General features: G+C 58.4%; 42 protein-coding genes, 1 tRNA gene and 3 pseudogenes (1 of these 46 only partly in view). 23 read left to right on the forward strand and 23 right to left on the reverse strand.

The annotated features are described in order from the left end of the window. Positions 1 to 823, reverse strand: the 5' portion of a protein-coding gene (locus DL88_RS07510) for a S1C family serine protease (RefSeq protein WP_034994144.1). The gene continues 239 nt to the left of window position 1, outside the view; 823 of the gene's 1,062 nt are visible here — the first part of the coding sequence; the start codon lies at positions 821 to 823; its stop codon lies off the left edge, out of view. Between the two features lie 304 nt (positions 824 to 1,127). On the opposite strand from DL88_RS07510, the gene DL88_RS07515 reads away from it, so the two are divergent. Beyond that, positions 1,128 to 1,568 carry a c-type cytochrome gene (locus DL88_RS07515; protein WP_034994153.1) on the forward strand — a complete coding sequence of 147 codons (441 nt, stop codon included), beginning with the start codon at positions 1,128 to 1,130 and terminating at the stop codon, positions 1,566 to 1,568. A gap of 53 nt (positions 1,569 to 1,621) precedes the next feature. Beyond that, the gene (locus DL88_RS07520) at positions 1,622 to 2,347 is read left to right on the forward strand and encodes a cytochrome b/b6 domain-containing protein (protein ID WP_156970989.1); all 726 of its coding nucleotides are present in this window, start codon (positions 1,622 to 1,624) and stop codon (positions 2,345 to 2,347) included. Here the strand turns inward: DL88_RS07520 and DL88_RS07525 are convergent. From DL88_RS07525 to DL88_RS20795, 3 genes and pseudogenes are all read right to left on the reverse strand, one after another. After that, complete coding sequence (locus DL88_RS07525) at positions 2,324 to 3,406, reverse strand: glycosyltransferase family 4 protein (RefSeq protein ID WP_034994156.1); 1,083 nt, start codon at positions 3,404 to 3,406, stop codon at positions 2,324 to 2,326. The genes DL88_RS07520 and DL88_RS07525 overlap by 24 nt on opposite strands. A 1-nt stretch (position 3,407) precedes the next feature. Continuing rightward, positions 3,408 to 4,229, reverse strand: coding sequence for a UDP-2,3-diacylglucosamine diphosphatase (locus DL88_RS07530; RefSeq protein WP_034994160.1), 822 nt, complete (start codon positions 4,227 to 4,229; stop codon positions 3,408 to 3,410). A 214-nt stretch (positions 4,230 to 4,443) separates the two neighbouring features. Next, positions 4,444 to 4,560, reverse strand: a pseudogene (locus tag DL88_RS20795) (integrase core domain-containing protein); the annotation flags it as partial. Between the two features lie 127 nt (positions 4,561 to 4,687). Between DL88_RS20795 and DL88_RS07540 the strand changes: the two are divergent. From DL88_RS07540 to DL88_RS07560, 6 genes are all read left to right on the forward strand, one after another. Continuing rightward, entirely contained in the window at positions 4,688 to 5,041 is a 354-nt protein-coding gene (locus DL88_RS07540) for a hypothetical protein (protein ID WP_034994164.1), read from the forward strand. A gap of 118 nt (positions 5,042 to 5,159) precedes the next feature. After that, complete coding sequence (locus DL88_RS20235) at positions 5,160 to 5,366, forward strand: hypothetical protein (protein ID WP_156970990.1); 207 nt, start codon at positions 5,160 to 5,162, stop codon at positions 5,364 to 5,366. 155 nt (positions 5,367 to 5,521) lie between these two features. Beyond that, positions 5,522 to 6,250, forward strand: a complete 729-nt coding sequence (locus DL88_RS19300; RefSeq protein WP_051955707.1) for a BON domain-containing protein — start codon at positions 5,522 to 5,524, stop codon at positions 6,248 to 6,250. A gap of 238 nt (positions 6,251 to 6,488) precedes the next feature. Beyond that, positions 6,489 to 6,749: a hypothetical protein gene (locus tag DL88_RS07550; protein ID WP_034994165.1), complete on the forward strand. Its 261-nt coding sequence runs from the start codon at positions 6,489 to 6,491 to the stop codon at positions 6,747 to 6,749. A 370-nt stretch (positions 6,750 to 7,119) separates the two neighbouring features. Then, complete coding sequence (gene mscL / locus DL88_RS07555) at positions 7,120 to 7,545, forward strand: large conductance mechanosensitive channel protein MscL (protein ID WP_034994167.1); 426 nt, start codon at positions 7,120 to 7,122, stop codon at positions 7,543 to 7,545. A gap of 285 nt (positions 7,546 to 7,830) precedes the next feature. Then, the gene (locus DL88_RS07560) at positions 7,831 to 9,084 is read left to right on the forward strand and encodes a pyridoxal phosphate-dependent aminotransferase (RefSeq protein WP_051955708.1); all 1,254 of its coding nucleotides are present in this window, start codon (positions 7,831 to 7,833) and stop codon (positions 9,082 to 9,084) included. 114 nt (positions 9,085 to 9,198) lie between these two features. On the opposite strand, the gene hemA is transcribed toward DL88_RS07560, so the two are convergent. Continuing rightward, complete coding sequence (gene hemA, locus DL88_RS07565; RefSeq protein ID WP_034994369.1) at positions 9,199 to 10,503, reverse strand: 5-aminolevulinate synthase; 1,305 nt, start codon at positions 10,501 to 10,503, stop codon at positions 9,199 to 9,201. Between the two features lie 654 nt (positions 10,504 to 11,157). Next, positions 11,158 to 11,688, reverse strand: a complete 531-nt coding sequence (locus DL88_RS20240; protein ID WP_245270685.1) for a hypothetical protein — start codon at positions 11,686 to 11,688, stop codon at positions 11,158 to 11,160. A 603-nt stretch (positions 11,689 to 12,291) separates the two neighbouring features. Between DL88_RS20240 and DL88_RS07575 the strand changes: the two genes are divergently transcribed. After that, positions 12,292 to 13,110 (forward strand): hypothetical protein, encoded by an 819-nt coding sequence (locus DL88_RS07575; protein ID WP_034994171.1) that lies wholly within the window; start codon positions 12,292 to 12,294, stop codon positions 13,108 to 13,110. 602 nt (positions 13,111 to 13,712) lie between these two features. After that, on the forward strand, positions 13,713 to 14,450 hold the full coding sequence (locus tag DL88_RS19305; protein WP_051955709.1) for a Spy/CpxP family protein refolding chaperone: 738 nt from the start codon (positions 13,713 to 13,715) through the stop codon (positions 14,448 to 14,450). A 433-nt stretch (positions 14,451 to 14,883) separates the two neighbouring features. On the opposite strand, the gene DL88_RS07585 is transcribed toward DL88_RS19305, so the two are convergent. Next, on the reverse strand, positions 14,884 to 15,426 hold the full coding sequence (locus tag DL88_RS07585; RefSeq protein ID WP_210165287.1) for a hypothetical protein: 543 nt from the start codon (positions 15,424 to 15,426) through the stop codon (positions 14,884 to 14,886). 133 nt (positions 15,427 to 15,559) lie between these two features. On the opposite strand from DL88_RS07585, the gene DL88_RS07590 reads away from it, so the two are divergent. After that, positions 15,560 to 16,489, forward strand: a complete 930-nt coding sequence (locus tag DL88_RS07590) for a LysR family transcriptional regulator (protein WP_034994374.1) — start codon at positions 15,560 to 15,562, stop codon at positions 16,487 to 16,489. Positions 16,490 to 16,880: 391 nt separating this feature from the next. On the opposite strand, the gene DL88_RS07595 is transcribed toward DL88_RS07590, so the two are convergent. Beyond that, on the reverse strand, positions 16,881 to 17,069 hold the full coding sequence (locus DL88_RS07595; RefSeq protein ID WP_034994175.1) for a hypothetical protein: 189 nt from the start codon (positions 17,067 to 17,069) through the stop codon (positions 16,881 to 16,883). Positions 17,070 to 17,229: 160 nt separating this feature from the next. On the opposite strand from DL88_RS07595, the gene DL88_RS07600 reads away from it, so the two are divergent. Continuing rightward, the gene (locus tag DL88_RS07600; protein WP_034994176.1) at positions 17,230 to 20,112 is read left to right on the forward strand and encodes a DEAD/DEAH box helicase; all 2,883 of its coding nucleotides are present in this window, start codon (positions 17,230 to 17,232) and stop codon (positions 20,110 to 20,112) included. Positions 20,113 to 20,477: 365 nt separating this feature from the next. After that, entirely contained in the window at positions 20,478 to 21,188 is a 711-nt protein-coding gene (locus DL88_RS07605; RefSeq protein WP_034994180.1) for a L,D-transpeptidase, read from the forward strand. 147 nt (positions 21,189 to 21,335) lie between these two features. Here the strand turns inward: DL88_RS07605 and DL88_RS07610 are convergent, their stop codons facing one another. Beyond that, positions 21,336 to 21,764 carry a MarR family winged helix-turn-helix transcriptional regulator gene (locus DL88_RS07610; RefSeq protein ID WP_051955710.1) on the reverse strand — a complete coding sequence of 143 codons (429 nt, stop codon included), beginning with the start codon at positions 21,762 to 21,764 and terminating at the stop codon, positions 21,336 to 21,338. A 67-nt stretch (positions 21,765 to 21,831) separates the two neighbouring features. Here DL88_RS07610 and DL88_RS07615 point away from each other — a divergent pair, with 67 nt between their 5' ends. Next, a complete protein-coding gene (locus tag DL88_RS07615; protein ID WP_034994183.1) occupies positions 21,832 to 22,194 on the forward strand; it encodes a VOC family protein in 363 nt (120 codons plus the stop codon). Positions 22,195 to 22,551: 357 nt separating this feature from the next. Here DL88_RS07615 and DL88_RS07620 read toward each other — a convergent pair whose 3' ends face one another. The 7 genes and pseudogenes from DL88_RS07620 to DL88_RS19825 form a co-directional block, all read right to left on the reverse strand. Continuing rightward, positions 22,552 to 23,592 carry an ArsO family NAD(P)H-dependent flavin-containing monooxygenase gene (locus DL88_RS07620; RefSeq protein ID WP_051955711.1) on the reverse strand — a complete coding sequence of 347 codons (1,041 nt, stop codon included), beginning with the start codon at positions 23,590 to 23,592 and terminating at the stop codon, positions 22,552 to 22,554. A gap of 4 nt (positions 23,593 to 23,596) precedes the next feature. Further along, a complete protein-coding gene (locus DL88_RS07625; protein WP_034994188.1) occupies positions 23,597 to 23,833 on the reverse strand; it encodes a thioredoxin family protein in 237 nt (78 codons plus the stop codon). 13 nt (positions 23,834 to 23,846) lie between these two features. Then, positions 23,847 to 24,902 (reverse strand): permease, encoded by a 1,056-nt coding sequence (locus DL88_RS07630; protein ID WP_034994191.1) that lies wholly within the window; start codon positions 24,900 to 24,902, stop codon positions 23,847 to 23,849. A 1-nt stretch (position 24,903) separates the two neighbouring features. Further along, a complete protein-coding gene (locus DL88_RS21005) occupies positions 24,904 to 25,047 on the reverse strand; it encodes a hypothetical protein (protein WP_305953011.1) in 144 nt (47 codons plus the stop codon). Further along, a complete protein-coding gene (locus DL88_RS21010) occupies positions 25,041 to 25,115 on the reverse strand; it encodes a hypothetical protein (protein WP_305953013.1) in 75 nt (24 codons plus the stop codon). The genes DL88_RS21005 and DL88_RS21010 overlap by 7 nt, the downstream gene beginning before the upstream one ends. Positions 25,116 to 25,119: 4 nt before the next feature. Further along, positions 25,120 to 25,359 carry a hypothetical protein gene (locus DL88_RS21015; RefSeq protein ID WP_305953012.1) on the reverse strand — a complete coding sequence of 80 codons (240 nt, stop codon included), beginning with the start codon at positions 25,357 to 25,359 and terminating at the stop codon, positions 25,120 to 25,122. A 400-nt stretch (positions 25,360 to 25,759) separates the two neighbouring features. Further along, a pseudogene (locus DL88_RS19825) lies at positions 25,760 to 26,119 on the reverse strand (LysR substrate-binding domain-containing protein); the annotation flags it as partial. Positions 26,120 to 26,167: 48 nt separating this feature from the next. Between DL88_RS19825 and DL88_RS20245 the strand changes: the two are divergent. After that, positions 26,168 to 26,335: pseudogene (locus tag DL88_RS20245) on the forward strand (OsmC family protein); the annotation flags it as partial. A 412-nt stretch (positions 26,336 to 26,747) separates the two neighbouring features. Here the strand turns inward: DL88_RS20245 and DL88_RS07650 are convergent. The 3 genes from DL88_RS07650 to DL88_RS07660 all read right to left on the reverse strand — a co-directional run bounded on the left by DL88_RS07650 (position 26,748) and on the right by DL88_RS07660 (position 28,826). Continuing rightward, a complete protein-coding gene (locus DL88_RS07650; protein WP_051955713.1) occupies positions 26,748 to 27,719 on the reverse strand; it encodes a hypothetical protein in 972 nt (323 codons plus the stop codon). Positions 27,720 to 28,128: 409 nt separating this feature from the next. After that, positions 28,129 to 28,218 (reverse strand) — tRNA-Ser (locus tag DL88_RS07655). Between the two features lie 356 nt (positions 28,219 to 28,574). Beyond that, positions 28,575 to 28,826, reverse strand: a complete 252-nt coding sequence (locus DL88_RS07660; RefSeq protein ID WP_051955727.1) for a hypothetical protein — start codon at positions 28,824 to 28,826, stop codon at positions 28,575 to 28,577. A gap of 253 nt (positions 28,827 to 29,079) precedes the next feature. Between DL88_RS07660 and DL88_RS20250 the strand changes: the two genes are divergently transcribed. Beyond that, positions 29,080 to 29,301 (forward strand): hypothetical protein, encoded by a 222-nt coding sequence (locus DL88_RS20250; protein WP_156970992.1) that lies wholly within the window; start codon positions 29,080 to 29,082, stop codon positions 29,299 to 29,301. A gap of 60 nt (positions 29,302 to 29,361) precedes the next feature. Here DL88_RS20250 and DL88_RS07670 read toward each other — a convergent pair whose 3' ends face one another. Next, positions 29,362 to 30,954, reverse strand: coding sequence for an isocitrate lyase (locus DL88_RS07670; RefSeq protein WP_034994391.1), 1,593 nt, complete (start codon positions 30,952 to 30,954; stop codon positions 29,362 to 29,364). A 245-nt stretch (positions 30,955 to 31,199) separates the two neighbouring features. On the opposite strand from DL88_RS07670, the gene DL88_RS07675 reads away from it, so the two are divergent. Next, positions 31,200 to 32,666, forward strand: coding sequence for a helix-turn-helix domain-containing protein (locus tag DL88_RS07675; RefSeq protein WP_034994196.1), 1,467 nt, complete (start codon positions 31,200 to 31,202; stop codon positions 32,664 to 32,666). A gap of 116 nt (positions 32,667 to 32,782) precedes the next feature. Here DL88_RS07675 and DL88_RS07680 read toward each other — a convergent pair whose 3' ends face one another. Further along, positions 32,783 to 33,253 (reverse strand): tRNA (cytidine(34)-2'-O)-methyltransferase, encoded by a 471-nt coding sequence (locus DL88_RS07680; protein WP_034994394.1) that lies wholly within the window; start codon positions 33,251 to 33,253, stop codon positions 32,783 to 32,785. Positions 33,254 to 33,757: 504 nt separating this feature from the next. Here DL88_RS07680 and petA point away from each other — a divergent pair. The 3 genes from petA to DL88_RS07695 all read left to right on the forward strand — a co-directional run bounded on the left by petA (position 33,758) and on the right by DL88_RS07695 (position 36,695). Continuing rightward, positions 33,758 to 34,279 (forward strand): ubiquinol-cytochrome c reductase iron-sulfur subunit, encoded by a 522-nt coding sequence (gene petA / locus DL88_RS07685; protein WP_084705043.1) that lies wholly within the window; start codon positions 33,758 to 33,760, stop codon positions 34,277 to 34,279. A 103-nt stretch (positions 34,280 to 34,382) separates the two neighbouring features. Beyond that, complete coding sequence (locus DL88_RS07690) at positions 34,383 to 35,636, forward strand: cytochrome b (protein WP_034994201.1); 1,254 nt, start codon at positions 34,383 to 34,385, stop codon at positions 35,634 to 35,636. Between the two features lie 153 nt (positions 35,637 to 35,789). Beyond that, the gene (locus DL88_RS07695; RefSeq protein WP_034994205.1) at positions 35,790 to 36,695 is read left to right on the forward strand and encodes a cytochrome c1; all 906 of its coding nucleotides are present in this window, start codon (positions 35,790 to 35,792) and stop codon (positions 36,693 to 36,695) included. A 297-nt stretch (positions 36,696 to 36,992) separates the two neighbouring features. Here DL88_RS07695 and DL88_RS07700 read toward each other — a convergent pair whose 3' ends face one another. Both DL88_RS07700 and msrP read right to left on the reverse strand, forming a co-directional pair. Continuing rightward, positions 36,993 to 39,335, reverse strand: a complete 2,343-nt coding sequence (locus tag DL88_RS07700) for an FdhF/YdeP family oxidoreductase (protein WP_034994209.1) — start codon at positions 39,333 to 39,335, stop codon at positions 36,993 to 36,995. Between the two features lie 128 nt (positions 39,336 to 39,463). Then, entirely contained in the window at positions 39,464 to 40,447 is a 984-nt protein-coding gene (gene msrP, locus DL88_RS07705; RefSeq protein ID WP_034994211.1) for a protein-methionine-sulfoxide reductase catalytic subunit MsrP, read from the reverse strand. Positions 40,448 to 40,729: 282 nt separating this feature from the next. Here msrP and DL88_RS07710 point away from each other — a divergent pair, with 282 nt between their 5' ends. The 3 genes from DL88_RS07710 to DL88_RS07720 form a co-directional block, all read left to right on the forward strand. Continuing rightward, a complete protein-coding gene (locus DL88_RS07710) occupies positions 40,730 to 41,605 on the forward strand; it encodes an S-methyl-5'-thioadenosine phosphorylase (protein WP_034994214.1) in 876 nt (291 codons plus the stop codon). After that, positions 41,602 to 42,141 carry an adenine phosphoribosyltransferase gene (locus DL88_RS07715; protein ID WP_034994217.1) on the forward strand — a complete coding sequence of 180 codons (540 nt, stop codon included), beginning with the start codon at positions 41,602 to 41,604 and terminating at the stop codon, positions 42,139 to 42,141. Before DL88_RS07710 ends, DL88_RS07715 begins: the two co-directional genes overlap by 4 nt. 766 nt (positions 42,142 to 42,907) lie before the next feature. After that, positions 42,908 to 43,164 (forward strand): transposase (locus DL88_RS07720; protein WP_034992387.1); only part of this gene is annotated, 257 nt, incomplete at its 3' end.

Consider the following 43,164-nt stretch of genomic DNA (forward strand, 5'->3'; position numbering starts at 1 on the left):
GTAAGGCGATGCGGCGGGGCAGGAGGATTGTCGTCGCGCCAATACCGAGATGGGCGCGGCGCACCTTGCCATGCCTGACGAGTTCGCCGAGGACGAAGCGGGCCGTATTCGCGGCAACGGCGAAACAGATGCCCTGCGCCCCGGCGATGATCGCCGTATTGATGCCAATGACTTCCCCGCGCGAGGAGACGAGCGGGCCGCCCGAATTGCCGGGATTGAGCGCCGCATCGGTCTGGATGACGTCATCGATCAGTCGGCCGCTGCGTGAGGCGAGAGAGCGTCCGAGCGCGGAAATCACCCCGGCGGTGACACTGGTATCGAAACCGAGCGGATTGCCGATGGCAATGGCGATTTCGCCCGGCCGCAGACGCAGGGAATCCCCGAGTTTCGCGGCGGGCAGATGTGTGTCCTCATCGACGCGGATGAGGGCGAGATCGGTATCGGGATCATCGCCGAGGACACGGCCGGAGAGGCGGCGGCCATCGAGCAATGTGACATCCGCCCGGCGTGCGCCCTGTACCACATGGCTATTGGTCAGCAACAGCCCGTCCGGAGAAACGATGACGCCGGAGCCCGAACCCTGGTGGCGGCCTTGGCCGTTTTTGATGTCGAGTTTGACGACGCTTGGCGCGAGCGTTTCGACGACCTGCGTCACACTACGGGAATAGGCGTCGAGCAGCGGAGCGTCGCGGTTTTCATCGCCGCTCGTGTTGCCGAACTCTGGGTCGCCGGGCGCTTGGGCATTGCGCGGCAGTTGCCCGGTGAGAGAGGAAGCAGCATCCCCGGTTTCGTCCAGTACGAAGGAATGAAGCGTATCGAACATCCTTTTATCCTCGGGACTGGCGCAGCGCGCCCGTGTCCCAATCAGAGTGTGGCGTGGGAAGCACGCCTTGGTTGTATAACCATATGGGGGAGTGGAGAGGGTTTGACGAGATGCGCGCCGGGGACGGTCTTGCATGCCGCTCCCTGTCCCTCTCCTTTGTTTCCTTCCCGCAGCTACGCATTTTCACGCCTTCGCACGCTCACCAAAATGTGGCGAGGATGCGCGGCGGACATGCTTGTTCTCGTGGGAGATTGACTCTATCCATACGGTTAAGCTGCTTCCGTACAGGAATTTGTGGGAGGGAATGATGCGCAATATATTGGTCCTTGCGGCGATACTTCTCGCGTCGGCCACGAGTCTCTCCGCGGCCAATGACCCGATCGCGGAGCGCAAGGAAATTTTGAAAGGCATCGGCGAGGCGACCAAGCCCGTGGTCGGCATGATGCGCGGAGAAGTCCCTTTCGATCGTGCGAAAGTCAATGCCGCCCTCACCAGCTACGCGAATGCCGTTCCGAAGCTGCCGGCCCTTTTCCCTGATGATTCCAAAACCGGCGGCAAGACCGAAGCTCTCCCACGCATCTGGGATGAAAAGGCGAAATTCGAGGCCCTGTTTACCAAGCTCGGCGAGGACGTGAAAATCGCCCAGGCGGAAGCGATCACCGATGTGGCGAGCCTGAAGGCGGCCTTCCCGAAGGTGCTCAAGGATTGCAAGGCCTGCCACGACGATTATCGCGAAAAGAAGTGAGGTCGATAATCTGGTTGATCTTTGCGGTTCCTTGCCGCGACAGGATATAGGTCATGGCGCATCGGGAGCGGATTCCGCCGATGAAACAAAAGGCCAGCGTCCAAGCCTGGGACATGCCGACCCGATTGTTCAAATGGGCGCTCGTCCTGGCCGTCGCCATGGCCTGGGCCAGCAATAAATATGGCGGCGACACGCCCGAATGGCACAAGTGGAACGGCTATCTGATCCTCGTTCTCGTGGTCTTTCGGCTGTTCTGGGGGCTCGTCGGCGGCGCGACGGCGCGATTTTCCTTGTTTTTTCCGACGCCGGGCCGTGTCATGGCCTATCTCGGTGGGTTTGTTCATGGCGAGAGGCGGCATTATCTCGGCCATAATCCGCTCGGCGCCTGCATGATTCTGCTATTGCTGGCGGCCTTGTTCTGCCAGGCTTTGGTGGGCCTTTATTCGGCGGATCCCGACCGGCTCATTATAGAGGGACCGCTTGCGCATACGGTCTCTGACGCGACAATCGACAAGGCGTCGCATCTGCACAATCTTGGCTTCAACATCCTGCTGGCGCTGATTGCGGTCCATGTCACCGCGAATCTCGCCTATGATCTCATCGCTCGGGAAGGATTGGTGCGCGCGATGATCCTTGGCCGCAAGCCGGCGGCTGCCTATAGCGATCTTCCGCAAAACACGCCAGCGCCGGCCGCGCCCTGGCGTGCCCTCTTATGTCTTGCCGCCGCCTGTCTCACCGTCTTTGGCGGCATTCATCTATTTGGCGGGCGCGCTCTTTGATGTCCTCACCAGGAAGGCATCGCGACGCAGCCGCCGAGCCAGGGCAGGGGCGCCACGCCGCGCATAGACAGTCGCAATATTGTCGAGGAACTGGCCGGCGCTCTGGGCCCAGGTGAATGTGAGCGCATGGGCGCGCGCCGCCTCGCGCGGAATGGCGAGCGCTTCGAGACAGGCGCGACGGAGGTCGAAATCGAGCACGCCGGCGCCGCTCGATCCGATCGTGTCGAGCGGGCCCTGAACGGGCAGGGCGGCGACGGGGCAGCCGCAGGCGAGCGCCTCGAGAACGACCATGCCGAAAGTATCGGTCCGGCTCGGAAAGACGAAGACATCGGCGGCCGCATAATAGGAAGCGAGCCCGTCGCTCGGCATGGCGCCGAGAAAATGCGCTTGTGGATAGGCCTGCTGCAAGGCGGCGCGGGCCGGTCCGTCGCCGATCACCAGTTTGGACCCCGGCAGATCGAGCCCAAGGAAGGCAGGCAGGTTCTTCTCCGGCGCGAGCCGGCCGGCATAGAGAAAGATAGGCCGGGGCAGATCGAGCGGGCAGGCTTTATCGGGGTGAAACCGCAGATGATCGACGCCACGCGACCAGAGGAGCGGGCGGCGGAAACCGCGCTGTTCGAGCTCCCGCGCGAGGCTTGGCGTCGCGACCATGAGCCCATTGCCGGCATTGTGGAAACGGCGCAGGACGCCATAGCTCAGCCATTGCGGAACCGGCAGGCGTTCGCGGATATATTCCGGGAAACGGGTGTGGAAACTGGTGGTGAAGGGGCGGCCGGTGTCGAGACAATAACGGCGCACCGCATGGCCGATTGGACCCTCGGTCGCGATATGCACGTGATCGAAGGATTGGCCTTCAAGACGTTGCCTGATGGAGCGCGGGCCGACCAGAGCAAGCCGAATCTCCCGGTAGGTCGGCAGCGGAATGGTGCGGTAGCCTTGTGGACTTAGAAACTCGACCTCGATGCCCTCGGCCTCGAGTGCCTTGGCGAGACTTTCCAGCGTGCGCACCACGCCATTGACTTGAGGCTGCCAGGCATCCGTGGCGATGAGGATGCGCATGTCAGGCGGCCGCCTGACGGGAGGCTGCCGTGGCGATGGCGAGCTCACGCGCCTGTTTTTCCCGCGCTGTTACCTGCCAATGCAGGATTTCCAGTCTTCCATCCATATGTTCGGCGATGGCTGTACAGGATTCGACGAAATCGCCAGTGTTGATATAAGTCAGGCCGTCGATGTCGCGAATCGTGGCGTGATGAATATGGCCGCAGACGACGCCATCAGCGCCGTGCTTGCGGGCTTCCTCGGCGAGCGTCGTCTCGAAGGCGCCGATGAAATTCACCGCATCCTTGACCTTTAGCTTCGCCCAGGCGGAAAAGGACCAATAAGTGAAGCCCAGCGCCCGGCGCGCCTTGTTGAACCAGGTATTCGACCAGAGGGCGACATCATAGGCCCAATCGCCGAGCCAGGCGAGCCAGCGGGCGTGCTGCACGACGATATCGAACTGATCACCATGGATGACGAGGAGCTTTTTGCCATCCTGAGTGACGTGGAACATGTGGTCGGCGATCTCGACGCCGCCAAACGTCATCCCGATATAGTCGCGGGCGAATTCGTCGTGATTGCCAGGCACATAGATCATGCGGGTGCCTTTACGCACCTTGCGCAGCAATTTCTGGACGACATCGTTATGCAGTTGCGGCCAATACCAACCGCTTTTGAGACGCCAGCCATCGATAATATCGCCGACCAGATAAATCGTATCGGCGTCATTATACTTCAGGAAATCGACGAGGAGTTCCGCCTGGCAGCCGCGTGTGCCGAGATGTACGTCGGAAAGGAACAAGGTGCGGTAATGATTGGAGGAGGCATCCTCTGTCGTGTCCACGCTCTGCCCTGCCTAAGATGTCAATTCTTCGTCTCTATAAAGCACAGCCCCATGGCGTTGCGATGACGGTCGCGCCGTCTCTACCTGAGCCGGAGGCATAATAAGAATTTTCCGGCAGAGATTTGGTTCCGCGATTGCCGACCATGGACGGTGAAACGATGGTTGTGCCTCCTGGAGTGCACCCCGTTTGAGCGGACAGTCGACTTAGGTTGACAGCTCTGATGAACTGCCGAGGGGAAGCCATCTTGAGCCCGGAATGCCGATGGATCTCGTTGTAATCCTCGATCCATCCATCGATCAGCCGGAGCGCCGTTTCGGCATCCGGAATGGTGATGGGGTGTTTGTGATACCGAGGATCGACGGCTTTATGATCCTGTTTGAGACTGCCCGATACATTCTGACTATCGATGACGGTTTCCTGATCGTGTCCTATCGACGACGGATATCCATAAGTATTGATGCCTGCCGTCAGGAAGAGACCTGAAGCGAGGACGGATTTTATTAAAAAGAACCCAAGGTTCTTGGCTGTGAGAAAAGGGATTTTGGATGGTTCCTTTGACCAACAAGAGCCTTGGGAAGATCGTTTGGTGACGATCGAATATTTCTCTTGGCTCTTGCCGTTAGCTCTTGCCTCGATTTTTGTCCGGCTTTTGTCGATCTGTAGGTTGGCGCGAAGTCAGCAAAGGATCATCCGACCGGAAGAAATTCGGATTGCTCGGCCTGCTTTCACGTCCTTCCTGATAGATCAACGTGCCCGGCACTCGACGGGCTTCGGCGTTATCTTCTTCGACGCGGCCAATGGAGCAGGCTGACAGCGTGCGGCCCTTCGCATGGCGATTGGTATCGCGAAGAGCATCGTCGTTAAAATGATGAATGAAATGAATAGGCTTGCCTGCGACATAATAGGTCTCGCTCCAGGTGGCTTTTCCTGTGACTGCGAAGAAAACGATGCTGGAGCGCAGTGAGTTCCGAAAACAAGATCAGGCTGCTGAAATGGAAGGCGATGAACACGCCTTAGAGCTTCCGAACTGTCTTGAGGAAAGTTGGATGGCTCCTTGCGACAGATATTTCCGCCACTCTGCTCATTGGAGGGGTGCGCCGGTATTGAGCCAAGCCAGGCAAGCCGATGAAATCTGACACTTTTCACTCCTATTGGTTGCCTTGGATCTTCGCCGAAGCGTCATAAATATATTTCTTCAAGCGGGAACAAAGCGTTGTGAGCGGCGTTCGTGCTCGACATACCCTCCCACGCGTAAATTTAAGAGGGGAGGAACTTTGGAGGAGACTGGGAAATGGTTTCTCAAGACCGTAGGCTTCAAGAGAACCGCTACCGCCAGGAGGATTGGTCAGATCAGCGTCGTGATCGTTTCCGGCGCGAGGAGGATCGCAATGCGGCAGACCGCCGCTATCGCAGCGAGCGCCCGGAATTCCAGGAGGAACTCAACAATTTCGGCCGGGGCCGTGAACTCACTTTTCAAGAGGATTTCGCGCGCAACGGCGATTATCTCGGCCGCTATCCCGGCGATGTGAGTGGTCGCAATCATTTCGACGAAGAATATTTTATTGATGACAGCCAGTTCATCGGCCGTGACCATCCAGTTGCGCCCCTCCAGGACCAAGCTTTTCGTCCAGCCTATGGCCGAGCCCGCATCGATGATCGTGATCGCGGAGCCATTATCGAGAACCGTTTCGCGCGCGGAGCCTTCAACAGAGAGGCTTCCTATCGGTCCGCGGAGAATTACACGGGGCTAGGGCCGAAAAACTATCGGCGTTCCGATGCCCGGATTCTTGAGGATATCGGCGACCGCTTGACGGATGATCCTTATGTCGATGCGTCCGATATTGAAATCGTGGTTCAAAACAATGAAGTAACTCTGAGTGGTATCGTCGGAAACAAGACACAGCGCCGCCGGGCGGAATTGATCGCTGAATCGGTTTCGGGTGTTCAGCATCTCCAGAATAATTTGCGTCTGCGCAGTCATCATAAGGCGCAAATGCCGGGAAACGAAGAGCTCGCTTGAGGCGAGGCTTCACTGCGTGATGAGGGTAAGTATTTATAATTGATGGGCTTATAGAGGCGACGGAATGTAAATCCGTCGCTTTTTTTAGTAATGAGCCTTGCGCTGGTGTTCGCCGTCCAGTGCGATGGGGGAGGAAGGAACGCGCTTGTTCTTCCCGCTGCTTTGATTTTGGTGTTGGCACCATGTTTGCTTCGTTCCGGTAAGGAACGGAAGAAACGAAGCAAGAGTGGTGGAGACCATGTCGGAAAAAGTCGTTAGCCTGCGTGGAGCACATCCGATCCAGTCGGCGCAGCCGAATATGACAGTGGTCGAAGAATTGGAGCGTCTGCTCGAAGCCGCCAAGGCTGGCGAGATCGTCGGTTTGGCTGGCACCTATGTTCATAAGGATAAGGTTGTCACTTATTCCTACGCGGGTGCTGTTGCGAGCTACGGCATGTTGGGCGGTCTTGAATGCGTCAAGGAACGTCTTCTGCGTATCGCGCTCTCCCAGGAAAGCTGATGCCGCCTCACCACGCGTGACATCCTGTCCGGTCCTGTTCCGACACGATCTGGGTGATCGATCGTGACACACAGGATCCGTCGCTGATTGCGGACAATGTGTGCGGCACTTTTCGCCGCCATCCCTTTTCCGATGCAAAACGACGCGCTGCCGTGAAATCCGGGTGACCGGAGAAATGGGCTGTCCGTTTTGGTTTGCCGGGCCTCATTCCTGAGGTTTCATTTTCAAAAAAAACATTCCAGATGCCCATCCAATAAGCTCGACCGTGGCTGTGCATCATGATTTTCTGCTGCGGCTTTGCGGTTTTTCGACGTGGAGGGTGGCCGCAACGCAACTCAGAATCTCTGGGACAGCGTGGGGAGAAAATTTGATGTTTAAAGAATTTCGTGAATTCGCCCTGAAAGGGAATGTTGTCGATCTGGCGATCGGTGTCATCATCGGCGCAGCTTTCGGCAGGATCATTGATTCACTCGTCAATGACATCATCATGCCTTTCTTCGGAGCCTTGGGTGGCCTTGATTTCTCCAATTACTTCCTGCCTCTCACAAAGGGCGTGACGGCCAATAGTCTCGCCGAGGCCCGCCGTCAGGGAGCGGTTCTGGCCTGGGGTAATTTCCTCACAGTAGCTGTCAATTTCCTGATCATCGCTTTCGTGCTGTTTTTGGTCGTGCGCAGCATTAATTCCTTTCGCAAGCGGGTGCTGAAGGAAAATCTCGACGCACCGGCGCCGGAAAAGCCTCATCAGGAAGTTCTTCTCGAAGAGATCCGCGATCTCCTCGCCGCCAGGCGGAGCTGATCTTCCGCATAGGCCTCCTCGGGAGGCCGGGGATCGATCCGCCGCATGGACTGTCGGCAGCGCCTTAAGGCTTGCCCCGCCGAAGGATCAGTCGAGAAGGAATTGCGTCGACAGGATCGCGAACCCGTTGGGAACTTTCTCAAGGGTTGCCGCTGAAATCGACGCATTTTCAAATGTTTTGAAGTGTGCAGCAATTCCACTCAGGCCGGATATGTTTTAGGTGAGGCAGGAGATCATCTCCCACCGACTTTCCGCGCGACGAGCGTCTGTGAAAGGACTCACATCATGCTCGAACGCTTCCCACATGCGCCGACCGAGGGGGCACAAGGTCCCTTAGTCAGAAAGGCCGAACCGAGCCCCGAATCGTTGGCCGCGCCTGAGAGTGGCATTGTCGAGGTCTTCCAATATGGACGCGGCCGCCAGGGCCTCATCCCGCTTTATGTGGGGGAGAGCGATTGCGTGACGCCGCCCTTCATCCTCGATGCTGCGATGCAATCGTTGCGGGATGGGGAAACTTTCTACACCTATCAGGCCGGTGTTCCGGAATTGCGCGCGGCAATTGCCGCTTACATGAGCCGGCATTATGGTCAGCCCTATGAACAGGCGGTCGGTCCGTTCAGCCCGGAACAATTTTTCGTCACCATCGGCGGCATGCATGCCCTGCAGATTGCTCTGCGGCTTGTCGCCGGATCCGGAGACGAAGTCCTCATTCCAACACCCGCCTGGCCGAATTTCCATGGCGCGCTCAGCGTTCTCGGTGCCAAGCCCGTGCCTGTCCCGATGGATTTTCGATCCGTGAATGGAAAGGCCTGCTGGCATCTTGATGTCGACCGTATCGCTGCCAGCATCACACCCGCAACACGTTGCCTGATCGTCAATACACCGTCCAATCCAACCGGTTGGACGGCAACGATCGAGGATTTACAGCAGTTGCTCGAACTCGCACGCAGGCATGGTCTCTGGCTGCTCGCCGATGAGATTTACGGGCGTCTCACGTTTGACGATAAACGTGCGCCATCCTTTCACGATATTATGGAGAAAGAAGATTCCATCCTCTTTCTCCAGACCTTTTCGAAGAACTGGGCGATGACCGGTCTGCGGATCGGCTGGCTCGAAGCGCCGCGTGCTCTCGCGCCCGCCGTCGAAAATCTCATTCAATATTCGACATCGGGCGTTGCCACACCGTGGCAGCGGGCCGCGACCGCTGCCCTGGAACAGGGGGAGCCATTCTTCCACAGCATGCTGAGCCGAATCGGCAAGGGACGGGCGATCCTCCATGATGGATTGTATCGCACGGGCCGGATCCATGCCGCGCTGCCGGATGGCGGCTTTTATCTCTTCTGCGCAGTGGATGGCGAGCCGGATACAAGGCGCCTGGCGATGCGGCTCGTCGATGAGGCCAATGTCGGTGTCGCGCCCGGAACCGCCTTCGGGCCGGGTGGCGAAGCCTTCATACGCTTATGCTTTGCGAGAGAACCCGACCTTCTGAAGGAGGCGGTTCGGCGCCTTTGCCTCTGGCTTGCGAGGGAAGGGGGATAAAATAAAAAAACCCTTCCGGCAAAGGCATGCCGAAAGGGGTTGCTCGCGATTAGTATGGAGAAGGGTCCGGAACTACCCGAACCCCTTCAGACCCTACGGGGGATATCAAGAGACCTATTCGGCCGCCTTCTTGAAATCGGGGAAGGTGCAGCGCGCCTCTTCTTTCTCAGCTTCCTTTTCGCGACGGAACGCCACGATTTTCGGATCCTGGACGAAGGGCAGTTTCAGGCTTTCCCAAACGTCGACCATCGATTCGACGAGATGCACGATATGCGTGTCCGTATGCAGCGGACTTGGCGTGATGCGCAGTCTCTCGGTGCCTTTCGGCACTGTGGGATAGTTGATCGGCTGGATATAGATGCCGTGGCGTTCCAGCAGCATGTCCGTGGCGGTCTTGCAGAGTTCCGCATCGCCGACGAAGACTGGCACGATATGCGAAGAATTATGCATGACCGGCAGCCCGGCGGCGCTCAGGGCATGTTTGGTCAACATGGATTGACGCTGGTGCTGGGCACGCCGTTCTTTGCCATCCTTGAGAAGACGCACGGCGGCGTGAGCGGCGGCGGCGACGGCCGGCGGCAGGGCGGTGGTGAAAATGAAGGAAGGCGCATAGGAGCGCACGGCGTCGATGATGGATTCGCTGGCGGCAATATAGCCTCCGAGCGTGCCGAAGCCTTTGGCGAGCGTTCCTTCGATGATGTCGATGCGATTCATGACACCGTCGCGTTCGCCGATGCCGCCGCCATGCTCGCCATAAAGTCCGACCGCATGGACTTCATCCATATAGGTCATGGCATTGTAGCGATCCGCGAGGTCGGCGATGGCGGCGATCGGAGCAATATCGCCATTCATGGAATAGAGGCTCTCGAAGACGATCAGCTTGGGCTGGTCCGGCTCGGCGGCGGCGAGCAATTCCTCGAGATGGGCGAGGTCATTGTGCCGGAAGATCTTCCGCTGGGCCTTTGACCTGCGGATGCCTTCGATCATCGAATTGTGATTCAGTTCATCGGACAGGATCAGGCAATTCGGCAAAAGGTCCGCGACGGTCGAAATAGCCGCGAGATTGGAAATCCAGCCGGATGTGAAGACGAGCGCCGAGGGTTTGTCGTGCAGGCTTGCGAGTTCGGCTTCAAGTTGGACGAGCGGATGATTCGTTCCGGAAATATTCCGCGTGCCGCCAGCGCCGACACCGTGTTTGGTGGCGGCATCACTCATCGCGGCAATAACTTGCGGATGCGCTCCCATGCAGAGGTAATCATTGGAACACCAGATGACGACATCTTCGGCCTGCTCCTCGCTGCGATGCCAGCGCGCAACAGGATAAGTGACCGCGTCACGTTCGAGTTCCGCGAAGACACGATAGCGGCGCTCACCTTTCAGTCTCAGGATCGCGTCGTCAAAGAATTGCCCGTACTCTATCATGAGAAATGTGCCAGTCTTGCTACCCCGACCTTTAGACCGGGTGGATGAGCCATGCGCCCAGCCCCGCTACTGAACGACATGCGGTTGATATCGGCTTTAGTGCCCAAGAAAAAGCCTTTCCCAAGCGGCCAATGGTCTCATTACCCTGCATGGAGAGGTTGGGGATTTGTGACAGCCGCTTCTGATTTATGCAAGCGATGAATGAAATTTGGCTTCACAGAAAGAGTTGAATGTGAGCCTGCTTGCACTTTAGGCAGATGTCCGCGTCTCCCTCGCTGCCCGAATGATGGGTCCGCTCCAAAAGCGTGAGCCTAGGATAGCCTTTTTCTGAACAGTTACAATTCAAACTCACATTGCGCCACAAGGATAGGGGCAAATTGTCCCATCTTTCTTTCCCGAAGCATGGGTGATTAAAAATATTGCACTGCAAAAAGTTCGCTCTTTGGGATCGTTCGAAATGGCCAGTCCAAAAGAAAAGCGGCGGGAACAATCCGCCGCTTTTCTTTTGGAATATCGGAGGCCGCTGGTCGTTTCTGCCCGTGCCCCCGGCTTTCAAATGGCATTCGGGGTTATCGGGCAGGAGAGACCATTGCTCTCTTGACCACAAAATAGGTCAAGCCATGCGCCAAGCATCGGCCGGTATTACCAGCTTCAAGGCGACACTGTTCCGCGCGCGCGGCGTCCCTTTGAGATTCTGCAGGAACAGCCGCCGCCTATATAGCCAGGCTCGCGCAGGATGCAGGTTTTGACCTGGGTCGTGCAGGAATTGCCGATCTGTCCGCTGACGGCGCTGCGTCCGCTGCTCAGGCGCTGTGCGGGGACTGTGGTGACGTAGACGCCGGAACCAGGCACGCCGTAGCCATAGGGATAGGCATAAGGGTCGTACCAACCAGTGCCATAGGGGTAATCCCATCCCCAACCCCAGCCGGAATTCCAGAGCCCTGCGCCGACGAGGCCGGTGCCGTAATAGGGCCATGCGCTGCCCCATCCCCAGCTCCATCTCGGGCCGTGCCAGCCACCGCCCCGCCAGCCGCCCCCGTGCCAGCCGCCGCCATGCCATCCACCCCCGTGCCAGCCACCTCCTCCATGCCAACCGCCGCCGCCATGCCAGCCGCCACCTCCTCCGTGCCAGCCGCCGCCCCCGCCATGGCCATGTTGGGCTTGGGCTGACCCTCCTGCCATCAGACCCAGGCCTAGAGCCAGGGTTGATAGAAATGATGCGATAGACTTCATCACGCCAACCTTCACATGCGTATCCCGGTGCTTATCCGAGACATTGGGGGACAATAAATCTCCAAAACAACGTCGAATGGACGATACCAGTTCCTAGGCGATGATCGTCACAGGAGCACGATGGCGTGAGCTTGGGATGCTACACCGTCGCATGGGGCGTTGCTTGTCGCTTGTGGATGGCAGGCGCAGGCTTCGCGCAGGGTTCGGAGCGTAACGTCTGCCTTGGTCGGCGTTCACCTCGGTTCCTGAGCTTTGGGCTGATTGCGCAGTCGGGCCTCATCGAAGCATCGCATACATTTCTATTGGGAATCCCGAATGATGGTTTCTATTCGCTCATCGGTATAATGATGAGAACACTCGCGTGGTGCTTCATATGATGATGCTGTCGCCGAGGCGCTCCGCTAAATGATTGCATATTTTGAGGAAAGCCTGACTTCATGCAGGGACTGCTCCATCTCTCTAGTTCCTAAGCAGACACTGCCAGAGATCCGATGTTGGGCCTTCTGAACGCTTTTGCCGGCCATTCACTTACATCCGTTTCACGAGCCTTCCATGCAAAAAACTTCGTCCTCCGCATCCGGTAAAACACTTTATCGCCCTCAGATTTTCCTTGCGACTCCCTGTTTTGGGGGGCTGGTCTCGCAACATTATATGCAGTCTGTTCTCGGTCTTGTTCACTTTGGCGCGCAGGCAGGGTTCGATGTCACCTTGGCTCTTCTCGGTCATGATTCGCTCATCACCCGCAGCCGGAATACACTGATCGGACAGTTCCTTCAGAGAACGGAAGCCACGCATCTCTTGTTCGTGGATGCTGATATCCTGTTTCAGCCTGAGCAAGTCTTCCACATGCTCGCCTTCGATCAGGATTTTGTTGCCGGGATATATCCTTTGAAGGTTATGGACTGGAGCCAGTCGGCGATCAAACGCGCGGCCTTGCGCGAGGAAAGTTTCGAAACGGCGCCCCTACATTATGTCGGTTCCCTGGAAAGCGGGCCTGCCCAGGAACGCGAGGGCCGCTTCGCGACAGCCATTTATTGCGGTGGTGGCTTTATGCTGCTCAAGCGGCAGGTGATCACGCGCATGATCGAAGCTTATCCGGAAAGCCGTTACAGGAATGTCCATGCTTTTACCAACGCCCGTTCCGAGGAAAATTATGCGCTGTTCGAATGTATGATCGACAAGGAAACCGAGGCCTATGTCAGTGAGGATTTCGGCTTCTGCCAGAAATGGCGCGATATTGGCGGGAGGATTTGGCTCGATACGGAAGGCCGGCTGACGCATATCGGCTCTTATCATTTTAATGGCGCACCGGCGTCGCGCTACGCTGCTCCCTCTCTGAATCCGCCCTTGAATCTTGCGTTGGCACGATAGGACTTATTGCTAATTGAGATCCCGCGGGCGTCTTTAATTCGTCGTGAAAAATCGGGATGAGGATGATGGTCATGAGACATGACCATCATCCTCATGTTGTATAGGAAGGATGGGGTAATCGCATCGTCATCCCATTTGGCTGCATTTTGCTGCTGTGACGGCTATCGTCGTAGTTTCCCTGTGAAGAGTCTGCTCTGATCGCGGCGGTAAATTGATGTCATGCACATCAAAAATAGTGTGTGCGTATGAGATTGTGAATTTGTTGTGTCGGTAAAATCGCCAGAGTTCATTTTAATGACACGGTCTCGTCGGCTTTGAGGTCGGCGAGACTCAGTCTGGGCGGTAAAACCGTCTTGATGTCGGCTGCCACGATCTCATATCGGTTTGGCTGAGCAATGAATGAATACGGGTGGAACCGATTCATTGACGGTCAATTGTACAATGAATTGTGATGCTGGAATTGTGATTTTGCGGTGTGCCATCACAAGCTTGTGTTGTTTGGTTGGCCTATCCCGTATGACATAGGTCACATGACCAAAGCTTAATTTGAACCTGGGCCATAAGCTTCCTATGTCTTGCCTGTCCCATTGCTGGAGTGCACCATGAAGACGCGCCTTCCCCTCATTGTTGCTCTATCCGCCGTTGTGGGTAGCGGCGTTGCCTGGGCAGTTACCCCTGAGGCGGCCCCTGAAAAACCTGCGGTGGAAAAAGCCGGCTCGACCCATGAAAATAATGGCCACGATCATCATGGTCATGATCATGCGGACAAGGGACCGGGTGATCATGAGCACGACGGTCCCCGTTTTTCCGCCGAGGATCGTGCTGCTTTCCTGGATGCCCGGATCGCCGCTTTGCACGCTGGTCTGAAGCTCACGCCTGACCAGGAAAAACTCTGGCCGCCGGTTGAAACGGCCTTGCGCAACGGTATGAAATCCGTGGGTGATCTGATCCGTCAGCGGCGTGAAGAACGCAGCAAGGACGAATCAAGCGAAGAGGCTCGTCCCCGCAATCCGATCACTTTCCTGCGTCGTCTGAGCGATTTTGAACTTGCTCGTGGCAATGCGGCGAAGGCGATCGCCGATGCGGCAGCGCCTCTTTATGATACTTTGAGCCCTGAGCAGAAAAACCGTCTGCCTGTTCTTATGCGGGGTCTGCATCATGGTTGGATGCGGTCTCAGATGCGGGGTATGATGGGGCGCGGGCCTCATTCAATGTGCGGTGGTCCGGAAGGTCGGCCTGGTGCTCCGAACCATGGAGAAGGTCCGCATGACCATGGCCCCCGTGGTGATCATGGACCGCAGGGCGGCGATCACGATATGGATGATGACGACGGAGAATAAGTCAGTCGGTATCAGACGAACTTGAGCGGGCGTAATGTTGCGTCTGTTCAGGGATTGTCTTGTCCGGAATTGTTTACCGTATACGCCTCCATCAATCGTTCTCATGATGGTGAGTAGACGAAGCGAGATCTCCTCACTCTTCGCGTAATCCTGACGATTGCGGCCTGGGGCCTCGCGATCAACGGTCGGACCCAGCTGCGGTCAGTCAGTCAAGACGATTCCTTTGGTTTGAGCAGGATGAAACGACATGGCGGGAGCAATTTGCTTCCGCCATTTCTGTATGGACGTCTTCCATCAGGCCGGCAGCCTTTTCTCACGTGAATAGGTTCGGCAGCTTGATGGCATAGCCCGCTCGACGCAGGCCTATTTGGCATGGGCATTTCGGCGGAGTGGAGAACTTCCGCCGAACCGAAATTATCATGGATGATGGCCTTCACCTCGCGGCGACCTTGGCGCGGCGAGCGATGCTCTCGGCGAAGAAGGGCGTTTCGCGACGGTTGTGATCACTGCCGGCCGCCTGACGCGCAGCAGCGGCGTCCGCGAAAGAGATGCGATGCTCGTCGAGGAAAGCCATGAATGCGTCAGTCGGACGCGCTGTGACACAATTGGTGTAGCGCGTGCGGCCATTGCCCGCATCTTCGGCGATCAGTTCCCAGAGCACATTGACCTGGGTGCGGCCGTTGGCTGTGAACACGTCGGAGATGGAGTTCATCCGGACGTAGCTCGGCCCTGCTTCCTCCGCGACATAGTGCTGGACCACGAGGCCTGAGCCGATCATCTCCACATTGATCGACATGCGCCGGCCATCGTCGGTGGTCGTGACGCCTGCTGCGATGTGGTCGGGCACGCAGCAGCGCAGATACTCAGCTTCCGGCAGGTTAAAAAGCCAGTCCGCTATATCGACTTTGGCGAGCGGCACGTCGATTTCATGCGAATAGGCAGACTGGGACAGGATCTGGTCGAGAACCTTCATCATCATTCTCCTTGGGGATGGGCAGAGACGTTGTTGTCTCGCCGGTTGCCTCTGAATGCCTCGACAGGGCCGCGATGATAACGCACGCTGATTCGGAAACGGCTTTGCGCGTTTGGCAAAGATGGAGCATCGGCACATGAAGGATCCCCGCTTCGCCGAGCACCTGGCGGTGTTCGCAGATGTGGTACGGCACGGGAGCTTTTCCGGCGCCGCGCGCAGACGGGGGCAGACCCCATCTGCGATCGTTCGGCAGATTGATGCTCTTGAATATTCGCTGGGCGTGCCGCTGCTGGTGCGCTCCACGCGCGCTCTTACGATGACCGATGCGGGCCAGCGCCTTTTTGAGCGTGCCCAGCCATTACTCGATCAATTGGCGGATACGCACGCGGAGGTCGCGGCGTTTGACGGTGCGGTTACAGGGACATTGCGGCTCGCTTGCTTCCCGACCTTCGGAAAGCGTTATGTCATCCCGGCGGTGGAGCGCGTTATGGTCGAGCATCCCGGGCTGAACGTCGAACTGGACCTGACCGAACGCCTCGCCGATCCGGTGCTGGAGAGATTGGACGCCGTGATTCGCATCGGGCGGCTGGCGGACAGCACGCTCATCGCATCCAAACTCGCGGACCAGCGCCGCCTGCTTGTCGCCAGCCCGGATTATCTGGCGCGGGCGGGCAGGCCGTCCTCAACTGTGGAACTGCGCGATCATCGATTGATCGACAAGCTTCACGGGGCTGATCTTCTGGGGTGGAAAGATGTTCACGCCACAGACGGAAGCCCGCATGTCGTCAGTCGGATGGTTTTTCGTTGCGATGATTTTGAGGCAATGCGTCTCGCTGCCATGGCTGGAATGGGAATAGCCTTCCTGCCTGATTGGGTGGTCGGGCCAGATGTATTCAGCGGTTGCCTGGAACGGCTGAAGCTGGGTGGCGAGCGCTGGAACGCGGAGCCATCGGGCATCTGGATGCTGCGCGCGCTGGCTCAGCCTTCGGCCCGTTTGCGCGTGGTCAGTGAGGCTTTGAGGGATGTGATAGGAACACCTCCATTGTGGACTGCCGCCGCGCTATAGAGGCATTGATCCGCGCGTTGTCGGCCGCAATGCGCCCATACGGTCGTCTGTGCGTCTCGTGTCCTAAAGCCTGCCATCCCGCTCATGTGGTGAGCAGTGGTGCGTAGAAGTCTTACTGGATCGTTGTATGTCGGATAGGACCTTCGACTTGGCGCAACTGGTGCGACCGTCACTTGTCACGCAGGAAGTGCGCGGCGATTACGATACCCCAAGGCGAGTCTGTAAGTGTCGGGTTATAGAATGATAACGGCGGTTCGCTGTGCCGTTTGGCGTCATGCGGCAATCAGCGGGACGATCGGACGGTAGCGGGAAATCGGCCGGGTTATTTCCGCTTCGTACCCAAAATAGTCGCTAAGGTGTGATCCACCGGATCCCGAAAGCCGCCCTTCGTTCAGAGGGCGTCCGAGTGAATGGAAACGGATGAAAGCGTCGCGCCTTCACACAGGAGCGTCGTTCCGAGCGCAGGTATCAATGCGCCTTCCATCGAGGCGATCAGAACCACGATGGAGCAAGGCACGCAGATGACCGATTCTGCTTCGTGATTGAAGGTCAGGTATTTCAGTCCCTTCTGCACAAGCAATCTATCCTCCCGAACTGCGCGCCGGCAGAACAAGGCTGAGCTACATCAAAAATAGAGTAATTTACCGCATGAAGCCTCCAATTCGGACCTGACCGACCACGGGTAGTCCTTCCGATAAAATAGTGTTTCGCGTACGTTCCTTCGGGATAGGGGAGAAAACATGAAGAGTGACTTGCCCTCCGGTCACGGATTAGCAGCGAATGTGCGTGCGATCCCTGGCCTTGTGCCGGTTGAGAACAGTTCCACTTCTATCACCGATGTTCAATTTGACGCGCTGGCGGCCGGCGTCGCGCGAGGGGAAAATGTCCTCGTCAGCGCACCAACATCGACTGGCAAGACGCTGATCGGCTGGTGGACGATCGCCTCCTCGCGCGCAGCAGGAGGGCGTGCAGTCTATCTGGTATCCCATCGCACCCTCGCCAAACAGAAGTTTGAGGAGGCACAGCGGCTATTCCTCGACACGCTCCTCGACGGGGACCGATCCCAAATCGTGTGCGCGACTGGAGACGCGGTGGAGGATGCATCTAGCAGGAAGACCAGCGCTCCGCTCGCAGCCAGCATCGTGATCGCGACGTACGAGAAATATCTTGGCTGCCTCTCGACGGGCGGGCCACCGCGCGATCTGAGCGACGTGACCTTTGTCTGTGATGAGGTTCAGCTCATCGGCGACAAGACGCGGGGTAAGACCGTCGAGCTCCTGCTCACCTTGCTGAAGCGAGCCGGATGGCGGCAGTTCCTCGGCCTTTCAGCGGTGCTCTCCGATAAGGATGCGAGTGACCTAGCTTCCTGGCTATCACTGCGCCTCGTGCGCAATCCTGCGCGCGAGAAGGCGCTTGAGCTGACCTGCCGCACCGCCAACACAGCTTATTCCATATTATTCGCGCCATCGTACGATGGCGAATGGCAAGTCGACCATTCTCATCAGACCATCGAGACGCTGGGCATCGTTCGGGAGCTGCTCTGCAACGCTGATCAAAAGCCGGTGATCGTCTTTTGCATGAAGGTCGATGAGACATTCGAGCTGGCCGCATCGCTGGCGGCACAATTGCCACTTTCGGCTCCGGTCGTCCCATCGCCGGGGCTGGAGATTGGACCGGAGCTGCTCAACCTGCTGTCCAAGCGCATCGCGTATCATAACGCCGAGCTGAGCGAGGAGGAGCGGCTCTTCATTGAGCACCTTCTCTCGGCCGGCGCGATCGACACCGTGTTCGCAACCTCGACCCTGGCAGCAGGCGTTAACTTTCCGCTCGGCAGCGCGGTGTTCGCGGCCTGGAAGCGATGGAATTCAGACCGTCGCGAGCGGGTTGCGATCGGCGCAGCCGAGTTTCAGAACATGGCTGGCCGGGTCGGCCGCATGGGGCAGGTCAGCTCGCAGGGGCGCGTGATCGCGACGGCGGACAACGCCCAGGACGCGAAGCTGCTTCGCAGCCTGATGAACCTCGGATTCCAAGAGGATTTGGGAATCGGTATCAAGCCCGCGGAGTTCGGTCCGCTGGTGCTACAGATTTTCGCTGGTAATCTTTGCTCAAGCCGCGACGAGGCATTTGGGCTTCTCGCCTCAACCCTCAGCGCGGCGCGCGAGGCCGATCGTAACGTGGCAGGGCTTGCCCATTGGCGCAGCGCTCTTGATGTTGAGATCGACCGCCTAATCGGGACCGGCTGCTTGCTAGAGGGGCGGTCCAAGATTGTGGTGACGACGCTTGGTCTATCGGTTGCTCGCTCGGGTCTCAAACCAGAGACCGCGATCTATTTTTTTGAAGGCTTGGCCAACGCGGCAGATAGCCTTATCGCCATGTTGCCGACGCCCGAGGACACCGGACAGGAGGACGATTTCCTTTTCATCATGGCGCATGCGGCGCTGGCTTCGCCCGAGTTCAGGCGCGAGGGCGGTGTGCCAACCAGGGGGATACACTGGCGGATTGGTAATCCGGGCATAATTTCGAACCCCTATGCGCAGCGCCTCGACCGGCTATTGTTCGAACAGCCATGGCTCGCGGACGTGTCGGCAGCGAATGGCGCCCTGCTGCTTACCAAATGGTCGGCAGGCTGTTCGCGAGACCAGGCGGAAGAGATCATTCCATCGGTCCGCGTAGGCACAACCCAAGCCTTGGCCCGCGATATCGCGTGGATCCTGACGGGTATCTCCGAAATCGTGGGTGCGGTGACCGCGCCCGCGCTGGCGGACGAATCGAAGCCCGAGCTGCTACGTAGCAATGCCGAGCATGTTGTGGCAATCCGTCAGCTCGCCCGCGCGATGCGGCGGCAAGCAGCCCGGATCAGCGCGGGCTTGCCATCGGAAACCCTGTGGCTAATGTCACTCGACCTTCAACAGTCCCCTCGTCGGCTTTCTCGCAAGCAGATTCTTGCTTTGCGACGCGAAGGCATGGCGCGCGCCATCAATCTGATGAGCGGCGCCCCAGAATCCGATCAGGCGCGTCGGCGCGCGCTCGATGCCATCACCAATCCCCAGCTCGCCAACGCCGTTCGAAGCGCCGCACGACGGTGGAAGATCGAGGATCGGGCATATTGCAAGCGGTTGCACGGCAAGCGTGCGAGCCAATTCGGCGCGTTCGCGGCAATCGAAGCGTTCTATGAAGCACGTAATGATGCATTTGAAGTCGCCTTTGAAGGGCTATTGAGCTTCGCTGCGATCGATTTCCAAAGGCTGGATGGGCGCGGAAAGATCGGTCATCCCGACTATCTGGTTAATATCGACGGGCTTCCAGGCCTCGTTTTTGAACTCAAGTCGAAGGCCTCGAACGAGGATGTTGTATCCTATAATCACGCGACCGAGGTTCTCGCCGCCTCCGAGATCATCGGAATGCGCGACAATTTTTGTATCACCCTCTGCAATCCTGGTATCGAGCCGAGTGTGCCGGCCCTTATTGAGGCATGCGGCCGGCTGTGTGTGGTAGATGCCTGCGACTTCGCGGAAGCGATCCTGCGCGTCCGTGAAGGGCGACTGACCCGAGCGGATCTCCATAACTGGCTTACCACCCCCGGGATAGCGCTACGAGAGGATCTCCCGTCGCCGCCGAGATGAAAATAGCCCTGCCATTTCGCGTGCGGTCCCAGCTCTTCACTCTCATGGCGCCAGCCACCAACAGCAGCCTACTCTCATTTTCTGCTCCAAAGCGGCCTGACCGCTTAGGGGCTGATCACACCACAAGCAGTCGGCCGGCATCACGCCCAGCGTAGTTCTTGAGGGGACAGCCGCCTGTTTTTGTCAAAGCCAGCGCGATGCGGGACTGCGTGGACGGGCTCTGGCGCATAGCAAGCCCGCCCCACGAAGGCTTGAACTTGCCAATCGAGCCGTGTAACGGCAATCTCAGCTCGGCATAGACATTCAGCGGGCATATGCCGGAGCATTCTCTGGTCAGGCGGCAGGATATGGGAAACTCCAAATTCATGGTCATGAACGGTGAGAGTGCCAACGCCGGTGGGACGGACGATGTGGCTCTGCCTGGGCTTTCGTCGGAACTTCTCAACCGCCGGTCGTTTCTGTTCGGCTCTGCCGTCAGTTTCGGCGCGCTTGGCTTAGCCGGTTGCGCGACAATCGATGACACCGGCCGCGCCGAGGCGGCGAAGCTCTATGGGCCCGTGTCCGACAGGAAATTCCCGATCCCGGCGGTCGATGTCAGCAAGATCAATCCGAAATATTATCGCCGGACCGTGCGCTATGACACGCATGAAGAGCCCGGTACGATCATCATCGATCCAGCCAATTACTATGTTTACCGCATCGAGGGCGATGGAAACGCCACCCGCTATGGCGCCAATGTTGGCCGTAAGGGGTTTCTCTGGAGCGGCGAGGCTTATGTCGGGCGCAAGGCGGAATGGGCGACCTGGACCCCGCCCAAGGAGATGATCGAGCGTCAGCCCGAGGCGCGCCAATATGCCGGCGGCATGCCGGGAGGTCTCGATAATCCGCTCGGTGCCCGCACGCTCTATCTTTATCAGAAGGGCGTGTACACGCTTTACACGATCTACAGCACCAGCGTTCCCGAATCGATCGGGACCGGCATTACGAGCGGCTGTACCGGCCTTCTCACCCAGGACATGATCGACCTTTATTCACGAACGCCGGTCAAGACGAAGGTGATCGTCCTGCCGGCATAGGCAACGTCAGTCCTCTCAGGTCAGGCGCGTCGGTCCAGCCAGGCAAGAACATGGCCGTTTGGTAGCGGATAGGGCCTTTGTCGCGACATACCATAGACTGGATGAGGGATAAGACGCGATGTAGGCGTGTAGTAGGGCGGCGCTTGTCTATTTGCACATGGCGTTGTGGAGCCGGTCCATCAGATCAACGGCATCTTTCACGGCGTCCGGATGGACAGCGGCCTCCAGCACTGCCTCTACCCGCATCACCTCGGCATTGGCAGCCTCGGCCTTCGCATGTCCCTCGGGCGTCAAACGCGCAAGCTGGCGGCGACCGTGATGAACATCCTGTCTACGCTCCACCAGCCTTGATTCTTCCAGTTTCGCCAAAACGCCCTGCATCGATTGCGGGGTGATGAATGCGCGCTCGGCCAGGTCCGCATTGGTCTGGTCCGGCCTCGCATTCAGTTCGGCCAGTACCGCATATTGGGCAGGATTGAGCCCAAGCGGTTTCAGTGCCTCCTCCATACGGCGGTGCAGGGCATGCTGAGCCAGCTTCAGCCGGTATCCCAGCAGCGGTGTCATATCCTTGGTCATTGCAATATAAGGCACCTTATATTATATCAGCCTCCTGATGTTACCATTCCAAGCCAAGGAGACAACCATGCCCCGACTGATCGGTCCCGATTTCATCGGTATCCAAGCCGAAGACCTACAGGCAGCCAGAGCCTTCTATGGCGACAGGCTGGGCCTGCCTGTGCTGCAGGAGAACCCTGAAGCGATAGTCTTCGACAGCAAGCCTGCTCCCTTCGCAGTCAGAAAGCCTTTGGTGGATCTGGAAGCGGCTCAAGGAAAGCTGGGCTGGGGCATCGCTCTATGGTTCGGCTGCGATGACGCCGATGCGCTGCATGAGGAATTGAAGGCGGCGGGAATAGTCATCGCCTTTCCGCCGAAGGACGGCCCGTTCGGGCGATATTTCGCATTCCGCGATCCGTTTGGCTACACGATCACGGTTCATACTATATGACGACGCGGTAATGGATGGGTGCCGCCGCCGTGAGTATGTCAAGGTGGCCAAGGCTGGCGGCTTTTGCCAGTTCTGCCACGGCCGGGAAACGCCGGTTCGGAAGATGTTGGCTGGAGATGGCGTGGTTTATTATTCGCCGCGCGAACACATGGGTGACGGCGCGCATTCGCGCCTTCACAGGCGGACTTCGACTCGATCGCAAAGTGGTGATCAGGGGAAATATCGGGCTTATAGAGGGAAATCGACAAGCTTTGGCGGACTGTCCGGAACGTCTCCATTTAAGCGTAGAATGGCCAAGGCCGGCCTTCGTTCATTCAATCCAGCCCGGCTTACGAGGACGATCCTTCTCTTGGGGTTTCACTCCAGGTTCTGAAGCAATCGCGCGGCAAGGTCGCGAGCTGTGCGCGCCGCGCCCATCAGGGTGGCGGAACCGGGGCCAGTCCAATCGCCATAGCCCGCAAGCCAGAGGCGCGGCTCCTTGACGGCCCGCTGATCCTTCACAAGAACTTTGCCATCACCTTCGATGACATCAAGCGCCCGAAGATGTTCGAGTGCCGGCAGAAAGCCCGTGCACCAGATGATGGAATCAACGGCCAATTGCGACTTGTCCTGCCAGATGACCCCGGTCTCGATCATGCGCTCGAACGGCCTGACAGACACAAGGTCCCCGCGTGCCCTGGCTTCCTTCACCGGCGGGACGACCACGATATCACCGATACCTCCGACTGGTTCGTCATTCGCGCCGGCTTTCATGCGGGCTACGGCACGCTCAAACAGGACATGGCCGTCTACGTCGTCTGGCAGGAACAGAGGATCATGCGTGGTGACCCAGAGCGCATGCGACAGCGGAGCGACCTCAGCCATGATCTGTGCGCCGCTGTTGCCCCCTCCTACAACGAGTACGATTTGCCCGGCGAAGTCTTCCGGCCTCACATAATGCGCAGAGTGGATCTGATGCCCCCGGAACAAGTCGCGCCCCGGAATTTCAGGCACATAAGGATGTGACCAGGTGCCGGTTGCGCTGACGACGCTACCTCCTGCGAACTGTCCGGCATGGGTCTGCACCTCGAGCCAGTGATCCGCCCGCTCTATCGAGGCTACTTCCAGAGGGCGCTTGATTGGCAGATCGTAACGAACCTCGTAGCGACTCAGATAGTCGATCACATCATCGCGCGTAGGATAGCCCGCATGCCGGGGTGGTGGCATCAGCCAACCCGGCAATGAACTGTAGCCTGCGGGGGAAAATAGCCGCAAGGAGTCCCAGCCATGGCGCCACGCTCCGCCCGCTTCATCGCCTGCGTCCAGAATGAGAAAATCAGCCTTCGCTCGCTTCAGGTAATAACCGAGCGCAAGGCCCATCTGGCCACCACCAACGATGATTACATCATGTTTTTCCATGGTGTCAGGCTTGGAGCCAGCGCCTGAGATCGTCTTCCTTGGGCAAGCCGCCAGAGTGTACGACCTTGCCGTTGATCACGATACCGGGTGTCGAGACGATGCCGTACTTCGCCATTTCGGCGTAGTCGGTCACTTTTTCGATCGCGATTTCAAGCCCGAGATCACGGGCTGCGGCCTCAACCATGTCCTGCGCTGCCTGGCACCGCTTGCAGCCAGGGCCGAGCACCTTGATGTCTTTCATGGGGAAGCCCTTTCTAGGAATAGAGCGCGTTGAACAGGTAGCCCACGGCAAGGATGCCGCAGCCTACAACTGCGATAAACACGGCGATCAGCTTGATGCTGAGCACCTTGCGCAGGATGATCATTTCGGGAAGGGAAAGCGCGATCACCGACATCATGAAGGCCAGCACGGTGCCCAGCGCAGCTCCCTTATCCAGAAGCGCCTCGATCACCGGAATGATTCCGGCTGCATTGGAATACATCGGAATACCCAGCAAGACCGCGGCCGGAACGGACCACCAGGCATTGGCGCCCATGATCCCGGAAAGCAGGGCCGCTGGCACGTAGCCGTGGATAAAGGCTCCGGCGGCGATCCCGGCAATGAGCCAGTACCAGACCTTGCCGACAATCTCCTTGACCGCTTCCCAACCGGCTTCGAACCTGTCTACCCAGCTGATGTGTTCATCCTCAATGTCCACATCCCCGGCACGCACCTCGCGCACCCAGGGTTCGAGCCAGCCTTCCAGATGCAGCCGGCCGATCACCCATCCCGAAACAATCGCCACGCCGAGACCGAAGGCGAGATAGGTGAGGGCGACTTGCCAGCCAACGAGCACGAACAGAAGCCCCAGGGCAATCTCGTTGACCATGGGCGCCGCGATCAGGAACGAGAAGGTTACGCCCAGCGGAACGCCTGCCGACACGAAACCGACAAACAACGGCACTGCCGAACAGGAACAGAAAGGTGTGACGATGCCCAGATGCGCCGCCGCTATGTTGGCCAGTCCCTCGCGCTTGCCAGCCAGGAGTGCGCGGGTACGCTCTGGTGAAAAGAAGCTACGCACCACACCCATGGCAAAGACCACCAGCGTCAGAAGCATCAGGACCTTGGGCGTATCGTAGAAGAAGAATTCCACCGACGCGGCAAGGTGAGTGCCCTGCTTGATCGGCATCAGTGCGACCAGCCATTGGGAAAACAGCTGCAGCTTCGCATAGATCGCGAACCATGCAACAAGCGCGATGGCGATTCCCACGAACCACACGGCTTGAGATTTTCGGGCCTGGCCCAGAGATGCGGCAAGCGTGGTCATGTCAGGCAGCTTTCTTCTGGTTGGTGGCATCGGATCGCGGCGGCAGGGCATCCAGGACATCCTCGATGATGGCGGCCCACTCATCAGGGAGGTCGACGCTCTTGCGATAGCGCACCCATTGCGCGTCCCTGCTGTCGGTCAGCAAACACCAGCCCGCTTCAGACGCTGCATGTGGCGTGACATGCGCGATTGTGTCACTGCGAGCCGATCCATCAGTTCACACACAGTGTTCCTCGCCGTCCCAGACGATTTGCAGCGCGCGCAGTCGCGTCGGTTCTGTAAGCGCGCTCAGCAGGTCATCGATGTGCTTGCTTATGCCGGTTTCATATGCGGTAGGGCGCATATGCGCCTTGACGCAGATCAACTTAGCATAGGCCGCCAAAAATCCATCGAATATTTCCGATGCATGTTTTTCCGAAACAGCCCTCTCGATTCTCTCGGCGTTGAGCCACTCCACCCGGCTCGAGGCCTTTCGCTAGTTGGTACGGCACGAACCTGACGGTCTTGCGACCGGCGCACTCGTTGATGCATCGGGGCAAACCCAAAGGACCTTCTCTTCGCACCTTGCGGTGATGGCGAAGGCAGGGCTGGTCCGGTCCGAGAAGCGCGGAGGCCACCGAATCCAGCGGGCCAACATCGTGGCCCTCAAAGGTCTCATGCTCTCTGCTCTTCCTGCGAACGACTGCTGTCAGGGACGGGCGGAGCTTTACGAACCGCTCATCCTCCTCGCCTCCCAGGCCACCTGAAGGAGTTCTTCCTTTCCGTGTCCGATAATCGCTTTCTTCGTTCGCTTCCCGATGCCGACACGCTGCCGGCCCTCAGGCCGGAATGGTTCGCGAACGGCAGGAATGTTGGAGTTAGTGCTCCTTTGGAAACTGAGCGGCCAAATGGTCTATCAGAGCACGCACCGCCGGCGGCAGCCCGCGCCTTGTGGTGAAGATCAGATGGACAATCCCTCGCTGCGCGCGCCAATCCGGCAGTATGTGGACCAACTGCCCCTTGCCGAGGGCATCGGCGCATATGTGATCAGGCAAGAGTGCCACGCCCAGACCTGCGATGGCGGCAGCGCGCACGGCACCGAAATCACTGCATGTCATGCGCGGTTCGTGGCGGAGCTGATGAGCGGCACCATCATCCCGCTCAAGACGCCAATCGATCTCATCAATGTCATCGCTGGTGCCAGGCGTGGGGTGATCCGCCAGAGCGGCAATGTCATTGCCAATGCCAAGTCCCTTCATCACATTCAATATGAAAGGAACAATCCCATAACGATCACTCCCCGCTACACGACCAGCGCCACCGCTACTGGCGGCCGCGACGGTAAGGCCTCAACCGATGACGGGAGCTTCTCGGTCACGCTCGGAATACCCAAGGAATTGGGAGGAAACGGTCAGGGCAACAATCCCGAGCGGCTCTTTGCCTCAGGCTATACAGATGACCGATTTCAGGAGAACGTTCGGGATTTTTGACAGCTGCTTTGAAGACGAAAGCCACCGCGCTGCGGTTCCAGGCACGCAAGTATCGGGTTATGGCGTGGAAATGGCGGTGTTGGCGGCCAGCGTCCGACGAAGATGAGCACTATGAGATAGTGATAAGTCTCTGACAAATATGCAGATATTCATCGCTATGCGGCGATCGAGGGGGTTCGGCGGCGTTCGCGTATCAGATGGTGGCAATATCGTGCATTTGACGGCAGGTTTGCGCCCCATTTCGGTCGCTCGCTGCCCGCCAATCTATTCCTGAAAGCTGCCGGGCCGGCACGGCGACGGCTGTGTCTCAGGTAGGGCGGGAAATTGACCGTCTGCTTCCGGGCCCGGGTCTCCCGTAAAGCCCCTTGCAGACGGACTACCTGTCGTCTTCATCCCCACCATCGTCAATCTCGATCTCCTCTATGTCTTCGTCTTCGTCGCCATCGTCCAGGTTTTCGCGCGTCGAGGCTTCCAGCAGATCACGGCGTTCTTTGAAGTTCGTGATGTCCTCGTAATGCGACTCGAGCTCGTCGAGCACGGTGATCTTTCTTCTGTCGGACCGGAGGGCTGCCAGATATTCGCCCTCGAGAGCAGGATCGAACGGCAGAGGCTTTATGCGATCGCGGATCAACCGGGCGTTCGGACCGCAGGCCTCGCTCGAGAGAAAATAGGTGATCAGTTCGGCCTGCAATATGTCCTCGTCCTCGAAATCGAACTTCTTGCTCAGGAAAATCTTCGACGCCTTCGACCGGTAGTCGACCTCATATGTGTAGATATTGAGCCGTCTGGCTTCCTCCTCTACGATTTGGTGAACTGGGTTCACGATTTTTGACACAACCTTGCCGATGAACTTGCGGTGCTGACGCTCGTTCGGCGTGATCGTCAGCCAACCGCTAACATCGATCTTAATGTGGAGGTGCTTTTCCAGGAATTTGATGAGTTCGTTGCGCTCCGGTGCAGGCGCAAACACAGAATTTAGGCTGTAGCGACCGTAGCGCTGGGATGTATAGAACCGGCCCAGGAGAGCGATGAATTCATTTTCCCGCGCCGGAATTTTGAGGTCGTGCTTAGCCCTCAAACGTAGGATCAGCTCCTGGTGCGTATGCGTGATCAGGCTCTTTTCGAAGGCATCTTGGTCGACTGCGCTATCGTGTTCGGTCAAAATGACCGCAATCTTCAACAGGCGCTCGACGCCGACTGCCACTGAGTACAAAAACTCGAAAGCGTCCTCCTCGGCAGCGAAATGCTCCATCTCGTGAAAAGCCTGCAGCCCGTTGAACAGGAACCGCCCGGCGATGTCGAGCTCGGTGCCGAGGTTGAAGTTTTTCCAGTATTCGTCAGGCCGCACTTAAGTCATCCTTCTGACACTGTAGATCGGCAATCAGCACTAGCTGCGGCGCCCGCCATTCCAGGCCCTCGACAGTCCTCCCGTCATGATCACCTGGACGAGTTTACTGCATTCGAAGCTGTTGGACCTCAAGCGTGTCAATGGCCGAGGGGATTGAGCATCCCATTGTCGTCGAGCCGGTTTAGGCCGCTTGGCAGCTTTCTAACCCTCAGCTTCCTCACGGCGGCAATTCGACCCTGGCGCTTCGAATCTGATGATCCGGAAACGGACCCTTTTCAGACACACAAGAATTGCGGGCGACAGCGAGGAATCGGTGGTCTGCTGTGCTGCACGATGGCATGCGGTGATCGGCGGGATTATCGGGTTATCGGCGGCAAATTGTTCGCCCAAAAGGCGATTTTAGCCAAGGTGGCGGAGAGGGGGGGATTCGAACCCCCGATAGGCTTGCACCTATGCCGCATTTCGAGTGCGGTGCTTTCAACCACTCAGCCACCTCTCCGTAGGAAGCCTTGGTCCTTGCGTGGCCGTGCAGCGCAATAGCATGATGTTTTGGCGTAAACAAGCGATCCCTTGAGGATCGCTCTTGAGGACTGGTGGGGCTTCGCCTGTGCCGCCTTGAGAGCGGGGGGAGTCACACGGCCTCATTTGCCAGTTCCCCGGGGTAGAGATCCCGGTTCACGAGTTTTGAAAGGCGAAAGGTCGCCGGGCTTCATGCGATGCGCCTGGGGAGACTCTCCGCAAGGCAGTTTCTAAATCCGCGGAGCCGGATGCCTCCGGCCCCTGTTTCACTCATTAAGAAGGGACTCTCTTTAACGACATGATCCGCTCGGTAGGGCTCTTGTCGAGGGAGATGCTTCAGTGTTTGTCTTCCGGCGTTGCCGTGGCCCGGATCATCGGGATCATCTGGTCACCCCAATTGCCGCTGCCGTCGTGAAAGCGGGAGGTGCGCACCAGTTCCACCGAAACGCCGGCGCCGACCGCGCGGATAATCGCTTCATTGACGCGGTGGACAGCATCGGCGACGCGGCGCAGCGCCTTTTCCTGATCCGTTTCCGACTGATCATGGTGCAGGGGAAGAAATTCACCCGTATTGGCAATTTGAGTCATGACCATGCCCTTTCCTGAGCCGTTCCAGAACATCCGTTACGGCAGATTCCTCTTCGAGGAGATTCCTTTTTACTTAAAGGAATAAAAAGAATGTGGTGAAACGGCCGGGCCGTTTCACCATGATGTTTACTGAGCGTTCCTTGTGACCTGTCCGGCGATGGATCGCCAGTGGGCCAAAAGTCATGCTCCAGAAATCACGCTCAAGGAGCAAAAGCAAAGGCCCAGAGCGCGAAGGCGCTCTTATTCGGCGGCCTTGAACTGCGCGGCTTCCGTCGACGCGGCGAAGCGCCTTTTGCTGTTCTGTCTCCGTCGTTTCCTGCACCGGCCGGAACGCACCCCTGCTCATGGCCTCATCTTCCACATTCAAGAGAAACAGACGGCAAAACCGGCCTTTGACCGGCCCGCCGCCACCTTTAATGCAGAGAACAAAAGCCAAAAACAGTTCCAAATGCCAGAAAACCTGAAACTGTCTTGAGACAGAACGCTGACTCTGGCGAGGCAGAGCCAAGCCCAACCCCGCCGTCCAAAAAAGTTCTCAGCCGAACTGGTTCATCGTGTTGTCGGCACCGCCCGCCTTCAACGCGGCTTCGCCAGCGAAATATTCCTTGTGATCGTCGCCAATGTCGGAACCCGCCATGTTCTGGTGCTTCGCGCAGGCGATCTTCTGGCGGATTTCTTGCCGCTGGACATTCAGCACGTAGCCGAGCATCGCCTGTTCGCCGAAATATTCCTTGGCAAGGTTATCGGTCGACAGCGCCGCCGTGTGATAGGTCGGCAAGGTGATGAGGTGGTGGAAAATGCCTGCCCGCTTCGAGGCGTCGGCCTGGAAGGTGCGGATTTTTTCGTCAGCCTCGGCGGCAAGATCGCTGCCGTCATATTTCACATCCATCAGGCCAGCGCGGTCATAGGCGGAAACATCCTTGCCGGCTTCCTTCCAGGTATCATAGACTTGCTGACGGAAGTTGATCGTCCAGTTGAACGAGGGCGAATTATTGTAGACGAGCTTGGCGTTCGGGATGACGGCGCGGATGCGGTCCATCATGCCGGCGATCTGCTCGACATGCGGCTTTTCGGTCTCGATCCACAGAAGGTCGGCGCCATTCTGCAGCGAGGTGATCGAATCGAGCACGCAGCGGTCCTCACCCGTGCCCTTGCGGAACTGGAAGAGGTTGCTCGGGAGCCGCTTCGGCCGGAACAGCTTGCCATCGCGGTTGATGATGACGTCGCCATTGGCGCCGCCGCCAGCCGGAACTTCCTCCACGTCGAGGAAGGAATTGTACTGGTCGCCGAGATCGCCCGGCTTGTGGCTGACCGCGATCTGCTTGGTGAGACCGGCGCCGAGAGAGTCGGTGCGGGTGACAATGATGCCATCATCAACGCCGAGTTCGAGGAAGGCATAGCGGCAGGCGCGCACCTTGGCCAAGAAATCCTCGTGCGGCACGGTGACCTTGCCGTCCTGGTGGCCGCATTGCTTTTCATCCGAGACCTGGTTTTCGATTTGCAGGGCGCCGGCGCCCGCCTCGATCATCTTCTTGGCGAGAAGATAGGTCGCTTCGGCGTTGCCGAAGCCCGCGTCAATATCGGCGATGATCGGAATGACATGGGTCTGGTGATTGTCGGCCTGGGTCAGAAGCTCTTTCGCCTTGGCGCTGTCTCCCGCCTTGCGGGCGGCGTCGACGGCGCGGAAAATATCGTTGAGCTCGCGTGCATCGGCCTGGCGGAGGAAGGTGTAAAGCTCCTCGATGAGCGCCGGGACGGCGGTCTTTTCATGCATCGACTGGTCGGGCAGCGGGCCGAACTCGGAACGCAGCGCGGCGACCATCCAGCCGGAGAGGTAAAGGTAGCGGCGTTCGGTCGTGCCGAAATGCTTTTTGATCGAAATCACCTTCTGCTGGCCGATGAAACCGTGCCAGCAGCCGAGCGACTGAGTATATTTGGTGGTGTCCGCGTCATAGGCCGCCATGTCCCGGCGCATGATGGCTGCCGTATATTTGGCGATATCGAGACCGGTTTTGAAGCGGTTCTGCAAGCGCATCCGGACGACGGCCTCGGCATCGATGCCGTCCCATGTGCCGTTCTTGCTCTTGATGAGCTGGCTCACCTCATTAATTTGGTCTTGATAAGACATCAACATAGTCCTCGATCAATCGGAGATTTTTTGCGGCGCCCGGGCGTTCGGGAACGCCCGGTTATTGACAGACAGAATTCACATGAATTGACAAATTGGTCGGTTCAGGTCATTCGTGATGAGCAATAGATGCCCTTGCTGGCCGCAATAGACAAGTGGCTTGTAAAGGAATGAGGTCGTTGTGTAACTTTTTTGCATTGTTAATTTGTCAGTGTGTAAATAAAATTACTAACTAGCAGGTCCTTATGAGCCAGACTCTTGCCCATTCAGCCGGTCAAGCCGATGCATCACGCAAGATTTTCGCGGGCCCTCGCCTGAAGCGGCTGCGCCGTGAGCGCCAGATCACCCAGGCCCGCATGGCCGAGGAGCTCAATGTTTCGCCGAGCTACCTGAACCTCATGGAGCGCAATCAGCGCCCGATCACCGTCCAGGTCCTGATCCGCCTCACCGATGTCTATGGTGTCGACCCGCGCGATTTTCTCTCTGTCGAGGCCGAACAATCCTTGGGGGAGATGGATCAGATTCTTGCCGATCCACTCTTTCGCGAGGTTCCGATCCCGCGCGCCGAAATGCAGGATGCTGCGGAACATGCTCCTGCCATGCTTTCGGCTCTCGTGCGGCTTTATCGCGCCTATGCCGCGGCCCGCGAGGCGGGGGAGGCGAGCGCTTTTAACGGCGTCGATCCCGATCATGCCGAGCCGACGCTCACCGATAATCCGGTTGATCGCGTCCGCGCGATTCTGCATGAGGCCCGCAACCATTTTCCGGAGATCGAGGCTGCGGCGGAAACATTCGCCGCCGATCTCGCGCTGACGGGCCATGAATTGTTTTATGGCCTCTCCGAATATTTGCGGGAGCATCACAATATCAGGGTCCGGCCGCTGCCGCTCGAGGTCATGGGCGAGCGGCTGCGCTGGTATGATTACCATCGCCGCCAGCTGATGATCTCCGAAGTGATGGATCAGCCCGGCCGCACGTTCCAGGCGGCTTATCAGCTCGGGCTCGTCAAATTCGGCGGCCTGCTCGATGAAATCGCCGGCCGCCTTGAGTCTGGTGATGAAGTAAGCCGGCGGCTGTTGCGGGTGACTCTCGCCAATTATTTCGCTGGCGCCTTGATGATGCCCTATGGGCGTTTTCACGAGGCGGCGGAATTGCTCGGCTATGATATCGAGGTCCTTGCCTCCCGTTTCGGCGCCAGCATCGAGCAGGTCGCACATCGGCTGACCACTCTGTCGCGTCCGACTTTGCGCGGCATTCCGTTCTTCATGGTGCGGGTCGATATGGCCGGCAATGTCTCCAAGCGTTTTTCCTCGGGTCGGTTTCCCTTTTCCCATTCGGGCGGCACCTGCCCCTTGTGGAACGTGCACGCGGCCTTTTCCGATCCCAGCCGGATTTTGACCCAGATCATCGAACTGACCGATGGGACGCAATGGTTCTCCATCGCCCGGACCGTACGCCGATCGGTGACGCCCTGGGGCGCTATAGAGCCGCGTTTCGCCGTTGCGCTCGGTTGCGAGATCAAATATGCGCGCCGGCTCATCTATGCGAAGGGGCATAATCTCGAAACGGTCGAGGCGATGCCGGTCGGCATCAATTGCCGCCTGTGTGACCGGCAGGCATGCCCGCAGCGGGCCGCGCCCCCGGCGCTGCGCAATCTGTTCGTCGATGAGAACATGCGCAATGTTTCGCCCTTCACCTTCAGTGAGGCGTGATTCAAAATACGGGAACCAGTTTGGAAACATGAGCATACCCGCATGCTCCGCTGTCAAGGCGCAGCATAGGGGTCGAATCCGACGATTCTGTGTACCACCAGGGCCGGGGGGCTTGTTCAGGGGGGCGCGTCACCGGTTTGGAAGCGGCCGCATTGGCGCAGGGCTTCGCCGAGCACCATGGCTGCTGCGACCGCGACATTGAGCGACCGCATCGGCGGCTGCATCGGAATGCGAATGCTGGCATCGGCCTGTGCGTGGACTGTTTCGGGGACGCCAGCCGATTCGCGGCCGACGAGGAGAATGTCGCCAGGCTGAAAGCAAAATTCCGTATAGGGCAGGGCGGCCTGGGTGGAGAGCAGCACCAGACGGCGGCCGCTCGCTGTCTGCCAATCACGAAAAGCGGTAAAGGAGACGTGCCGTGTCACCGAAACGTGATCGAGATAATCCATGCCGGCGCGGCGAAAATTCCGGTCGCTAACGGGAAAGCCGGCCGGTTCGATGATGGCGGCGTCTATGCCGAGACAGGCGCAGAGCCGCAGCATGGTGCCGCAATTTTGCGGAATGTCGGGCTGATAAAGCACCAGCATCGGGGCTGTTGTCACGGATGCATCTCTCTGGCGCGCATGTGTCTGCGGCGGGAGCGTCGAAGCTGATTGCGTTGAAGGCGCGGCTTCGGCTGCGAAAGCCGATGGCATTTTTTCCAAATCGTTTTTTGCCGGGATTACGTCCCTGCGCTCGTCGAGAGGCATTGAAATGCATCCGTTGCATGCCGTGATCGGCGGGTCGCGCCGCTATCTGAAAGGGTGCTTTTGCAGGAGGATTTCGCTTGCAAACAAGTGGCGAAGCGTCACATTGCTACCCTCTCGACATAGCTTCTAAGAGTTCGGTGTTCTTGGAAGCAAGGCGTGAGAGCTGGCGCGGAAAGAGATTATCGCTTTTGTAAACTTCCGTCTTCTGGAGGATTTTCAAAACCCGCGGCGGCGGATAAAGCCTAAGCGCTGCTGCCAGTTCTTCTCAAAGTCAGCCTATCGCCACGCGAAAAAAGGCGATAGGAGGGCAGGCGCAACAGACCAACGAGTTCGAGGATAACGATCTTGGCCACCGCGACGATCGACGCACCGACCCGCAGGGATTTTCTCTTCATCGCGACCGGCGCCATGGGCGTCGTGGCGGCAGGTTCCATTCTCTGGCCGCTGATCGACCAGATGAACCCCGACGCCTCGACGCTCGCGGCGGCTTCCACGGAAGTGGACATCGGCAATATTGCCGAGGGCCAGATCGTCACCGTCAAATGGCGCGGCAAGCCGGTCTTCATCCGTCACCGGACGAAGAAGGAAATCACGGATTCCGAGGCGGTTCCGCTCTCCGAATTGCGGGATCCGCAGACCGACCAGTCACGCGTGCAGAAGCCTGAATGGCTGGTCGTCATCGGCATCTGCACCCATCTCGGCTGCGTGCCGATCGGCCATGAAGGCCAGTATGACGGATGGTTCTGCCCGTGCCATGGCTCGGTCTATGATACGTCGGGCCGCATCCGGCAAGGGCCTGCGCCGCTCAATCTCGCCATACCGCCCTATAAATTCGTGTCCGATACCAAGCTTTCGATCGGTTGATCGAACCTGCCGGATTCCCTTTCCCGATCTTTCCATCCCAGGCGTCTCCCCACACGGCGGGAAGTCAGCCTCGACGTGAAACCCGAAAGAAGAGACGAGACCGATGAGCGGATCTTCAACCTATATTCCCAAGAGCGGTCTGGCGCGATGGTTTGAAAGCCGCCTGCCGATCATTGGGCTGATACATTCCTCGTTCATCGTCTTTCCGACGCCGCGCAATCTCAATTATTGGTGGACCTTCGGCGGCATCTTGACCTTCATGCTGGTCGCGCAGATCGCCACTGGCGTCGTGCTCGTCATGCATTATACGCCCGAGGTCACGCTTGCCTTCGCCTCGGTTGAGCACATCATGCGCAACGTGAACTACGGCTGGCTGATTCGCTATGCGCATGCGAATGGCGCGTCGATGTTCTTCATCGCCGTCTATATCCACATGCTGCGCGGCCTTTATTATGGCTCCTACAAGGCGCCGCGCGAGGTTTTGTGGATTATCGGCGTCATCATCTATCTTCTGATGATGGCTACCGGCTTCATGGGCTATGTGCTGCCCTGGGGTCAGATGAGCTTCTGGGGCGCCACCGTCATCACCAGCCTGTTCTCGGCGATCCCCTTCGTCGGCGATACGATCACCACCTGGCTGTGGGGCGGCTTCGCGGTCGATAATCCGACGCTCAACCGGTTCTTCTCGCTGCATTATCTTCTGCCCTTCATGATTGCCGGCGTCGTCGTCCTGCACATCTGGGCGCTGCATGTGCCGGGTTCCAACAACCCTGCCGGTCTCGACGTCAAGACCCCGAAGGATACACTGCCTTTCCATCCCTATTTCACCATCAAGGATGGTTTCGGCCTCGCCTGCTTCCTGATCTTCTTCTCCTGGTTCGTCTTCTACGTGCCGAATTATCTCGGCCACGCTGATAATTACATCGAAGCGAACCCGATGCAGACGCCCGCCCATATCGTGCCGGAATGGTATTATCTGCCCTTCTACGCGATCTTGCGGTCGATCCCCTCGAAGCTCGGCGGTGTCATCGCCATGTTCGGTGCGATCCTGGTCTTCGCCTTCCTGCCCTGGCTCGATACCTCGCGGGTGCGCTCGGCCGCTTATCGTCCGGTCTACCGCTTCTTCTTCTGGGTCTTCGTCGCCTGCGTGCTGTTGCTTGGCTATATCGGCTCGCGTCCTCCGGAAGGTGGTGCCGTCCTCGCCGGACGTCTCCTCACGGCCTATTACTTCATTTACTTCCTGGTAATCCTGCCGCTGATCGGCCTGTTCGAAACGCCGCGTGAATTGCCAGCCTCCATCGCCGATGCCGTGCTCGGCAAGCAGGGTGCGGTCAGCACCGAAGCGGTAACGCACTGAGCGTGGAAGCTACCTCCTAGCGGAAGGAGCTGGATGGCTCCTTCCGGGGCGGGCCGCACTCTGTGGCCCCATCGAAACACCATCTGCGCATGCCGGATCCTCAATGAAAAACGATCCTGGCCCAGCGGTCGATAGGCACGAGGAAAGAAGAGGATGAGTCTTTTCAACAGCGGCAAAGGGCGCGGGAAAAGCTGGGTGCCGGGGATTCTCGCCGCCGGACTGCTCTTCTCGGTTTCCTGCATCTCCGCTTTCGCGGTCGACGAACCCAAGGTGACGGCCGAAGTCCCCAGTCCGCTTGCTGCGGAACCTGCTCAATCCGAGGGGGGGCATCCGGTTCCTCCCCGCCAGCAGTGGAGCTTCGCCGGCCCGTTCGGAAAATACGACAGGGCGCAGTTGCAGCGCGGTTTTCAGGTTTTCCGCGAAGTCTGCTCAAATTGTCATTCGGCGAAATTCCTGGCCTTCCGTAACCTTGCCGATCCGGGTGGCCCGCACTTCTCCGAGGCTCAGGTGAAGGCGCTCGCGGCCACTTACAAGGTCAAGGATGGCCCGAACGACGCCGGTGAAATGTTCGAACGGCCGGGCCGGCCGTCTGATTATTTCCCGTGGGTCTTCGCCAATCCGCAGGCGGCGGTCTCGGCGCTCGGCGCCTTGCCGCCGGACATGTCGGTCCTGGCCAAGGCGCGTACCTATCAGCGTGGCTTCCCCCTGTTCCTGCTCGATCCGATCATCCAGTATCAGGAGCATGGAGCCGACTATATTTACGCGCTTCTGAACGGTTATACGCATCCCGATGATCCGAGCTGGAACGAATTCATGCCGGGCCACAAGATCGGCATGCCGAAGCCCTTGAGCGATGGTCTCGTCGCCTATACCGATGGCGCGCCGCAGACGGCGGAACAATATGCGAAGGATGTCACGGCCTATCTGATGTGGATGGCCGAGCCCAAGCTCGAGGATCGCAAGAAATACGGTTTCCGTGTCATTGCCTTCCTGATCGTTTTCGCGGGCATGCTCTATTTCGTGAAGCGCCGCGTCTGGTCCGACGTTCACGGCCATTGATCATCGGCATTGTTTCTCTCAAAAGAGCGGGAGCCTTGGGGCTCCCGCTCTTTTTTTGTCGCGGTCCCATTGGGGCCGGCACCATTGGTTGAGGGTGTGTTGCCTTTGCCCTCGCTAGAGCATTTTGTCCGTATGTTGGATCGCTTTGCGATTTCATCTCCCTGAAAATGCTCTAAATTTTCTGAGTGGAGCGTTTTGGGATATATCCAAAACGCTTCAGGAAAAGCGGCTAGGCAGTCCAGCGCAAAACACACCGATGAAATCACTTGCTGGCCCTGGCGGCCGGCGGGAAATGATTCATGGCGTCTGCGCGAGCATTTTTTCCGGCGCACCGGCTTTTCCTGTTTCCGATCCGACGGGTTTTGCCGCCTTGATCGAAACAGGGATCGATTTCGCAGCAGGCGTATCGCTTTTGCGGTCGCGATGACTTAGGGGAAGCAGCGCCGTGGTCTCGGGAAAATAGGCGGCGCAGCAGCCTTGAGGAATGTCGTAGGCCACGATCTTGAATCCGGAAAGCCGGCGTTCCACGCCGTCGTCGGCCACGGTCGCGAATTCGATCAGATCACCTTCCGAAAGGTCCAGGGAGGCGATGTCCTTCGCATTCATAAAGACGATCATTCGTTCGCCGAAGATGCCGCGATAGCGATCGTCGTATGAATAAACGGTGGTGTTGAACTGGTCATGGCTGCGCAGGGTCATGAGCTGAAAATGCGGCCGCTTCGGCGCATCGTCATCCTCATCCGCGAGATCGGGCTCGAAAAGGAAATTGGCCTTTCCGGTAGGCGTTGGCCATATGCGTTCGCGCGGCGGGATCGGCAGATGGAAGCCGCCGGGGATGGCGATCCGCTCATTGTAATGGTCGAAGCCCGGGATCACCTCCTCGATCTTGTCGCGGATCCGGGAATAATCCGCCGCCAGAGCATCCCAGTCGATGGCGGCCCGATCGGCAATTGTCGCCTTGGCGAGCGCGGCGACGATCCAGGGCTCGGACCGGCATAGCTCGCTTGCGGGCGTCAGCATGCCCGTTGAGCCATGGATCATGGCGAAACTGTCCTCCACCGTCACCGTCTGCGGCCCACCTTCCTGCAGATCGAGTTCGGTGCGGCCGAGGACCGGCAAAATATAGGATGCCTGGCCATGGGCCAGATGGCTGTGGTTGAGCTTGGTCGCCATATAGACGGTGAGTTTCAACTCGGACGCTTTTGGCGTGATCCGGTTTTGATCGGGAATCGCACGGAAGAAATTGCCGCCGAGCGCCAGAAAGGCATCGACCTCGCCGCGTAAAATCGCCTCGCAGCATTCCGCCGTATCATGGCCCCATTCGCGGGGGCTCTCGAAGCCGAAGGCGGTATCGAGCTTTTGCAGGAAATCCTCCGTCGGCGTCTTGTTGATCCCCACCGTTCTGTCGCCCTGCACATTGGAATGGCCACGAATGGGGGAGGCGCCGGCGCCGAGCCGTCCGATATTGCCACGCAGAAGCAGCAGGTTAATGATCTGCTGCAAGGCTTCGCCGCCGCGCCGGTGCTGGGTAATGCCCATGCCCCAGCAGCAGATGACATTTTTGGCTTTCATGTAAATGTCTGCGACCTGCTCGATCTGGCTGCGCGGCAGGGCGGTAAAGCGTTCGATCCTCTCCCAATCGAGCGCCCGCACATAATCGGCAAAAGCGTCAAATCCATGTGTATGCGCGGCGATGAACTCTCTGTCGAGAACCGCCGGTGCGCCTGTCATGCGCGCCTGATCATCGGCTTCGATCACGATCTTGCAGATCGCCTGCAAGGCGAGGATATCACCACCGGTTTTGACCTGCAGATAATTGGAAGTGATTTTCTGGCTGGTGCCCGTCAGCATTTCGATCGGATTTTGCGGATCGGTGAATTTGACGAGGCCGCGCTCCTTGAGCGGATTGAGGGAAACGATGGGAACACCGCGTTTCGCCATGTCGTGGAGCTGCCCCAACATGCGCGGGCTGTTGGTGCCGGGATTTTGCCCGATGATGAACATCGCGTCGCAGGCGTCCCAATCCTCGAAGGTGACGGTTCCCTTGCCGACGCCGATGCTTTCCGGCAAAGCGACGGTCGTCGTCGCATGGCACATGTCGGAACAATCGGGAAAATTATTGGTGCCGATCAGCCGTCCATAAAGCTGCCAGAGAAAGGCCGCCTCGTTAGAGGCGCGGCCGGACGTGTAGAGCTCGATTCTTTTCGGATCGAGCCCGCGCACCAAAGCGCCGATTTCCGCGATGGCCGTTTCCCAATCGACCAGTTCGTAATGATCGGTCTCGGCATTATAGCGCATCGGATGTGTCAGCCGGCCGTGATCCTCCAGTGCGAAATCGCTCCAGTCTTGCAATTCGCTCACGCTGTGCTCGGCGAAAAATTGCGGCTCAGTCCGTTTGGCGGTTGCTTCCCAGGCAACGGCCTTGGCGCCGTTCTCGCAATATTCGGCTGCATGGGGCTGTTTTGGATCCGGCCAGGCGCAGCTCGGGCAATCGAATCCTCCTGGCTTGTTCATGTTGAAGAGGGCGAGATTGCCCTTCACCAGGATTTTCTGCCGGCCAAGCTGTTGCTCGGTTGCGGCAACCGCGCCCCAGCCCCCGGCCACTCCCTGTGGGGCAGCCTTTGAACGGATTTGCACCATAATGTCGACCTCGTCGCGAAAGTGTTTTCGCCGGTCAACGCGCTATGTTTCACAATGTTCAGGCAAACTTGCGTGAACACGGCGGCTTTTCTTGTCGAAACCTAAAGCTATATCGCTATCAATACTTTTCAGCGGAACAATATTTCCTTTTCGAGCCCAGTATAGAGCGAGGCGACCTCTTCGCCATAGCCATTATAAAGGAGTGTCGGCCGCCGTTCGCCTGTGCCCAAGACCTCCTCCGTCGCCTGACTCCAGCGGGGATGTGGGACGGCGGGATTTACATTGGCCCAGAAGCCATATTCGCTCGCCTGCAGATTTTCCCAGAAGCTCTTGGGCCGTTCCGCGACAAAGGAAATGCGGGTGATCGATTTGATCGATTTGAACCCGTATTTCCAGGGAACGGCGAGCCGCAACGGCGCACCGAAAGCCTTGAGCAGCGGTTTTCCATAGGCGCCCGTGACCAAAAAGGCGAGATCATTGGCGGCCTCGGCAATGGTGAGCCCCTCGACATAGGGCCAGGGATACCAGAATTGCCGCTGGCCCGGCGCGATCTTGGAATCGAGGAAAGTCTCCATCCGCACGTAGCGGGCCGCCGAAAGCGGCTGCACGCGAGAAAGGAGTGCGCGCAAGGGAAACCCGGTCCAGGGAATGGCCATCGACCAGCCTTCGACGCAGCGATGCCGGTAAAGCCGTTCTTCCAGCGGAAAGGCGCGTTCGAGATCCTCGAAGGCGAACGTCTGCGGCGCCTCGACCAACCCATCCACCTTGACCGTCCAAGGGGTCGTCCGCAAGGCTTCGGCTGCTTCCGCAATCGATTTCGACATGCCGAATTCATAGAAATTATTGTAATGCGCATTGATGCGCTCGGGCGTCACCGCTCTGTCCAGGGTGAAAGCCGGATTGGGCCTGGCGGGGTAAAGTCCGGCGGGATCGGCCTCTGCATGGCCTGGCGTTGTTGAACCGATAAAGCTCGTGAGTCCCGTCAGGCCCGTCGCCATCAGCGTGCCCGCGGCCGCGCTTTGGCGCAGAAAGCTGCGGCGGTCGAAGAACAGGGCCTCAGGCGTTGTCTCAGATGTGGCGATTTCCCATCTGCGGCGGCGATGAAAGAACATGGAGGATCCTTCCGGGCCGGCCCGGCGGAGTGATCGCGAGCGCGGCAATAAAAGTCTGGAGCGGCGGGCGCAATTCACGTAAAGGCTGCTACTGGTCTCCCTTGCCCATACGGCCAGAAGGCGGCGGGCGTTACGCGGAAGAGCATTAAAATTCGGGCCGATTTCGAAGGGTTTCGCTCGAACATGCTGCATCTTCGAGAGAGTCGTTCGGCAAGCGGCGGTTAGAGTGTTTCGGATGTTTCCAAAACACTCCATCAAAAAATACTTTAAGCCGGAGGGTGCATGTCCAAAGCCGTTGTCGGCATTATCGGCGGGTCTGGCGTTTATGACCTGCCGGGTCTCGAGGATCTGCGTGAGGAGCGCGTCGCGACGCCCTGGGGAGAGCCTTCCGACGCCCTGCGTTTCGGGCGGATCGGAGGGACGGAAGCCGTCTTCCTGCCGCGTCACGGGCGCGGCCATGTTCTCTCGCCTTCCGGTATCAACTATCGCGCCAATATCGATGCTCTGAAACGCGTCGGCGTCACCGATATCGTTTCCGTCTCGGCCTGCGGCTCGTTCAAGCAGGAGCTTTATCCGGGGCTCTTCGTCCTCATTGATCAATTCCTCGACCGTACTCATGGACGCGAAAGCTCGTTCTTCGGCAATGGCTGCGTGGCTCATGTCTCGATGGCGCATCCGATCGCTCCGCTGTTGCGTCAAAGGATCGCCGAGGCCGCGGCTGCCGAGCAGATCCCCTTTGTTTCGGGCGGCACCTATGTCTGCATGGAGGGACCGCAATTTTCCTCTCAGGCGGAATCCTTGAGCTACAAGGCGCAAGGATTCGACGTCATTGGCATGACCGCCATGCCCGAGGCGAAGCTCGCGCGCGAGGCGGAAATCTCCTATGCGACCATCGCCATGGTGACCGATTTCGACTGCTGGCATCCCGACCATGATCATGTCGACGTGGCCTCGGTCATCAAGGTCGTGCAGGCCAATGCCGCCAATGCCTCAAGGCTTCTGGCCCGGCTGTTGCGCGATTTTCCAGCCGAGCATGAGCCCTGTCCAATCGGCTCCGACCGTGCGCTGGACAATGCGCTCATTACCGCGCCGCAGGCGCGGGATCCGGCGCTCCTTGAAAAACTTTCAGTCATCATGCAGCGGATCGAGACCCGATGAACCAGCCCTATGATTTGAAGAAGACGATCCGCACGATTTCGAATTATCCTAAGCCGGGCATCGAATTCCGGGATATCACGACACTTCTCGGCGATGCCCGCGCCTTTCGCCGCGCGGTGGATGAGCTCGTCCAGCCCTGGGCCGGGACCAAGATCGACAAGATCGCGGGAATGGAGGCGCGGGGATTCATCCTCGGCGGCGCCGTGGCGCATCAATTGTCGGCGGGCTTCGTGCCGATCCGCAAGAAGGGCAAGCTGCCGCATACGACGGTCTCGATCGCCTATTCGCTGGAATATGGTCTCGATGAAATGGAGATCCATGCCGATGCTGTGACCAAAGGCGAAAAGGTGATCCTCGTCGATGATCTTATCGCGACCGGGGGCACTGCCGCCGGTGCGGTCGGCCTGTTGCAAAAGCTCGGCGCCGAAGTCGTGGCCGCTTGTTTCGTCATCGACCTGCCGGATCTCGGCGGCGCCAAAAAGATCGAGGCGCTCGGCGTCCCGGTGCGCAGCCTGCTCGCCTTCGAAGGACATTGAAGGTTTGATCGGCCTGAACCGATGATTGAAAGCATCCGCAGGCCGGTTCCTTTCCGTCCTGTGTGAATATCATTCCGCATTTCCGAGCGGGCTCCGCTCGGGATCGCCACCATCCGGGCCAAGTCCTGATGGCCCGCCGGGTAATCCGGCGGAAGACTGTCGCTCGCGGTCGCTGACACCAAATCCCGATGGGCATGCGTACTGGGGTTGATCATGCCAGACGCGATCACTGGACGCGCCGGGCGGTTCGCCGATTGCCGCGCTGAAATGATGTCTTGATAGACAACACGTTTTTGTGATCGCGCGTCTCGCGGGAAAATTTTCCGTGCCTCCGGTGCTAAAGCGACAAAGTCGTGGTCTTTCCGCGAACCCTCATTGCCTCCGCCAAAAATTGTATTCCGTATGTTTGGGCGGCATGTCCAAGCGATGGTTTCCCGTGGCTCGGCGCCGAATTTTCGAAGACTCCGGAGTCGGAGCCTGCCGCGGAAACAACTAAAAGTGGATTGAGCCGCTTTTGTCTTCGCCGAATTGCAGCGACACTATGGTCCTTCCTTCGACCCTTTTGATGTGTGCGGACGGTTTTTACTGTCTGCATTGACGCATTGGTAAAATTAAATTACCAACAAGCAACGTAAGCAAAAATACCGTCGAGGGAACGTCTGATGACAATGATCAAGGAAATCTAGGCGGTAGTGACGATTTAATATTTTGGGGATTCCCAGAGAGGCGCAAATCAGATTCAACGCTGATTTTTGAAAGATCAGCCATGGACTGTGATGAACTGCGCGATGACCAGTGGGAGCGCCTGAGGCCACTGGTCCCAGGCGGGGGTAAGGGCAAACGCGGACCTCGCACGGACAACCGCAAGTTCCTCAATGCGTTGCTTTGGATGGCCCGCTCAGGTGGGCGCTGGCGAGATCTTCCCGAGCGGCTTGGCGACTACGCGACGGTGAAGAGGCGCTATTATCGCTGGATCGAGATGGGTGTTCTCGATGCCATGTTTGAGGCACTTGCCCGCGAAGC

Source organism: Beijerinckia mobilis (genome assembly GCF_000745425.1).
Lineage (GTDB): Bacteria > Pseudomonadota > Alphaproteobacteria > Rhizobiales > Beijerinckiaceae > Beijerinckia > Beijerinckia mobilis.

Bases quoted from the DNA above. Each gene is read 5' to 3' on its own strand.
- DL88_RS07515 (WP_034994153.1), top strand. From the start codon at position 1,128: ATGATGCGCAATATATTGGTCCTTGCGGCGATACTTCTCGCGTCGGCC.
- DL88_RS07520 (WP_156970989.1), top strand. From the start codon at position 1,622: ATGGCGCATCGGGAGCGGATTCCGCCGATGAAACAAAAGGCCAGCGTC.
- DL88_RS07525 (WP_034994156.1), bottom strand. From the start codon at position 3,406: ATGCGCATCCTCATCGCCACGGATGCCTGGCAGCCTCAAGTCAATGGC.
- DL88_RS07540 (WP_034994164.1), top strand. From the start codon at position 4,688: ATGCCTGCCGTCAGGAAGAGACCTGAAGCGAGGACGGATTTTATTAAA.
- DL88_RS19300 (WP_051955707.1), top strand. From the start codon at position 5,522: ATGGTTTCTCAAGACCGTAGGCTTCAAGAGAACCGCTACCGCCAGGAG.
- DL88_RS07550 (WP_034994165.1), top strand. From the start codon at position 6,489: ATGTCGGAAAAAGTCGTTAGCCTGCGTGGAGCACATCCGATCCAGTCG.
- mscL (WP_034994167.1), top strand. From the start codon at position 7,120: ATGTTTAAAGAATTTCGTGAATTCGCCCTGAAAGGGAATGTTGTCGAT.
- DL88_RS07560 (WP_051955708.1), top strand. From the start codon at position 7,831: ATGCTCGAACGCTTCCCACATGCGCCGACCGAGGGGGCACAAGGTCCC.
- DL88_RS20240 (WP_245270685.1), bottom strand. From the start codon at position 11,688: ATGGCAGGAGGGTCAGCCCAAGCCCAACATGGCCATGGCGGGGGCGGC.
- DL88_RS07575 (WP_034994171.1), top strand. From the start codon at position 12,292: ATGCAAAAAACTTCGTCCTCCGCATCCGGTAAAACACTTTATCGCCCT.
- DL88_RS19305 (WP_051955709.1), top strand. From the start codon at position 13,713: ATGAAGACGCGCCTTCCCCTCATTGTTGCTCTATCCGCCGTTGTGGGT.
- DL88_RS07585 (WP_210165287.1), bottom strand. From the start codon at position 15,426: ATGATGAAGGTTCTCGACCAGATCCTGTCCCAGTCTGCCTATTCGCAT.
- DL88_RS07590 (WP_034994374.1), top strand. From the start codon at position 15,560: ATGAAGGATCCCCGCTTCGCCGAGCACCTGGCGGTGTTCGCAGATGTG.
- DL88_RS07600 (WP_034994176.1), top strand. From the start codon at position 17,230: ATGAAGAGTGACTTGCCCTCCGGTCACGGATTAGCAGCGAATGTGCGT.
- DL88_RS07605 (WP_034994180.1), top strand. From the start codon at position 20,478: ATGGTCATGAACGGTGAGAGTGCCAACGCCGGTGGGACGGACGATGTG.
- DL88_RS07610 (WP_051955710.1), bottom strand. From the start codon at position 21,764: ATGACCAAGGATATGACACCGCTGCTGGGATACCGGCTGAAGCTGGCT.
- DL88_RS07615 (WP_034994183.1), top strand. From the start codon at position 21,832: ATGCCCCGACTGATCGGTCCCGATTTCATCGGTATCCAAGCCGAAGAC.
- DL88_RS07620 (WP_051955711.1), bottom strand. From the start codon at position 23,592: ATGGAAAAACATGATGTAATCATCGTTGGTGGTGGCCAGATGGGCCTT.
- DL88_RS07625 (WP_034994188.1), bottom strand. From the start codon at position 23,833: ATGAAAGACATCAAGGTGCTCGGCCCTGGCTGCAAGCGGTGCCAGGCA.
- DL88_RS07630 (WP_034994191.1), bottom strand. From the start codon at position 24,902: ATGACCACGCTTGCCGCATCTCTGGGCCAGGCCCGAAAATCTCAAGCC.
- DL88_RS07660 (WP_051955727.1), bottom strand. From the start codon at position 28,826: ATGACTCAAATTGCCAATACGGGTGAATTTCTTCCCCTGCACCATGAT.
- DL88_RS07670 (WP_034994391.1), bottom strand. From the start codon at position 30,954: ATGTCTTATCAAGACCAAATTAATGAGGTGAGCCAGCTCATCAAGAGC.
- DL88_RS07675 (WP_034994196.1), top strand. From the start codon at position 31,200: ATGAGCCAGACTCTTGCCCATTCAGCCGGTCAAGCCGATGCATCACGC.
- DL88_RS07680 (WP_034994394.1), bottom strand. From the start codon at position 33,253: ATGCTGGTGCTTTATCAGCCCGACATTCCGCAAAATTGCGGCACCATG.
- DL88_RS07690 (WP_034994201.1), top strand. From the start codon at position 34,383: ATGAGCGGATCTTCAACCTATATTCCCAAGAGCGGTCTGGCGCGATGG.
- DL88_RS07695 (WP_034994205.1), top strand. From the start codon at position 35,790: ATGAGTCTTTTCAACAGCGGCAAAGGGCGCGGGAAAAGCTGGGTGCCG.
- DL88_RS07700 (WP_034994209.1), bottom strand. From the start codon at position 39,335: ATGGTGCAAATCCGTTCAAAGGCTGCCCCACAGGGAGTGGCCGGGGGC.
- msrP (WP_034994211.1), bottom strand. From the start codon at position 40,447: ATGTTCTTTCATCGCCGCCGCAGATGGGAAATCGCCACATCTGAGACA.
- DL88_RS07710 (WP_034994214.1), top strand. From the start codon at position 40,730: ATGTCCAAAGCCGTTGTCGGCATTATCGGCGGGTCTGGCGTTTATGAC.
- DL88_RS07715 (WP_034994217.1), top strand. From the start codon at position 41,602: ATGAACCAGCCCTATGATTTGAAGAAGACGATCCGCACGATTTCGAAT.